The organism is Enterococcus sp. JNUCC 77 (genome assembly GCF_054819945.1).
In genome coordinates this window covers 939,560-997,230 of sequence record NZ_JBTHIG010000001.1, presented here as the reverse complement: position 1 = coordinate 997,230, position 57,671 = coordinate 939,560, and the positions used below count along the sequence as shown (strand labels likewise).

The following is a 57,671-nucleotide window of genomic DNA, read 5'->3' as shown; positions in this document are numbered from 1 at the left end:
TCGGTACAAAACCTGCAATAATTAGAATTGCTGATGTGAAAGTTAAAATATATTTATTAATTGCTTTAGTCGAAATCACTAAGCCAACATTTTGACCAAAAGTTGAAATTGGTACTCCACCAAAGAATCCTCCTAGAAAAACAGCTAAACCTTTGCCTAAAATACCACCAGATAATTCACGATCCGTCGGTTGTCGATCCATTGCTCCAACTGTTGTAGCTGTGAATTGACCAATGGCTTGAACAGTATCAACAAATATCAATAAAATCAAAGTGAATATTTGAACAAAGTTAAAGTTTAAGCCAAAATGTAAAGGCCGAATCATTTGAAACATACCAGCTTCTTTAACGGATTCAAAAGAAACCATTCCTAATGGTAATGAAATTAAATAACCTACAACCATACCAACTAAAATAGATGATAATTTTAAAAATCCTTTGCCAAAACTATTCAAATAAAAAACAATAATAAACGTAATAATCGCAACCAACCAATTTTTCATTGAGCCATATTCAGAACTTGAAACGCCGCCTGCCATGTATCCTACAGCAACTGGAAACAAAGACATCCCAATACTCAAAATGACTGTTCCAGTGACAATTGGCGGAAAGAAAACTCGAATTTTTTTGATGACTAATCCAATAAATATAACTGCTAGACCACCAAAAATTTGCGAACCAAAAATAGTTGCAATACCACAATTTGCTCCCATAGTAATTAAAACTGGAACGTAAGCAAAGCTCGCTCCCATCATAACCGGTAAGCGTGCTCCAAAATAACGAAAAACTGGAAACAATTGAATTAACATTGCAACACCAGCAAAAATAAGCGATGTTTGAATGATTAGCGTGGTGTCGCTAGCGCTCAAATTACATGCCTGCGCAATCATTAATCCCGGTGTGACAATACCCACCACAGCGGCAATAACATGTTGCAAACCTAACGGCACCACTTCAATTAGTGAAGGTACGGCGTCATAGTCAAACAGGGCATTGGTTTTTTCTGATACGAGTATAGTTTCTTTGGGTTCTGCCATAACACGTACCTCCTTTAATTTTTAATCTCTCACTAAAATTGCTTCCATTTCAAAAAGTCCACCTTTTGGTAAGGCAGCAACCGCAATTGCTGAGCGAGCTGGTTCCCAATCAGTAAAGTATTGACTATAAACCTCGTTGACTTCTGCAAAATTATCCATATTTGTCAAAAAGACTGTCGTTTTTACTACATCAGAAAAAGTAAATCCAGCTTCTTCAATGATCGCTTTAAAATTTTCAAAACCTTGGATTGCTTGCTCCCGAACTGTTTCTTTTAAGTCACCTGTTGCAGGATCAATCCCTAATTGTCCAGAAACAAACAACATATTACCATGTTGAATCGAATGAGAATAAGGTCCGATCGCTGCTGGTGCTTTTTTACTATTGTTCACTTTATTTGCCACTTTAAGTCCTCCTTATAAAAAGTCAATTTATTTTGAAATAACTGTACCAGTTTTTCCAGCTAAGCCATCTTTGGCTTTCTCTAATGATGTAATTAATGTCCGTTTTCCTGATTTTTCAGCAAAATCAATGGCCGCTTCAACTTTTGGTAACATTGATCCTGGTGCAAAATGACCTTCACGAACGTATTTTTTCATTTCTTCAACAGAAACATTTTCAAGGTTCTTTTGTTCTACTGTACCGAAATTCAAAGCAACTTGTTCAACTGCAGTCAGGATCACTAGGAAATCAGCATCGATTGTTTCAGCTAATAAAACAGAACAGTAATCTTTGTCGATAACTGCTGGAACACCTTTCAAATGATCATTTGCTTCTTTAATCACCGGAATACCGCCACCACCACAAGAGATAACTAGTTGATCAGCACCGATTAGGGTGTTGATTGTTTCTAATTCAACAATTTCTTTTGGTTTTGGTGAAGCAACTACTTGGCGGTAGCCACGTCCAGCGTCTTCCATCACGGTAATATCTTTCTCAATAGCCATTCGAACCGCTTCATCTTTTTCCATGAAACGTCCAATTGGTTTAGTTGGTTTATCAAAGGCAGGATCATCTTTATCAACCACAACCTGTGTAGCAACCGTCACTACTGGTTTGTGAATGCCACGGTGCAGCATTTCTTCTCTTAGGGCGTTTTGTAAGTCATAGCCAATATAAGTTTGACTCATCGCTACTGCGACTGATAGAGATACTGGTGGATATTTTTTCTCATCAGTAGCAGTTAATTCATCCATGGCTAGTTTAATCATGCCAGCCTGTGGGCCGTTTCCATGAACTAAAACCACTTGATAACCTTCTTCAACTAAATCTACAATGGAAAGTGCAGTTTGTTTAACCGCTTCCATTTGTTCTTCCAAATTATTTCCTAAAGCATTTCCGCCTAAGGCAACGACAACTTTTGTCATTTTGGTACTCCTTTCGTATAAGAAAGAGGCTACAGAGATTGGTCATTAATCATCAGAGCCTCTTATATTTAATTATTATTTTTTAGAAATACTACGTTCGGTACCACGAGCTTCCAAATCTTTCAATGCTTTTGCAGGATCTTGGAATTTAGATAAGAAGATCATTGCAGCAATCACATATGGTTTGTAGCTTGCTTCACGATATAATTCATCACGGTAGCGATCAAAGACAGAAGCGTCAACTTCACCTTCTTCAGCAGAAACACCAGTAATGTCAGCTGGAAGTGGGTGCATATACAATGCTTTGCCATCTTTAGTTAAGCTCATCATTTCTTCAGTTGCAGCCCAATCTTTATGATTGGCGTTTTGAACTAATAATTCTTCTTCTAGTTTATCAATGCCATCAAAGTCGCCTTTACCATAAAGCTCAGTTCTTTCTTCCATTGCTTTAAATGGTGCCCAAGATTTACAATAAATCACGTCAGCATCTTTAAAGGCTTCTTTCATATCATTTGTTTTAGAATACTTACCACCAGATTTTTCAGCATTTTTCTTAGCGATTTCTTCCACTTCAGGCATCACTTCGTAGCCTTCTGGGTGAGCTAAGACAACATCCATTCCGAAACGAGTCATCAAACCGATAATTCCTTGTGCTACTGATAAAGGTTTGCCATATGATGGTGAGTATGCCCATGACATAACAATTTTTTTACCTTTTAAGTTTTCTACGCCGCCTAATTCATGAATAATATGATCCAAGTCTGCCAGCGCTTGTGTTGGATGATCTTGGTCATCTTGTAAATCTACTAAGTTCGGACGTTGTTCCAAAATACCAGCTTCATGAGATTCTTTCACTGATTCAATGACTTCGCGCATGTAAGCATCGCCTTTACCGATATACATGTCATCACGAATACCAATTACATCTGCCATAAATGAGATCATTGTTGCTGTTTCACGTACTGTTTCACCATGAGAGATTTGTGATTTTTTCTCATCTAAATCTTGTACTGCTAAACCAAGCATGTTACAAGCTGATGCAAATGAAAAACGTGTCCGTGTAGAGTTATCACGGAAAATCGATACACCTAAACCTGAATCGAAAATTTTAGTTGAAATATTTCTTTCACGTAAATCTCTTAACGCATCTGCCGTATTTAAAACTGCATCAATTTCATCATCATTTTTTTCCCATGTTTGTAGAAAGTCCCCGCCGTATAAACCGGAAGTATTTTTATCCTCAATATTTTTTACTAAGTCTTTGAATTCAGCCATTGTCGCTCTCCTTAAGATATATTTTTTAAATGGTTTTCTAGTGAGTCAATAGCAAGGGACTCACTAGAAAAAGCAAAATTATTTAGTGTTTTTTGTATAAATTGTTGGTAATGCTGCATAGAAAGCCGCACAGTTTACTAAATCTTGTTTCCATGAAATTTCATTTGGTGCATGTGCTTGTGCTTCAGCCCCTGGACCAAAACCGATACAAGGAATGCCGTTACGTCCCATAATTGATACACCGTTTGTCGAGAAGGTCCATTTATCTAACAATGGGCGAGCTTCACGCATTTTAATTTGTGTATCTGGGCCTAAGCGTTTTTCACCAAATAATTCATGATGAGTTTCCATTAAGCTTTGCGTTACTGGAGATTCTTCTGGAATTACCCAAGTTGGGAAGTACGCTTCGATTGGATAAACCAAACCTGTGTATGAAGGACGGTCATAATTATAAAGTGAAACTGTTACATCGTCGCCATAACGTTTTACAGCTGGTAATTGACGAATTTCTTCTAGACAACCTTCCCAAGTTTCGCCAGCAGTCATCCGACGGTCTAATGATACAGACGCACCATCTGCAACGGCACAACGAGATGGAGAAGAGAAGTAAAGTTGTGAAGCAGTCACTGTTCCACGACCTAAGAAACGCGCTTCTTGCCATTCAGGATTCCATTTTTCATGTAACATTTTTTCAAGACCTAAAATCTCGGTACTTTCAGTACAACCATTATTATTTAAATCACGTACATCATTTAAGATATCTGATAGTTTGTAGATTGCATTATCGCCACGTTCTGGTGCAGAACCATGAGAAGAAATTCCGTGAACATCGATACGAATTTCCATTCTTCCCCGTTGGCCACGGTAGATTCCACCATCAGTTGGTTCAGTTGAAACAACAAATTCTGGACGAATTTTATCTTCTTTAATAATATATTCCCAACATAAGCCATCACAATCTTCTTCTTGAACAGTAGCTGTTACTAATGCAGTGTAATCATCATTTAATAAACCTAAATCTTTCATGATTTTAGCACCGTAAACAGCTGAAACAATTCCGCCCTCTTGGTCAGATGTTCCGCGGCCACCGATTTCAGTATCTGTTTCGTAACCTTCATAAGGATCAAATTTCCAGTTGTCACGATCACCAATAGCAACTGTATCCATATGACCATCAAAAGCAATTAATTTTTTACCAGTACCCATATAGCCTAATAAGTTTCCTTGAGGATCGAATTCTACTTTATCAAAACCAAGTTTTTCCATTTCTTCTTTAGCTCTTTGTAATTTCGGACCTTCTTCAGCAGATTCACCAGGAATTGCTACTAAGTCTCGTAAAAATTTGACCATGTCTTTTTCATAATTTTTTGCTGCGTCTTTGATTGCGTTAAAATCCATTTTTCCTATTCCCCCCACACAATGTGTTTATAATTATCAGGATCGGTGTCTCCTTCAGTTGAGAACATCAATACCTCTGATTCCGAATTTAATTCTAGTGCATTTTTTAAATCAACATATTCAGGATCTTGCATTAAAGCAGCAACTAAACCCATTCCGACCGCTCCTGATTCACCTGAAATCACTTGTTGATCGCCTTTAACCGGGTTTCCTAGCATCCGCATGCCTTTTGCAGCTACCCAGTCTGGACAAGATACAAAATAATCAACATGATTTTTCAAAATATCAAATGAAATCGTATTTGGTTCACCACAAGCAAGACCGGCCATAATCGTATCTAAATCACCGTCAACAATTCTGATATTGCCATCTTTTGCTTCAGCTGATTTGTATAGACAATCAGCAGCTTGTGCTTCCATTACAACTAATTTTGGTGGATTGTCTTTGTAAATATTGGCAAAGTAACCAACGACTGCACCTGCTAAACTACCTACACCCGCCTGTACAAAAATATGAGTTGGTCGTTTGTTTTCTTCTTTTAACTGTTTGGCAGCTTCTGAAGCCATCGTACCGTAACCTTGCATGATCCATGTCGGTAATTTTTCATAGCCATCCCAAGCAGTGTCTTGAACCATTACACCGTTTTCATCTTTTTCAGCTAAATCATTTGCCATCCGAACAGCTTCGTCATAGTTCACATCTGTAATAGTTACGTCAGCGCCTTCATTTGCAATATTATCGAAACGTGATTTAGCAGAACCTTTTGGCATCAAGACCACTGATTTTTGTCCTAAAGCACTAGCAGCCCAAGCAACGCCACGACCATGGTTTCCGTCAGTTGCTGTATAAAAAGTTGCTGTCCCAAATTCTTTTTCCAACTCTGGTGAAGTCAAACGTTCGTAGGTCATTGTTTCAATGTCGTCACCAACTTTATCTGCTACGTAGTTGGCAATCGCATATGACCCGCCTAATACTTTAAACGCATTTAAGCCAAAACGATAAGATTCATCTTTTACGAAGAAATCTTTTAAGCCTAATAATTTTGCCATATGGGTTAGATCAACCAGTGGCGTTTCAGAATACTGCGGGAAACTTCGATGGAAGAAACCTGCTTTTTCCATATTTTCTTGGTTCATTAAATGTAAATACTGATCGTCTGATTTGGGCATCTCATTTTTTACCCATTTGATTTTACTCACTGAATACGCCTCCTAAAAATTTAAGTAATCTTGCGGAAAATAAATTTCCCTTGTTTTGTTGAAATAATTTCGCCATTTTCTGCGACTTTATTTCCTCTTAAATAAACACTTCGGGCTTTACCCTTTGTTTGGAATCCTTCAAATGGTGTGTAATCACAATGTTGTAACTGTGTTTTAGCACTAATCACACCCGTAGCTTCCGGATCCCAAATAACGATATCAGCATCACTGTCGACTTGAATGATGCCTTTTTGTGGATATAAATCGAATTGTTTGGCAATGTTTTCTGACAACAATTCAACAAAACGTTCAGGAGTAATCTTGCCGGCTGCTACTCCTGCGGTATATACAAGTTCGGGACGACTTTCCACTCCTGGCATTCCACCAGGAATTTTTGTAAAATCATCTTTTCCTATTATTTTCTGATCTTTAAAATTAAAATCACAATGATCGGTAGAAATCGTATTTACTTCTCCATCAATAATTCCTTGCCACAGAGCTTCTTGATCTGCTTTTTTTCTTAACGGTGGCGAGCAAACATATTTCGCGCCTTCAAAATTTGGTAATCCGTAAGCCTCGTCATCTAACAATAAATATTGTGGACAAGTTTCTACGTAAACTTCCTGACCTTCAGCTCGTGCACGTTTTACCACTTCTAAAGCTTCCTTTGTGCTTAAATGCACAATATTCACCGCAAGATTTGCTTGTTTAGCAATCGTTAAGTAGCGATTGACCGCTTCGGCTTCTAATTGATTTGGTCGTGTTAATGGATGGTTTTCAGGACCAGTTTTACCAGCCTTTAAATATTCTGCTTGCAACTGATTGATGACATCGCCATTTTCACAGTGCACACCTAACATACCGCCAACTGATTTAATAATTTTCATTGCTTCATACAATTCGGCATCATTGGTCCGCAAATTGTCATAAGCCATATACATCTTAAAAGTTGTGACCCCTTTTTTGACCATTTTGGGAATCTCTTTTGCGATGTTTTCATTCCATTCGATAACTGACATGTGATAATTGAAGTCTGCCGAGGATTTTCCTTCAGCCATTTTGTTCCAAGTAATGAGACATTCATCTAAAGTGCCACCATGTTCAGGTGTCGCCATATCAATGACTGTCGTTGTCCCTTTTGCCACAGCGGCAATTGAACCCGTTGTAAAATCATCTGAAGTATCGGTCATCCCATTATTTAGCTCTAAATGGGTATGACCATCAATTAATCCAGGAAAAATGAAACATCCTGTTGCATCGACGACTTCTTCACCGTCGGCAATAGATAAACCATTGCCGAGTTCGGTGATTTTTTCGCCGTTAATTCTAATATCTAACTGTCGACGGCCATGACTTGAAACGACCGTTCCACCTTTGATTACGATTGACATTTCTTTCACCTCTTAGTTCGCTAAAACGAAAGCATAGTCATCAATAACAGTTTCCATCATATCTTGTAAGCCATTTGCTACCTTCACATTGCCATCAATTAATGAGAATGTATTTTCTTCGCCTTTGTTTCGAACCAAGACTAATTTACGACTTGGATCTACTACATAGAAACCTTCATTTGTACTATCGTGAAAATCTTCTTCTGAATTAAATAAAGTAAATTTATCTTTGTATGGTGCACTAGAGTATGGACAGAATGTTTCACAGTTGCCACATTCATTACACATCCGATCAACGTGCATGATTTGTGGTTCATCATGAACCATCACGACGATATTTGCTCGGTTTGGACAAACGTCTACGCATGATTCACATACAGTTGAACATTCTAAACAACGAGCTGCTTGACTCATCGGGTTTTCCGGTATCACCATATCTCCGCGTTTTGCTCGAACTGAAGCGGTATCAATATTTAGATTTGCCCGTTCATAGTTGCGATTATGAACTTCAACAATCGCATTACAAGCTTTTGTTGAATCTGCAATTGCTTCCACAATTGTTGCTGGTCCTAAGTTAGCATCACCAACTACAAAAACATCTTTTAAGTTAGTTTCCAAAGTTTGTGGATTAACTACTACACGACCACGATTATCTGTTTCGATGCCAACTGAATTAAAGAAGGTATCATCAACTTTTTCACCGATTGCTGAAATCACTACGTCTGCTTTCACTTCAACAAACTCGCCAGTTGGTTCCGGACGCTTACGACCTGATGCATCACGAGCTCCCAGTTTCATTACTTCACAAGTTAATTTACCATCAACTAATTTAATTGGTGCAAGTAGCTCACGGAAAGTAACATCATCATCTAGTGCCAAATACAATTCTTCTTCATCGGCTGGCATATTTCGTTTGTCACGACGATAAACTAGCGAAACTTCTTTGACTCCTGGTAATTGTTTTGCGGCTCTAGCACAATCCATAGCGGTATTTCCGCCGCCGATTACGACAATGTTTTCACCATACGGATTTTCTTGCGTGTTTTGCCGTGTTTTAACTAAGAATTCTAGTGAATTAATTGCTTCACCAGCTTCTAATTTCAAATTATTATGTTTCCAAGCGCCAATAGCATAAATCACTTTTTCATATCCTTGCGCTCTTAAATCTTCTAAACTTGGTGCTGCTTGACCAGTCTTGAACTCCGCCCCCATGAAACGTGCCATCTCGACATCTTTTTGCACGCTTTCCATCGAAATTCTAAATTCTGGTACGACTTGACTACAAACGCCACCTAAGGTTGTATCTTTTTCAAATACAGTTACTGGGAAACCTTCGCGAGCTAATAAATAACCTGCTGAAATCCCTGCCGGTCCACCACCAACAACAGCTGTTTTTGGTGCATCAGTAACTGGTTCAGGTTTAACCATTGAAGCTAATAATTCATCGTAAGCATGTTCTGCCGCTTCTAATTTCACGCCACGAATATCGATAGCGCCTTCATAAAATTGACGGGTACATTTTGTTTCACAAGGATGGGCACAAATTGTTCCAGTGATAAATGGTAGTGGATTTTTATCCACAATTACTTTCAACGCATCAAGATATTTGCCTTCTTCTACATAACGTAAGTAAGCTGGAATATCTTGGTCAATTGGGCAGCCACCAGTTCCGCGACAAGGCGCCGTATAACAGCTTAGTAAAGGCACTGTTTCTTTAATTTTCGGAGATCCAGGTAATTTTATTGATTTTTGATATTTTGCTGTTTCGGTTGATTTTTCAACTAATTTACTGACTTTTTCTAAATCAACTTTCACATGAGTTGGATAATCTAGGGTTGAAACAACATTAGCCATTTGGGTTAAGCGTTGATAACCGCCTGGTTTTAATAAAGTTGTCGCCACTGTTATTGGCCAAATACCTGCTTCAAACAAATCTTTCATATTGAATACATCGGCACCACCGGAATAAGAAATCTGTAGCTCACCATGGAAAGCGTCAGATAATCTTTTCGCAACCATAATTGATAATGGATACAGTGAGCGACCAGACATATACATTTCTTCAGATGGTAATTCATCTTGTCCTACATCAACAGGGAAAGTATTGGTAATTTTCACCCCGAAGTTTAACTGTTCTTTATCGGCTAGATCTTGTAGCCTTTGTAACATCGGTACAGCATCTTCAAACTGTAAATCTTCAGTAAAATGATGGTCATCAAATTCCATATAATCGAAGCCAAGTTCATCCATAGTTTTTCTAGCATATTCATAACCTAATAACGTCGGATTGCATTTAATGAAAGTATTTAACTTTTGTTCATCTAATAAGTGAACAGCAATTTGTTCGATTTCATGCGGTAAAGTCCCGTGTAACGTCGATAGAGTAATAGAATGGGAAACTTTCGGACTAATATGATTAATGTAATCTTCATCCACTCGGGTAAATTGATTCAATCGACTTTTTGCTGCTTCAACACACTCCGCCCAAATTGGTGTAGCTTTTGCATCTTGCATCTCATGAATATATTTTTGGATCTTAGGCGTTTTAATTCCTTCTAAGTCATATCCAACACTCATATTGAAAATAAAACCATCAGGATCGCCTAAATCAAATTCACGCGCCAATAATTTTAAAACAAACCAGCCTTTGACATATTCTTCAAACGCTTGAGGTACACGTAACTCGGTAGACCACTCACAGTTGTAACCCTCATCGCGAGCTGAGATACAAGGTTTTGCTACAGGTAAATCTTCACCATCTAAAATTTGTACCGTTTTTAATTCGAAGAAACGTGAACCTGTTAAGTAAGAAGCAACTATGTTTTGCGCTAATTGCGTATGTGGACCTGCTGCTGGGCCAATCGGTGTCTCCATCTTTTCATTGAATAAAGAAATTTGTTTGTCACCTTCTGGCTTAAAGAACTTTCTAACACCGAAAATTGTGCCAGACTTTTTATATTCCTGCATGACCCAATCAAGTAACGCATCGATTGAAATCGGGCGCATAATATCGCTCATATTTTTTCACCTCATTGATTTGACTTTCTATTTGTTAATTCTATTCCATAATTTAACAGCTTCTTCACGGGCACTTGCGTAAACTTCCTCTTGGTCAATTCCAACCACTTCACGATTACGCATTCGAACATCTCCAGCAACAATTGTGTCAGTTACATTTGCACCATTCATACCGAATAAAATATGACTATTAAAATTACTTTCATTCATTGGAGTAGCTGCGTGATAATCTACAATGATTACATCGCCAGCAGCATCAGGTTCTAATACACCAAGTTTAGTGTCAAAATAGCGGTTTGCCATCGCAGCATTGTTGTCAAATAACATTGCTGGAATTTCAGCCCAAGCAACAGTTGGATCTGCTAAGTGATGTTTATGAATAATGTTTCCTACTTTGTAAGATTCGGTTATATCTTGCGTGTAACCATCTGTCCCTAAACCACACATAATATTAAATTCATTAAACATTCGAATAATTGGTGGGCAACCTACTGCATTACCCATATTAGATTCAGGATTTGTTACAACCATTGTGTCTGTATCTTTAATTAGTTTCATTTCATGTGGATTGATATAAATGCAGTGACCTAACATTGATTTAGAACCTAAAATATCTAAATCATAAAGGCGATTAACGATTGGCTTATTGTACTTGTGTAGTGAGTCTTTCACATCAGCAATATCTTCTGCCACGTGAATGTGGAAACCAATATCTGAAGGTGTTACTTTACGTGCTTTTTCAAATGTTTCATCTGAAACTGTAAAGGCTGCATGCATCCCCATCATAGCTTTTTGCATATCATCTTTACGCGCTTTAGCAGCATTAATGAATCGAACATTTTCTTCAATTGCTTCCTCAGCTGGTTTTACGCCATTTCGATCAGAGACTTCATAACATAAACAAGTTCTGATACCCATCTCGTCAGCAGCGTTTGATAATTGTTCCAAACTACCGCTAACTTCTCCATAACTTGCTTGATGATCGAACATTGTTGTAACACCATTTTTAATACTTTCTAAATAAGAAACTCGTCCGCTTTGTAATGTCGTATGATTGTTCATTTCACTATCAATTTTGAACCATTGACCTTCTAAAATATCCATAAAGTTTTTTGGATTGTAACCATTAATACTTAATCCACGAGCAAATGTACTATAGATATGATTATGCATGTTGATAAACCCTGGCATAATCACGCCACCTTTTGCGTCAATAAAATCTGCCTCTGGGTACTTTGCCTTCAAATCTTTTGTTTGGCCAACTTCTTTAATCGTTTTTCCATCGATTGCAACTGCACCATTTTCAATAAAAGCATTTTCTTTTTGACGCGTAATTAAGTGACCATTTCCAATGAGTAACATAGTTTTCCTCCTTTTAGATAACGCTTACAATTTTAATTTTTTAAATCATAAAAAACTTTTTTTGAAGCCCTTTACAATTTTGTGGTCAACGTTTCTTGTTGTTTCTTGCTTAACCATAGTATAGCACAAAACTAAAAAAAAAAAAGCCTTACTAAAAAATTTTTTTGTTGGTTTGTTTTCTCAATATTTTCATGGTAATATTGTTTTGAGAAAACACGAAAAATTAAAGTCTTGTTATCATGAGATTGGTATATTGGAGGTTTTTAAGATGCTATCAGAAAACAATGTGGAATTTTTGCGACAAATTGGTAAAGCGATTACAACTCAATTTGGTGAAGATTGTGAAGTTGTCATTCACAAGGTTGATTCAGACGATGCGGAGCATTCAATTATCTATATTGAAAACGGCCACGTGACTGCTCGTCATATTGGTGATGGCCCTTCTCAAATCGTATTAGAAACATTGAAAAAAGATCCAGAAGAATTACAAAACCGATTTAATTATTTAACCCGCACTCACGATGGTCGCGTGTTAAAATCTAGCACAATTTATTTTAAAAATGATGAAGGTAAGTTAGATGGTATCTTTTCAATCAACTTTGATACTTCCTCCATCTTTGCAGCTGAAAATGCGTTGCATAAACTAACTGCCACTTCTGAAGAAGAGACAACAACTGACAATAGTTTGATTCCAAAAAACGTCAATCAATTACTTGATGAATTAATTTTGGAATCTGTCCGAATCGTTGGTAAACCTGTGGCTCTAATGACTAAAGAAGATAAAGTTAAGAGCATCCAGTTCTTGAATAAAAAAGGTGCTTTCTTGATTACTAAATCAGGAGACAAAGTAGCGAAGTTTTTCAATATTTCAAAATATACTCTATACAATTACATTGGATAAATTCTAGGCCTGAACTAAAAATAGTTCAGGTCCTTTTTTTCAAAAAAAGTTTGGATATTACTCCAAACTTTTCAGTTGATTCATTTTAATAAAGGCCGCCTCCAAAGCCGCCCCCCCTAATGCTCGAGCTTTGTCAGAAATAGCTAAATAATCAATTTCTTCTGACGGTCGTGGATCAACATCAGCTACTTTTAAACCTTTTCGAATAGTTAACCCTGCTTCAATTAATCCTCTTAAGGTGCCATCTAATGGAGACTTCACTTCCACATTATCAACTTTAAAAAGTACCTGATCTTTTTTTACCCGATCTCCAATTTGATGGATATGTTCAACTTTACCACCAGCAGGTGAATGAATCACTCTTTCATTACTTTTGCCACCGATAATTCCTGGGACACCCGTGTTCGGTAAAGCTGTTCCAGAAAAAATTAATTTAGCTAATGCGTGTCCGCGCATGGTTTCGATTACAATATCTACATCTTTTCCAGCCGTGAATCCTGGGCCTAATGCGATAGTTATCGGTGCTAATTGTTGACTGGTTCCTAAATTACGTTTAGCCAAAATCGCATCTACCACGATGGTTGGCTTCAGTTTTTCAATAGATTTTCCTTCAGGATCAATTAGAATTGGTACCTCACTCGCTTGCCAGATTTTGTTTATTTCCTCAAATGAATCTGCTCTTCTAGCCTTAATATCTTCCACTTGATAAACACCATCGTAAACTGCGGAACACAACGCAACTGTTCGTCTAATCGCCAGCGGTTGGGCTATTTCCAAAATCAATACTTTAAAGCCCGTTCGTTGAAATTTTTGAACTACACCAGTTGCCAAATCTCCACCGCCACGAATCACGACGATTGTTTCATTTATTTTTCCCATAAAATTATTCCCTCTTCTTTTTGCCCACTACCAGCAATGATTTTAGTTATTTGATGGGGAAATTGATTGATTTCTTCTGCTAATTGTTGAGCATTTTCTAGATCATCTTTTGTATCTACTTGGTTAATGAATAATATTTCTATTCCCTGCGCTAAATAAAATAAACCTTTTTCTTGGATTACAATTTCAGCAAGGAGCTTTAAACTTATTTCTTTCTCAGCCACAACAGACAGCCATTCTAAAAATAATGGTAAGCGATGCACCGTAGTTGTATTAATTTTTTTATGCAAGGCTTTGATTGGCAGCACACCGATTGTGACCGTTGTCTCTGGCAAAATGACTGGTTCAAAATCAGCCCAAGCCTTTAATGGCAATTGTTTCGAACCATCCGCTTCTAAAAAAACCTGATCAAAATTTGCAAAAGATGCACGGACAGCCGGATCAGAAGGAAAAGTCACTTTTTCTTCATCTGACGTTACTCTTGCTGCAAAACTAATTCCGCTTTTTTTACCTAATTGGTCAAACTCAGAAAAATATATTTGATCATACTCATTCTTTTCAGGCATCCTCATTTTCGTCGTTGTGGCAACTAAAACTTTTTCAGCTGCATATTTTTGCGCCAAGTAGTTTAACAGAGTTGTCTTACCACCACTGCCAATAATTGAAACAACGGCTTTTTCAGGTAAGTTAAAACATTCAGATAATTCTTTAGTCGGTTTAGTTTTCATTTTTTTCAGCTCTAACTTTGATTAACTCTCCTGCAATACTAATCGCCAATTCTGGTGGTGTTTCGGCTTTAATTGATAAACCAATTGGCATATAAATTCGCTCTATTTCAGTTTGGCTAAAACCTGATTCTTTTAATTTCTTCTTTTGAACTGCAATTTTATGAGCACTGCCCATCATACCGATATAGTAAGCAGGTGAATGCAACAGTTGAACAGCAACTTTGAAATCAAATAAATGTCCTCTTGTCACCGAGATGACAAAATCATCTTTGGTAATTTCTACTGTTGCTGGAATATTTTCGAAATCTACCAGCTTTCGTTGATCAGCTGCTGGAAAAAGTACGTCTGTTAAAAATTCCGGACGATCATCTAGTACGACTGTATAAAAATCTAAATACTGTAAAACAGGAACTAAAGCTTGAGAAACGTGCCCGCCTCCGAAAATATAAACTTTCCCAGGCTGGCTTAGAACCTCTGCAATATACTCATTTTCTTGATAAATAATCACTCCGCTCTTCTCAGGAAAATCCTCTGTATCTTCTGATTTCTCAGCCAAAAAGATGATGGGTTGATCTGAATCTAAATCCAACGCTGTCAATAAATAAGCAGCTTGATTGTTTTGTAAAGCAGTTAAAGCCTGATTAATCACTGTAAATAATTCTTTTGTTTCAAAGGATAAATATTGGAACAGCATTTCCACTTGTCCACCACAAACCATACCCAAACCTGCCGCTTCCTTAGGCGTCAGTTTATATTTCTCAAAAGCATTTTCTTTTTTCGTTAATAAATCTTGAGCTTTTGTGATACAAGTGTACTCAACTTTTCCACCTCCTACCGTCCCTGCTAGAATCCCCTCTTCACCAACTAGCATTTTCGCTCCTTGTTTTCTTGGTGCTGATCCATGACTATTGACAACAGTAACTAAGACTACTGGTTTTTTCTCTTCAAATTGCTGTAACAAAAATTCAAATATTTCTTTCATAAATATCACCTACTTTTCTTAAATTATGATTATTTTGTAATATGTAACCGCTCTATTTTTTTTGCTAAAAAAATTTCTTCTTACAAATTATATCATCAATTATTAGTAAAAACAAACAGACCAAAAAAATATTTTGGTTACAAATACTGTTACATCAGTTTTTTTAGTTGTTTCTAAAAAAACTAAAAAAAATTTGTTTATACTTATTTTTTTTAAGAAAACGCTATCTTTTACACGAATAGCGTGCTAAACTTAATTTATCAAAAAGAAGTAGGAGGATATTTGACGTGAAAAAATTGAAATTTGGTTTATTAGCAGCAGGAGTATCTTTATTATTACTAGGTGGGTGTGGCAGCGGTAATGATACAAGTTCCAACTCATCAGCAACTGACAGCAGTGGAGCCAGCAGTAGCGAGGAAAAAGTTACCGTTAAAATTGCAGCTGCAGCCAGCTTGCAATATGCATTTGAAGAAAAAATAATCCCAGCTTATGAGAAAGAACATCCAAATGTGACGATTGAAGGAACTTATGATAGTTCAGGTAAATTGCAAACGCAAATTGAACAAGGTTTAGATGCTGATATTTTCTTCTCTGCAGCGACTGCACAAATGACAGCTTTAGAAGAAGGTGGCTTTATTGATGATAAAACAGTCAGCAATCTTCTAGAAAACAAATTAGTCTTAATTGTTCCTACTGACAATCCAGATGATATCTCGAGCTTTGACGATTTAACAAAAGCTGAAACCATTGCAATTGGTGATCCTGCGAGCGTACCAGCGGGACAATATGCACAAGAAGCTTTAACTTCATTAGGTTTGTGGGATGAATTACAAAGTAAGTTTTCTCAAGGAACAAATGTAACAGAGGTACTAAATTGGGTAGCTGAAGGTAGCGCCAATGCAGGGCTAGTCTATGAAACAGATGCTAAAACAACTGACAAAGTTGAAATCGTAGCAACAGCACCGGAAGATAGCTTAACAGAACCAATTGTTTATCCAATTGGACAAATCAAAGACAGTAAAAACAGCAAAGCTGCTGCAACATTTTTAAAATACTTAAAATCTGACGCAGCTAGTGATATTTTCAAAGATTACGGTTTTACTCCAGAAAAATAATATGATAAAAAGGATTCATGCATTCTTATGAGTGCATGAATCCTTTTTTGTTAATTTTGAGGTGCACGATATCCAGCAGCCTCAGCTTCGGCAATAGTTTTAAACCACGCAACAACATTTGTTGTACGATCATAATACTTACTTCCTGGAATATGATAAATATTATTTTGAGAACCTTTAATTAATCCATTTCCTTGGGCATCAACATAAACGCCGCTATTGTTAGAATTACCAGGAGTAGATGGATTGACTATTGGTCGTCCTTCTCCAATGGCATACCAACCAATATTTTCATCATGCCAACCTGCTGATAATAAACTTTGTTGCTCACCAGTATTTGTTGTGTAATTATGGCTACCGGTTTGTGCGTTTGGATTATATGCGCGGTAAACGGCAACTGTTTCTTGCGTGTCTGAATACCAGCCAATCCCTTCATATTGCCAACCAACTGAAATTAAATGATCTTTTTCACTTACGTTTAGGGTATAGTGGTGATCTCCTACATTCGGATTATACACACGATAAACCGGATCTCCATTATCTGGAGCTACCCAGCCTGTTCCTTCGTACTGCCAGCCAGCGGATGCTAATTGATTTTTTTCAGTTCCGTCAGCCGTGTAAAAATGTTCACCTGAATTAGGATTGTACAATCTTAACATTTCTGCGGCGTCTACTTTCTCACCAACATTAAACACACCAAGAATCGATAGTCCCAACAACCATACTAATATTTTTTTCTTCATTTTATTCCTCCTCTTGTTTGACTTATCTTAATTATCTAAATAATTTCAAAAAACGTCAATAATCTTTTATAAAAAATATTTATTTTTCAAAATGATTTTGAGAAGCTTGCTTTTGATTCTTTAATAAGGCCAATGCATGAGGGATTTGATCAATAATGTAGGACAAAGACTCATCAACTGCTTTGGTGCTTCCCGGTAAGTTAATGATTAATGTAGCTTTTCTTGTAACCGAAACGCCCCGACTTAGCATCGCCCGCTTTGTTATTTGCAAGCTTAAGCTGCGCATTGCTTCTGAAAAACCAGGAACCATTCGATCCGCAATGGCTAGTGTTGCTTCTGGTGTACAATCTCTCGGAGCAAGGCCCGTACCGCCAGTCGTTAAGATTAAATCAGCTTCTTCTTGATCAGCTATTTGTTCCATCGTTTGACTTAATAAGGCAGCTTCATCAGGTAAGATTATTTTTTTTATGACAGACAACTGATTTTTTTGACAAATTTCAATTACTTTTTCTCCACTTAAATCTTCTCTTTTTCCAGCATAGCCACTGTCACTTGCAGTTATTACAACGACTTTAAAAGCCACTTTTTTCACCTCCTAATTTTTAAGTAATTGAATATTTTTAGGTGAAATTTTCAAATAAACCGAAAAATTTTCAGCTGCTTTTTGATTTTTTTCATATTCCCACCAGATGATTTCGTCTGAATATTCAGTCTGACAATATTTTTGAATTTCAAAAGGACTCTCTGTTTGATCGATTACTGTCACTTCAAACGTATTTTGCTCTCCTACTTGTCCTGTTTGAAAATAATGAGAACGTATACCAATATAACTAATGTCTATTGATATTTTTTCATTAGTTGTTAGCTCAATACCCCAATCAAGCGCACGTAGTTGATAATCACTTATTTTTTCGATTGCTGAAAAATTTTTACAGCCAGTTAATTTTGATGTGGCCAAATACTTAGGTTTTGCGAAAATCCTTTTTAAATCACCTTGTTCAAGCGTTTCCCCTTGATGCAAAATAATTAGTTTTTCACATAAACGATAGGCTTCGTTACGATTGTGGGTAACAATGAACACGTCTCCTTGATAATTATTAATGAAATTTTTCATTTCTAATTCGACTTTATCTTTTAAAAAAGTATCCAACGCGGAAAAAGGTTCATCTAATAATAAAATTTCAGGTTCACTCGCTAACAAACGAGCCAATGCTACCCTTTGCTGCTGACCACCTGATAACTCTTCGCCGTATTGATTAGCTATGTTTTCTAGCTCGAATTGCTGTAATAGCTGGTTGGTTCGTTGATTAGATTTTTTCTTTAATCCACTAGCAATATTTTGACGGACAGTGAAGTTAGGAAACAAAGCGTAATTTTGAAATAAAATGCCTACTTTTCTTTTTTGCGGTTTCAAATTGATTTTTTTCTGCGAGTCAAATAAAGTTCGTCCGTTTAAACGAATATATCCTTCATCTGGTGTTTCAATTCCAGCGATACATTTTAAAAGCATACTTTTTCCAGAACCAGAAGCTCCTAATAATGCAGTCAAATCATCCTGTGAAGTAATTTCTGCTGAAAGAGTAAATTCCTGTAGTTTCTTTTTTATCTTCAATTCTAAGCTCATATTTTTCCCTTTTTTCTTCTTTTAAATGTTAGCACATTCATTAGCACAACAATAACAAATGAAAATACGACAATAATTCCTACTTCTTTATAGGCGTCTTGCATACGACCCGCAGACACGTAAGAATATATTGATAACGGCAAGGTACGAGTAATTCCTGGAATATTTCCGGCAATCATCGCTGTGGCTCCGAACTCTCCCAAACCTCTGGCAAATGCTAAAATTCCACCTGATAAAATTCCAGGAGTTGCCAAAGGGAGCTGTATCCGTAAAAATATATAGGTTTCGGATAATCCTAATGTTCGAGCGGCATACAAGTAGTTTTCATCCACCTGCTCTAATGCACCCAGAGCGGATCGATACATCAATGGAAAAGAAATGACTACTGCTGCAATCACCGTTGCCCCCCATGAAAATGCAATCCGCCAATTAAATATTTCCAAAAATAATTTCCCTAATGGTCGCTGAACACCAAAAAGATATAATAAGAAAAAACCAGCAACTGTTGGCGGTAAAACCATTGGTAAAGTTAAAAGGCCATCAAAAACTGCTCGAATACTTTTGTGCCGTAAACCACTAACGAACTTTGCCGTTAGTAAGCTCAATACAAAAGTAATCAAAATCGAAACTAGTGCCGTCTTCATTGACAGCATAAATGGTGACATAAAATCCCTACTTTCTACAATAATCCACCGTGTCCTAAATCAGCAATATCAGAAAAATCGACCGGTATATCTGCCATAATACGAGGGAAAATAAGGTCAAAAACAGTTCGTTTAGCAAAAATAACTGAGCCTGGCAATCCCATGATTGCTTGACCGGTTTTTGTATAAGCCAACGCAAACATGGCGCCCGGTAAAACTGGCGTTCCATATGTTACAAAATCATCCGCACTTTCATTAATTGCTCGCGGTGTCAGATCGTCAGCATCAACACTCATTCCACCTGTACATAAAACGATATCGGCAATTGCCAACATTTCGTTAACCGCTTCTTTAATCATAGATAATTGATCATCAACTATTTTCACTGCTACAATTTCAGTCGGATAGGCGGCCATTTTTTTTCTAAGCACTGGTTCAAAGCCGTCTTTAATTCGTCCTTTAAAAATTTCACTCCCTGTAGTAACGATTGCAACTTTTTTAAACTTAAATGGCGCAATCTCAAGTAACGGTGCTGGGCCAACTAACTCAACAACTTGATTCATTTTTTCTTTTTCAATAAATAAAGGAATAACACGCATTCCTGCAACAGTCTGATCTTTTTCAGCTTCAAAATAAGTTGGCTTTGTCGCAATCATCATTTCACCAAAGCTATTGAGTTTCTTTAAACGTTCCACGTCAACTTTTAATAAACCCGAGACTTTAGATTTTGCTTCAATTTTTCCTTCTGAAACATCAGTTGGATAAACATTTTCCGAAGCACACATTTGATATAATATTTCCGCTGCCGCCTCTTCGTGGAGCATATCGTCAGATTCTGTCCAAACGTAGAGATTTTCTTTCCCCATCGATAACAAAATTGGAACATCTTCAGACTTTATCAAATGCCCTTTTTTAAAGCGAGGACCTTTTTTTTCACCTGGAATAATCTGAGTTACGTCTTGGACTAGTCTCATACCGACTGCATCTTTTGTTGCTATTGTTTGCAAATAAATCCCTCCTTCATAAAAAAACGTAGTAATCTTATTTTAAGATTACCACGTTCACAATTTAAAAGATAGCGCTTTATTGAAAAAAAGTTTGGTGTGTTTAAAATTATTTAGCACTTTATTTACCCACCAATTTGACTCATGTGTCGCCAGGTTGGCTTCTTATCTTTTACTTTATCAGCTTCTGCTAAGGCCATTTCATGATTTTCTGGTTTTGTCCCTAAAATAGTTTGAATTTTTTCTTCAAAAGCTGAAAAATCAGCAATTTCTTCTCTAACGCTATCCTCTTCATCCCAATATAAACAAGATTTCACACAACCATCCGCAGTAACTCTCAGACGATTACAGCTTTCACAAAAATTGCAGCTGATCGGATGAATCAAGCCGAAGCTCCCTTTTCCACCAATTATTTTATAATTGTCAGAAGGACCGTTTCCTGCTAAATCGATTGCTTCAACTTTCCAACCTTGCATATCACAAATATCAAAAACTTGTTCAATACCCATATATTGTTTCGCCCAGTCCGCTTTATTTTCCTGACTAATCGGCATAAATTCAATAAAGCGAACATTAACATCATGATCAATGGAATATTTTAAAAAATCAACCATTTCATGATCATTTTGACCATTGATAATAACCGTATTAATTTTGATTTTATCAAAAGGCAACTGGCTAGCGACTTCAATTCCATTTAGTACTCGTTGTAATTGGCCACCGCGAGTCATTGTTTTGTAACTAACTGGATCAAAAGTATCCAAACTAATATTCAAGCGATTTAATCCTGCCTGGTATAATTTTTCAGCTTTTTTAACTAATGCTAAACCATTGGTTGTAACTGAAATATCTTCAATTTCAGGAATTTCAGCAATACCAGTAATTATTTCTTCAATATCTTGCCGTAATAATGGTTCTCCTCCTGTCAGGCGTATTTTTTTTACACCCATAGCAGCGAAATTTTCTACCATTTGAATAATTTCATGACCACTTAATACTTTGTCATCTGGAAAAAAAGGTAATCCTTCTTCTGGCATACAATAAACACAACGGAGATTGCATTTATCAGTCACAGAAATACGAACATAATCATGGACTCGCCCAAAACGATCTTTTAAAATTTTCGTTTCTGGTTTCATCATAGTTCTAACCTCCACTAACTGGCGGTATCAAAGCAATTTCAGCAACATCGTGAGAAAAATAGCTTTCGTCAATCACAAATTGTTGATTGATTGCCACGTTACACGTCTTAATTTCTCCTTTAAACAATGGATAAGCATGACTCATTGCTGAAAGAATAATCTCTTTATCAATTTGTTCTGGTAATTCCAATGAAACCTCTGGACTGACTTGCTCACTTAGATAAGCAAATAATTTAATTGTCTTCACCATTCATCGTTCCTCCCCATCTTGTTTCGTTTTTGTTCAATTCTTTTTTCCAAATTGGGACAGTTTCCTTTAAATGATCAATGATATATTCACAACCTTCAAAAGCCTCTTTACGATGCGGCATTGCCACGCCAATAAAAACTGCTTCATCAGTCACAGCTAGTTCCCCTAAGCGATGAACAATAATTACACGAGCTCCCTTTGCTTCCACAGGGGCTGCTAATTTTTCTAATTCTTTGATCGCCATTTGATGGTAAGCAGTATACTCAATTTTTTGAGTTTGTATGTCCCCGGTCCACTCACGAATTGTGCCATTAAAAGTCACAATCCCACCAAATTTCGGATCTTTTAATTGTTGATACAGTTCGTTTACTTGGATTGGTTCTGTTTGTAATTTTATGATGGCCATAAGAACATACCTTCCTATAAAAGTTCTCCTACGCTTATTTTTGCAAACGTTTCCTTACCAAATATTATATTACAAAAATAATTTTTTTGATACCTAAAAAAATATATTTTTTTATTATTTAAGATTGATTCTTATTTGTAAACAAAGTGACCACTCTTACCACCTTTTTTCTCTATTAAATGACAGTCCGTAATTTGCATTCCTCGATCCATCGCTTTACACATATCATAAACGGTCAGAGCTGTAATTTGACAAGCGGTCAAGGCTTCCATTTCAACACCGGTCTGATGATTCACTCTTACAGTTGCTGTAATTGTTAACGTATCAATCTGATTGTCAGAGAAATGAATATCCACACCACTTAACGGCAAAAGATGACACATGGGAATTAATTCACTGGTTTTTTTTGCAGCCATAATTCCAGCAACTTGTGCAACCGCCAACACATCTCCTTTTTTCACTTGTCCCGCATGAATTCGTTGTAGCGTTTCTTCTGCCATAATAATTTTCACCGTCGCAGTTGCTTCTCTAGTGGTTACAGCTTTCTCACTAACATCCACCATTTTGGCACGATTTTGCTGATTAAAATGCGTTAAATTATCCATTTATTAGTCCTCCTAGAAATTCAATCTTAAAAAATACAATTACAAAAACTGCTTTATATGTTACTTTTGAGATAGTTATTACATTTATTTTATCAAATTGTGAGGAAAAAGCTATGAACCGTTATGATCGTCAAATCCGTGTTTCAAAAATTGGACAAACCGGACAAGATAAAATTACTCAAGCAACTATTCTAATTGTTGGCTGTGGCGCTCTTGGTACATATGCTGCTGAGCAGCTTGTTCGTGCTGGAATTAAACACTTATTTTTAATTGATCCTGACACCGTCGAATTAAGTAACTTACAGCGTCAAACACTTTTTACAACGGCAGATGCAGAAAAAAAAAGGCCAAAAGTAATTGCTGCTGCAGAACAATTACAACAAATTAATCCTGCTGTCGAAGTCACTACGCAACAAGCTTACTTTGACCATGGTATTTTTGAACAATTTCAAATGGTGGATTTAGTATTAGATTGTACCGATAATTTTTTAGTTCGCAGTTTCATTAATGATTTTTGTTTGCATTATAAAAAACCTTTTATTTTTGCCTCATGTGGAGGGACAAGTGGACAAGTAATGGCGCTACACCCTAGTAAGGGACCTTGTTTAAATTGTGTTTTTCCTAATCTTACTGAATTAGAAGGACAAAGCTGTGAAACTTTAGGGGTAATTACACCATTAATTCCAATGATTTCTAGCATTCAAATTTCATTAGCTTTTCAGTTAATTGTTGAGCCAAAATTGATTGATTGGCACACGATGCACGTCATTGAAGCTTGGCCTTTTCATACTTACCAATTTAAAATTTCTAAAAACACAGATTGTCCTGTTTGCTCAAAACATAAGCTGCCGATTGAAACCCAAACCGTATCATTAAAAAAAGCCTGTGGTAATATTTTTCAAGCAAATTTTTCTAATATAGATCTTCAATTGCTGGAAAAGTACGCCCAAAAAGAAAACTTAACTTACAAGAAAAATAATTTAGCTATTCAAATAAAACTAAATCAGTATAATATGACCAGTTTTAAAAATGGTCGCATGCTTTTTTACGGCTATCATGATTTAACTGAAGTGACCCCTGTTTTTGAAAAGTTCAAAAAAATAATAGGAGATAAGCATTAATTTGCTTATCTCCTATTATTTATCCTCTTAAATCAATCGGCGTGTACTCTAAATCATGAGATACTTCCATGTAGGCCGGACGAATGATTTTATTACCATTTACCAACTCTTCAATCCGATGACTAGACCAGCCAACAATTCTGGCAATCGCAAACATTGGTGTGTATAATTCTTCCGGCAATCCCAGCATATGATAGACAAACCCCGAGAAGAAATCGATATTGGCACTCACACCTTTATAAATATTTCGTTCTTCAGCAATTACTTTGGGGGCCAAATATTCGATACGTCGATACAAGTCAAATTCTGCTTGTGCTTCTGAACCCTTTTCACTCGCTAATTTTTCAACATAATTTTTGAAAATTGTTGCCCTTGGATCAGAATCTCCATAAATTGCGTGACCCATACCATAAATCAACCCTTGTTGGTCAAAGACTTCTTTGTTTAGAATTTTTTTCAAATAATTATAGATTTCTTCATCATCCGTAGGATCAGTAATTTCTTTTTTCAAAAAATCCATCATTTGTGTCACTTTAATATTTGCGCCACCATGTTTAGGTCCTTTTAATGATCCCAATGCTGCGCCAATGGCTGAATAAGTATCTGTGCCACTGGAAGTCACTACTCGAGTGGTAAATGTTGAGTTATTCCCACCGCCATGTTCCATATGTAGAACTAATGCCATATCTAAAGTTTGTGCCTCTTGGAAAGTATATTTTTTATCTGGTCGTAACATTGTTAATATTGCTTCGGCTGCACTTAAAGATTCATCTGGTCGATGGATATACATACTTCCTTGATTATCATAATGATTATAGGCATGGTAAGCATAGACTGCTAACATCGGAAAGATACTTATTAATGAAAGACTTTGATCCAAAACATTTTCAATTGACGTATTATCTGCTTGGTCATCATAACAGCCAAGGGTCAGAACACTTCGTGACATCGCATTCATAATACTATGAGAAGGTTTTTTCATGATAACATCTCTCGTGAAGTTTTTCGGGAGCGTTCGTTTTTTAGCAATAATCTGCTGATAATTTTCAAGTTCATGTGAGGTTGGTAACTGTCCAAATAATAACAAAAAACTAATTTCTTCAAAGCCTAAACGCTCTTCAGAAACAAAGCCACCTACCAATTGATTAATATCAATTCCTCGATAACGTAGCTCTCCTTTATCAGAGATAATTTTTCCATCTACAATTTTTTGTGGATAAATTGTAGAAATATTAGTCAAACCTGCCAAAACACCTTTCCCATCAATATCTCGTAAACCTTTTTTTACATCATATTTATTATATAATGAAGTATCTAATTGGTCTTCTTTTCTGCAAAGCGCTGCCATTTGATTCAAATCTAACATGGATATGTCCTCCTAACCAATCTTTTTATGCATAAGTAATTTGATTTACATTATAGCATCATTATTTTAAAATGAAATACTTTTAACAAATAGATTTACTTTCTTTTTTTTTCACCGTATAATTAGTCAAAAGATTTCTATGAAATAACAATGATGGAGGTTATAGATTTTGGATAACAAAAAAAAGCTAACAGTAAATAACGAACAATATACCTTTTTTGATTTAGAATCAACTGTAAGTTCCTTGGGAAAAGATATCTCGAAGTATCCTTACAGCATTCGCATATTATTAGAGAGTTTAATCCGTCACAATGAATCCGAAGATTTAGCTGATTTAGTGAATTACGATGCAAAAAAACCAGACGGCGTGATTCCTTTCCGACCTTCTCGTGTCATTTTACAAGATTTTACAGGTGTACCTGCCATTGTCGACTTAGCAGCGATGCGAGATGCTGTCGTTAAACTGGGTGGCAAACCGCAACTAATTAATCCAGAAATTCCCGTGACACTAGTAGTCGATCATTCGGTTCAAGTTGATTGTGCTGGAAAGCAAACCAGTCTAGCATACAATACCGAAAAAGAATTCGAACGTAATCATGAGCGTTATCAATTTTTAAAGTGGGCGCAACAAGCTTTCGATAATTTTGAGGTTGTCCCTCCTGAAACAGGCATTATTCACCAAGTAAATTTAGAGTATCTATCTGATGTTGTTCTAACCGCTGAAAAAGCAGGCGAAAAAATTCTTTTCCCTGATTCTTTAGAAGGAACTGATTCTCACACAACTATGATCAATGGTTTAGGTGTCTTAGGCTGGGGAGTTGGTGGGATTGAAGCCGAAGCGGCAATTTTAGGAGAAGCTTCTTATTTTCCAACACCTGAAGTAATTGGTGTGAAAATAAGTGGTCAACTCCATCCTAGTACAAATGCAACTGATTTAGCTTTACATTTGACACAACTGCTTAGAAACGAAAAAGTTGTTGGAAAATTCGTTGAGTATTTCGGCGAAGGTTATCAAAAACTCAATCTTTCTGACCGAGCAACTATTGCTAATATGGCACCAGAATATGGAGCCACTTGTGGTTATTTCCCGATTGATCAGGAAACTTTGAAATACTTACGTCTGACTGGACGTTCAGAAGAACAAATTGCACTAGTAGAAGCTTACACTAAAGCAAATCATTTATTTTACGACCCAACAAAAGAAGCTGAATATTCACGGATTATCCATTTAAATTTAGCTGATATTCAACCAGCTTTAGCTGGACCGAAACGTCCACAAGACCGCATTCCAGTTAAAGAAGTAGCAGAAAATTTTAAAACGACCTTAACGAATCCGGCAGGTCCTCAAGGATTTGGGTTAACAACAGCAGAAATTCAAAAAACTGCTGTAGTCAAAGATCGCAATGAAAAACTACAAACTGGTGATTTAGCATTGGCTGCAATTACAAGCTGTACAAACACTTCAAATCCATCGGTCATGGTGGCCGCTGGACTATTAGCCAAAAATGCGATTGAAAAAGGATTAGCCGTTCCTGATTTTGTTAAAACTTCATTAGCCCCTGGATCAAAAATTGTCACAAGTTATTTAGAAAAAGGTGGTTTAATGCCTTATCTGGAACAGCTTGGTTTTGATTTAGTTGGTTATGGCTGTACCACTTGTATCGGTAATTCTGGTCCTTTAGATCCCGCTATCGAAGAAACAATTAAGGAAAATGATTTGGTTGTTTCGGCTGTTTTATCTGGCAATCGGAATTTTGAAGGACGGATTCATCCATTGATCAAAGCAAACTATTTGGCTTCACCACCTTTAGTCATTGCATATGCATTAGCTGGGACGGTCACTAAAGATTTAACCAATGAACCAATTGGATCAGGCCCAGCAGGACCCGTTTATCTAGAAGATTTATGGCCTAGTAATAAAGAAGTCGAAAATTATATTGCTAATTATTTAGAACCTGAAGATTTCACAGAAGCTTACAAGGATGTTTATCATTCAAATCAACGTTGGAATCAAATTGAAACATCAGCAGGTGCTGTCTATAGTTGGGATGATGCTTCGACTTATATAGCAAACCCACCTTTTTTCGAAGACTTAACAGAAGAAGTTACCATCAATCAAGATTTATCTAATTTAGCGGTTTTAGCAAAATTTGGTGATACTGTTACGACAGATCATATATCACCTGCTGGAAATATCGGTTTGGATTCTCCAGCTGGAAAATATTTAAAAGCTGCTGGCTTAACTTACAAAGATTTTAATTCATTTGGTTCACGACGAGGCAATCATGAAGTAATGATGCGGGGAACTTTTGGCAATATTCGGCTGCAAAATCAATTAACACCTGAAATAACTGGCGGCTATACCAAATATTTACTAACTGGCGAAGAAATGTCAATCTATGATGCAGCAATGAAATATCAAGAAAACCATCAAAATACTGTCATTTTAACTGGAAAGGACTATGGTATGGGTTCTTCCCGCGATTGGGCAGCTAAAGGAACTGCCTTATTGGGTGTAAAAGCTGTTTTAGCTGAGAGTTATGAACGAATTCATCGTAGTAATCTAGTTATGATGGGTATTGTCCCATTTGAATATTTACCGGGAGAAAATGCCGAGACTTTAGGATTGACTGGAAATGAACAATTCAGCTTTGATTTACCAGATGAACCTACAATTCAACAGTTAGTTACAGTTTCTGTAACTGGTGAAAACCCATTAAAATTTCAAGTAAAATTACGGTTTGATGCGCAGGCCGATATTGATTATTGGAAAAACCAAGGTATTTTACCCTTAGTTATCAGAAAAAAAATAAAGGAGCGTGCCTAATTGTCTAATACACCTACTATTCCTTATATTGCCGGTGACGGTATTGGCCCTGAGATTTGGCAAGTTACTGAAAAAGTGGTAGATGCCGCGGTAACTGCTGCCTATCAAGATGAGAAAAAAATTAATTGGTTGGAAGTTTTAGCTGGTGGAAAAGCTTTTGAAGAAACAGGTACTTGGTTACCTGAAGAAACATTAGCAGCCATTTCAGAGTATAAAATTGCTATTAAAGGTCCATTAACTACCCCAATTGGCGAAGGATTTCGTTCGCTAAATGTGACCTTACGACAAGATTTTGACTTATATGCTTGCGTGCGGCCTGTTCGGTATTTCCCTGGCGTTCCTTCACCATTAAAGGAACCTGAAAAAACCAATATGACAATTTTTCGAGAAAACACTGAAGATGTGTATGCTGGGATTGAGTTTGAGAAGGATTCCAAAGAGGAAGCAGAATTGTTTAATTTTTTGAATAAACAATTAAATGTCAGTAAAGTTCGCTTCCCTGAAACTACGGCTCTTGGAATCAAACCAATCTCTAAGGAAGGTAGCCAGCGTCTTGTTCGCTCAGCAGTTGAGTATGCTATTTCAAACAAGCTTACGCGCTTAACGCTCGTTCATAAGGGCAATATCATGAAATTCACTGAAGGTGGCTTTAAAAATTGGGGTTATGAATTATTGAAAAATGATTTCCCGCAAACTTTTACAATGAAAGAATATCACGATATTCTGACTCAGGAAAATCAAGCTGCTGCTGATGCTGCTTTAGAAGAAGCTAAAGCTGCTGGAAAAATTATCGTCGACGATGTGATAGCTGACAATTTTTTACAACAAATTTTATTATATCCAGAAAAATTTCAAGTTGTTGCGACAACTAATTTAAATGGAGATTACATTTCTGACGCTCTAGCAGCACAAGTTGGTGGCATTGGCATCGCGCCTGGTGCAAATATTAATTATCAAACCGGCTTCGCTATTTTTGAATCTACTCATGGAACAGCACCGGATATTGCAGGTAAAGGCTATGCTAATCCCTGCTCATTATTACTTTCGGCAACGATGATGTTAGATTACTTAGGCTGGAATGAAGCCAGTCAAAAAATTATCAACGCCATCGAAGTAGCACTAAAAGATTATAAAGTAACTAAAGATTTCGCTTCTGCATTGAAGATTGAGGCCCTTTCAACTAGTGAGTTCGGTGACTATTTGATTTCGTTATTATAAAATCATAACAACTTGCGCTCTGCTATCCTTTTGCCTAAAATAGATGTAGGAGGTGAGCAAATGAATTACTACGATTCAATCAGTGATTTATTGTTAGACTTGCGGGCAGATCTTGAAGAAATCGGCGATGAAATGATTTGGGCTTACTACAAAGATGAAAAATTAGTTGATTATCGCTATAAAAATAGCCCAGATGAATCAACCCCAAAAGGTTATAATGGTGAAGTTATCAAAGAAATCCTTGCTTCAGAATTATACCAAGGATTACGTTAAAAAGACTCCTTAGCAAAATGCTAAGGAGTCTTTTTGTAATTCAAACTCAAGATAAAGCTCTCAAAGATATTTAATTAAAGAATACACCATTAGAAACGCCGTGAATTTCACTATATTTAACTTCTATTTTGCCGTTAGACGCATCAATTTTATCGACATCCAGTCCATAAAATCGTTGAACATCAACCACACACTTGTCATCTTCTAACTGAATCACCTCACCAATGATCGGACGGGCAAAATCATTTTTACGACATTCATAGTTTCTTCCAACAATAATCGCTTCTTTATTCATATATTCACCTCATTGATTAATTTGACTACGTTTACATCGTAACATTTCTTCAAAAAGATTGCTATACAAACCGAATATTTCTCATATAATCATCTTATTAGATCATTTAATCCACATACTTCATTAATAATGCAATATATCTCTCTAAATATTCTCGATCCATTTGATCATAACTACCGATTTCTGTACTATCGATATCTAACACACCAATCAAATTATCCTTTTTCACAATTGGAACAACAATTTCAGAACGAGCACTAGAATCACAAGCGATATAATTTTTATGAGTTAAAACATTATCAACTATCATTGTTTGTCTCTTTTCCGCTGCTTCACCACATACTCCTTTGCCCAGTTTGATATGCACACAAGAAACCCCACCTTGAAAAGGTCCTAAAATTAATTCTTCGTTCTTATAAAGATAATACCCTGCAAAAACAGTATCTGGTAAGGTCATATTTAACAATGCAGATGAATTTGCTAATATCGAAATGAGATCACTTTCTCCTTCCAACAATGCTTCTTGTTGCATCAACAATAAATCATAAGCTGCCTTTTTTTCTTCTTGATTTTTCCAACTCATTTTTGTCATCTCCTTAGGTGCAATATAGATTACTTTATCATTTCAACTGATAATTGGAATAAAATCAAATAATTGCGACTGTGTCAAGCTGATTTCAAGATAAATGAACTAGATTTTTATTTCAATTTGGTTACAAAAAATACGATTGGATAAAAATTCATCGTTTTTACTTTTTTCCTTCAAATATTTCTATATAATCAATTATGGTATTATCGAAGAATTGACAATAAATTATTGAGATAAATAAAAGGATTAAGTGAGGATTAAAAATGATCAAATTCAAGAAATCTACTGCATTACTAGTATGTGCACTAACGTTAGGCGGCCCTTTAGCGGCAAGTGCTGATGAATATGACCAAAAAATTGCTGAGCAAGATCAAAAAATTGCTGATTTAACTGGCCAACAGGGCGCAGTTCAAACACAACAAAGTACAATTCAACAAGAAATTACTGATTTAGAAACACAAGTAAATGATGTGTTAAAACAAAAAACAACTGAAGAAGAAAAATTAAGTGAATTAACTAGTAAAATCCAAGTTTTACAAGAAAAAATCGAAAAACGTGAAGCACGCTTAAAAGAACAAGCCAGAAATGTTCAAACAGACCAAGGTTCAATGAATCTTGTCAGTGCTGTAATCGATGCTGAATCATTTGGTGAGTTTGTTGAAAAAACAGTAGCAGTTACTAAAATGGTTTCTACAAGTAATGAAACTATGACGCAACAAAAAGCCGATAAAGATTCCTTGAAAAAACTAGAAACTGAAGCCAAAACAAAATTAGAAACCATCAACACTAAAACAAATGAATTAAAAGCACAACAAGATAAGCTAGTTGAAACAAAGCTTTCACAAGATGTAAAAGCAAATCAACTTCAAGCAAACTTAGCAACTGAAGTTAGTCAAAAGGAACAATATCAAGCACAACAAGCTGAAGCGGAAAGAAAACGTGAAGAAGCTTTGAAAGTCTTAGAAGAACAACGTAAAGCTGAAGAAGAAGCTCGTCAACAAGCCCAAAAAGAAGCCCAAGCAGCAGCAGCAAAAGCGGCTGAAGAAGCTGAAAAACAAGCAGCTGAAGCTGAGACTGCTGCACAAGCAGCGGCGGCACAAGTAGCAGCAGCTACGGCACAAGAACAAGCGCAAGTGGCTCAAACAGCTACAGATGCAACAGCAAATAATAATACAGTAGTTTCTACACCAACACCATCAACTAGCGCTCCTGCAAGTAATGCAAGTGGTTTTGCATCACCTCTAGGAATTTCATTAGTTGTTACTAGTCCTTTTGGTGGACGAGTTGATCCAACTGGTGCTTCTGGTACCCAACATGATGGTATTGATTTCGCTGGTGCAACTGGTACATCAATTTTTGCTTCAAAAGCAGGAACTGTTGTAGAATCAGGATTCCATTGGTCAGCTGGGAACCATGTTGTTATCCAACATCCAGATGGCTACTACACTTACTACATGCATATGGTTTCATCACCAAGTGTAAGTGTTGGTCAATCTGTGAGTGCTGGACAAGTATTAGGCGGCATGGGAACTACAGGTAATTCAACTGGTGTTCATTTACACTTTGGTGTATCAACAGCTTTATGGTCAGGGTTCTTAAATCCAGCACCATTACTAGGAATTTAATATTTAAAACACTTCCCTCTTTCTTATAAGAGGGTTTTTTTGCAAAAAAAAGTAGTAAAGAAAATTCCTTTACTACTTTCAACTATATACTATTCAGCTTCTTCAATATCTTTTGAAATACTATCAAAATCTATTTCTTGTTCCAAAAAGTCTTCGTCATTAATCGGAAAATGTTGACGGAACTCTTCTAGCTCTTCTAATGCGACCTTGCCTTCACTTAATTTAAAATCTAAAACATGACCACCAAAAGTACGATCATCACTAATGAAGTGAAGATGAAACCCTGCAACAGAAGCCCCATGAAATAAACTGGGGGTAAAGAAGCCAACAATCGTCCCTTTCACGTCATTTGTTTCAAATTCTGGTTGATGTCTTGCAACTTCAACAAATTTAGGATAAGGCTTTTCTTGTTTTTGCACCACCCGTACATGCATATGCTGGAAAGTTCCGGTAATTTTCACAGCAGCAAACAAGTTGGGACTTAGTTTATCTAAAATTTCTTGTTTTACTTCTTGGCTATCCTTTAATCGCTCAATTGGAAAAGTCTGTTGTTGAACGAATTTAGTAACTGCAGAATAAGTAGCCAACTCTTGACCAGTTAAAATATGGACATTTCCTTCTTCATTAACATGATAAGCAACACCGTCAAGAATAACTAATTCGCCATTCGATCCACTCAATGTCCCGATACCTAAATCACCTTGTTGCAACATATCTGAAATTGCGACTGTGCCATCCATCAAGCTTGCCATTAAACCGCCAAGCGTACCGTGTTGATATAAATAATTCAAAGTATTCACCTCTTAATAAAATTGATCTGGCAACATTGTTTTGCCTAATTCTTGGTTATCCGAATAATCAATTGGCACATCAATAATTACTGGTCCTTCTGTGTCCATTCCTTCTTTAATTGCTGCGTCTAACTCTTCAGCTGTAGTTGCTCGCAATCCTTTTGCGCCAAAACTTTCCGCATATTTTACAAAATCAACTGGACCAAATTTAACACCAGAAGATCGATCATACTTCATTTCTTCTTGAAATTCCACCATGTTATAGGCGCCATCATTCCAAATAATATGAATAATTTTTGACTTCAAACGAACTGCTGTTTCCAACTCTTGAGCTGAAAATAAAAATCCTCCATCACCTGAAATTGAAAATATTTGCGTATTTGGTCGCACTAAAGCAGCTGAAATTGCCCAAGGTAAAGCGACACCTAATGTTTGCATCCCGTTAGAAAATAGCAAACGTCTTGGTTCATAGCTTCTAAAGTGACGTGCCATCCAAATGTAATGACTCCCAACATCAACAGTTACTGTCATTTCGTCAGTCACATTTTTTTGTAAAACATTAATGGCTTCCAATGGGTGTACAACTCCATCTTGCCCTCTTTCTTGATTTTTGTCATCTATTTTCAACTTTTCTTGTAATGTTGCTAGATAATCTAATGAATCTTTTGGTAAGTGATAAGGTTCTTTAAAAGCATCTGCCAAATAATCAATATTTTGTGCAATACTTCCAATTAATTCCAATTCTGGTTGCATAAATTGGTCAATTTCCATTTGAACTTCATCAATCACAACCACATGGGCATCTTTTTCAGCATTCCAGTTTCGAGCTTCATATTCGATCGGATCATAGCCAATCGCCAAAACTAAATCACTTCGTTTCAACAACATATCGCCTGGTTGATTTCTAAATAAACCCACCCGACCAAAGAAGTCATCTTCCAATTGACGTGAAATAATTCCAGCGCCTTGGAAAGTTTCTACTACTGGTAAATGTGTTTTTGCGATTAAGTGACGAATTGCAGCTGTTTCGGCTTCTGCTGACGCACGCATACCAACTAACAAGACTGGTAATTTGGCAGCTTTAATTCTTTCGACTAAGTCTCCAATTTCTTTTTTGGAAGCTGCTCCTAGTTTTGGTGTCGCTAGTGGCTTAATTGCTTCCCCATTAACTTCTCCATCTGTGACATCTTGAGGAATAGAAAGAAAGCTTGCTCCCTTTTTAGCAGTTTTTGCAATCCGATAGCCATTCGCGATAATTTCCGATAATGTTTCTGGATCTTGAATTTCGGTACTATATTTAGTAATAGGTTCGAATAACGCAGCGTTGTCCATGCTTTGATGGGTTAATTTTGCTAAATCTGATCGCTTGACTTGACCAGCTAAAGCTAAAACAGGATCTCCTTCAGCTGTTGCAGTCACCAAGCCTGTTGCTAAATTACTCGCTCCAGGACCACTGGTAGCAATCACTACCCCTGGTTCACCAGTCAATCGCCCGATTGCCTGTGCCATAAAGGCTGCATTTTGTTCATGCCGTGCTAAAATTAATTGCGGTCCATGATCTTCTAATTCATCGAAAACACCATCAATCTTCGCACCTGGAATACCAAAAATATAAGGAACTTGATGATTTTCCAAACTTTTAACAATAATTTCTGATCCTTTTTTCGCCACTGTTATACATCTCCTAAAAATCTGTATTATTAACACTATGAATAATACCACTTAAACTCATATATATCAACAATGAAACACCGATATTTTTTGTTATATAATTTTTAGTTTGTTTTCTCGTTAAGTTTAAGATAAAATAGATACAAACATATGTTCTGGAGGTCGACATGCATTTTAAAACTTATAAAACTATTTTATCTCCTAAAAACCATTTAAATTTGTATCGCGGTTGCACTCATGGCTGTATTTATTGTGACAGTCGCAGCGACTGCTATCAATTTGATCACGTCTTTGAAGATATTCAAGTAAAATCGGATGCCCTACTTATTTTAGAAAATGAACTAAGAAAAAAAAGAAAGCCAGCTATGATTGGAACTGGGGCCATGACCGACCCCTATATGCCAATTGAAAAAAAATTACAGTTAACCCACGGCGCACTAGAATTGATAAAAAAATATGGCTTCGGTGTTAGTATTTTAACAAAATCCAATCAGATTTTAGCTGATATTGATTTATTAGAAGAAATAAATCAACAAACAAAAGCAGTTATTCAAATAACTCTCACGACCTTCAATGAAGAACTATGTAAAAAGCTTGAACCAAATGTTTCAGGTACAAAGGACCGAATTGAAGTTTTAAAAGAAGCACAAAAAAGATATATTCCGACAGTTGTGTGGTTGGGACCAATTCTGCCTTTTATTAATGATTCTATGGAAAATTTGGTGGCGTTATTAGCAGCGTGCATAGAAGTGAATGTAAAAGGTATTGTTTGTTTTGGTTTTGGAGTCACAATGCGGAGTGGAAACCGGGAGTATTTTTATCAGATGTTGGATCGTTTGTTTCCTGGAATGAAAGACAAATACCGAGGGGCGTTTGGCGAACAGTATGTCTGTAATAGTCCACATCATCAGAAATTGATGACCTATTTTATCGAGACTTGCCAAAATGCTGGAATACTTTGGCGTACAGAAGAGGTTTTTGATTACTTGCAGCAGTTTGAAACAAAGGATGAACAATTATCTTTATTCTAAAAAAAGAGGTGGAGATCAAGTCTCCACCTCTTTTCTATTAAACTGTAGCTGCTAGTTGACGATTTTTTCTGTGGACAACTGTAGCTGTTAGTTGGCGATCTTTTCCGTGAACAGCAGTTAAAATATTGGCTCTTGCTTCTTGTGAACCTTCATAAATCCGACGTGCTTGTTTGCTGTCGCCAAGATTTAAGTAAGTTGCATTATTTTCATTAGCATAAGTAACAAAATCATTTTCTAATGGTGCATCTGCTTTCATACCTAAGGCAACAAAACCTTTAGTAAATGGTAATTCTCTCTCTTCACCATTCGGCATTTTTACTAAGAAATTGTCACCACGAACTTCTAATAGTGTTGTATCTGTATGAACTTCGACATCATATTTTTCAATGACCTCCATCATTGCTAGACGGGTAATCATATCCAAATCTTTTCCTACAGTTCCTTGCATTTCCACGATAGAAACTTTTCTAGCACCACGTTCAGCGTAATACTCAACCACGTCAAGCCCGACAGCACCGCCACCAATAACAACGATTTCTTCACCTTCAAAAGTATCAAACTTAGCTAAATCCCCTAAGATATCAAAGATAGTAAAGACTTTACGATTGTCTTTGGCAAGTTCATCGTGCAATCCTTTGATTGGTGGTAATAATGGTTTCGCACCAGTTGCATTAACGATAATATCTGGTTTTTCATTCGCTAGATCATTTAAACCAAAACGTTGATTCAAATGAACAGTGATATTGTTTTCTGTCGTACGATTTTCTAAATATTCAACAAAATCATCGATTCTTTTTTTGTCTGGGAAGCGTGCAATTTCGTGAGCCAAGCCACCTAGATAATTTTTTTCTTCATATAATGAGACTTCAGCACCAATTTCAGCAGCTGTGTTGGCAGCTTCTAAAGCAGTCGTTCCACCACCGACAACGACCATCTTGATTGGATTTTTAATTTGATCTTCTTTATAAGCATCTTCGTAATATACATCTGGATTAACAGTACAACGTAGTGGTCGAGATTTAGCAATTCGATGATCGGCACAACCAATGTTACACGAAATACATTTTCTAAGTAAGGCTTCTTGTCCATTTTCAACCTTATTAGCCCAATTTGGTTCAGCTATTAAACCACGACCCATGTGTAAAATATCTGCATCGCCATTTTCTAAAATTTCAGTTGCTCTTTTTGGATCACGAATATTTCCAGAAGTTGCGATTATTTTTTCTGGGAATTTTTCTTTGACGGCTTTAGCCATATAACTTCTCCAACCATCAGGTAAATTCATTTTATCAATTTGATATTGTAATGAATCATTTAAAGCAGCGGACACATCGATTACATCTACATCTTCTGCAATAAAGTTCAATAATTCAATGGAATCTTCTAATGTATTACCATTTGGTAACATTTCATCCGCACTGATTCGCAAGAAAATTGGGAAAAATGGTCCAACTGCTTGACGAACAGCTTCGATTACTAATTTAGTAAAGCGCGCACGATTTTCTGGTGTCCCACCAAATTCGTCAGTCCGTTTGTTATAAATAGGAGAAAGAAATTGACTCAATAAATAAGAGTGTCCGGCATGGATTTCAACACTATCAAAACCAGCACGTTGGGCACGATTGGCAGCCTCACCATATTTCGCTATAATTTCATAAATTTCTTCTTTAGTTAATGGACGAGGAACGGTATTTCCTGTTTTACTTGGAATATTAGAAGCAGAAACTGGTTGAACGCCGTTCAAACGTAAACCATAAGCTGAAGCACCAGCATGGTTAATTTGTACACAGGTTTTTGTGCCATAAGCATGCATTCTTTCGTTAAATTCCCATAATCCAGGAATAAATTGGTCATTGTCCATTCTTAATTGAGTGGTTCCGTTGGTCCCCATTGGATAATCGAAACAAACATTTTCTAAAATAATTAGGCCGGTTCCACCTTTTGCTCTTTGTTCATAATATGAATAATGCTTATCATTAAAACTACCATTTTGATTCGCAAAATTAGTTCCCATCGGTGGCATTGCAATCCGATTCTTCAAGGTCATCCGTTTAATAGTTAATGGTTCAAAAATAGCTTGATATTTATTCAACTAACTCTTCCTTTCTTTTCAAGAAAAAATAACTAAAATTATTAAAAATACTGATTTCACAACGATTATAAATACACTTGAACAAATACAATTTTTCACAAATTCGTTTACAAGACCATTGTAAGAGATTTAATCAATAAAATCTAATGCTTTATTTGTATGGTAACAATAAATAAAATTTATTGATTCCTAATCAAATAACCCAGCAAATCATTATTTTTTCTGATACAATTGATGAAGAGAATTTATTAATTGAGGTGGAAGAATGAATTTAAGACAATTGGAGTATTTTTTAACTTTAGCAGAGACGGAACATATGACAAAAGCTGCCAAAGAACTAAAAACTTCTCAGCCAAATATTAGTCATGCGATGTCTAGCCTGGAGCAAGAGTTAGGTATTGCTTTGTTTGAAAAAGAGGGCAGAAATATTAAGCTTTCCCGTTACGGAAAAATATTTTACAGTTACGTCGCACCTTCTTTAAAGGAAATTGGCGAGGGACAAAAATTTTTACAGGAAATAGCCAAACCGACAACTACAGAAATAAAGTTTGGCTTCATTTATACCATGGGATCCAAAGTAGCACCAAAAATTGTCAAAGATTTTATTGAAGAACATCCTGAAGGATTGATTCAATTTGAATTCTTTCAAGGGACGTCGGCCCAAATGATTCAAATGTTAAAAGACGATGTCATTGATGTGGGGATTTGTTCCAAAGTGCAACAATCTTCTGAAATCCAATATTCGATTATTTATCAAGAAAAATTGGTTTTGGTAGTACCAGAAAAACATCCTCTTGCTTTACTGGAACAGACCTATTTAGCAGATATCATGAATTATCCTTTGGTTTATTTTACAAAGTATAGTGGTCTGCGTACTTATTTGGACGAAGTAATGACTGATTTAGATCTTCACCCTAAGATTGCTTGTGAATTAGATGAAGACCACAGTGTTCTTGGATTTGTTGAGAATAACTTTGGGATTGCGATTATGCCAGATATTCCTTCGATTAGTTCTTATAAAGTGAAGAAGATTGAAATTGAAGATTCTCTGCCTGACCGTAACATTTTTTTAGCTACAAGAAAAAATAAAATTCCACTTCCAATTGTAAAAGAATTTTGGGATTTTTGCCGGCATCAATTTCGTCTATAAAAATTTTGACAAAAAGCTTGCATTGAAACTCGTTTCATAAATTATACTCAATTTATCAAAAGGAGGAATCATTTATGAACACGATTATGACTATTCAATCAGGTACAGAAATCCAAAATTTTGCAGTTGAAATATTTTTTGAAAAAAATTTCTTGCGTATTTTAAGTTCCCACAGTTTTCGTCGAGAGTTAATGGTAGATGTCCCTCTAAGAGAACTACAACATTTGTATTTCGATGAATTTATTGGTGGTAAACGCGTCAGCTTTGTTTATCAAAATAAACATTATTTCTTCTATCAAAACGGCACTGGTGTGATAGAATATTTACAACAACATTTGGTAAGTGAGGCTGTATAATGACAACGATTCGTGACATTGCTAAAATCACAGGTTATTCAGTATCAACAATCTCTCGGGTAATCAATGAATTCCCTTATGTAGATGAAGAAAAACGTCAAAAAGTGCTAGCAATAATGGACGAATTAAATTATGTCCCTAATCGTTTGGCGCAAAATTTAAGCCATGGTGAAACAAAACATGTAGGGGTTGTAATTCCATTTTTAAATGCCTCATACTACAATCAATTGTTAAAAGGCATTATGTCAGAAGCTTTTAAATATACCTATAAAGTCACTTTATTGCCAACAAATCACGACCCAGAATTAGAAATGAATTATTTAAAAGAATTTGCACAAAAAAGTTTTGATGGATTGATTATTTCAAGTCGCTCCAATCCCACCAAAGTTTTTAAAGAATACCTGAAATATGGCCCAATTGTTTTTTGTGAAGATATAGCAGAATTACCGGTAGCAACTTCTTATATTGATTTAGAGGCGTCACTCTCGGAAACTATGCTGTATTTAAAAGATCTCGGCATGAAAAAAATTGGTCTAACTTTAGGCAGAAGTCACGATATTAGTCGGAATTCTCGTTTAGCAGTAAAACTTGCCCACGAAATCTTTCCAACATTTGATGAAAAAAATATTTTTTGGGATTGTTGCGATGCTGAAGATGGCATTCAAGCTGCTGCTTTTTTTGAAAAACATCCAGTCGAGGCGATCGTTGTTAACGGCGATGATGTAGCTGCCAATATTTTATTGCATCACAAAGGGAAAAAACCGATTGTGGTGGGACGTGAAAATTTATTGGTCAGTGAAGTTTTGCAATTTTCAACTGTGGACCACCATTTAAAAGAATGTGGTGAAACAGCTTTTCGTCTCTTTCATACAGGTAGTATTCAGCAAATTCGTCATCCCCATACCTTTATTAAACGCTAACAGCTGACAAACATTTGTCAGCTGTTAGTGTTTTTTATTTTGAGTTTATGATTAGTTAATTCATATTGTTTTTGAGTAATAGCTAAAGTAGTCTCCCGATGAGAAATTAACAAAACGGTTTTATGTTTCAATTCAGAGGTTAAAGTATTTAAAATGGCTTGCTCATTTAAATAATCCAAGTTACTAGTAGGTTCATCTAAAAGTAAAAATGGTGCATCATGTAGAAATAATCTCGCCAACCCAATCCGTTGTCGCTCACCATCTGAAACAGTTCGTTCGTTTCCGCCAATCACTGTATTATAACCATCTGGCAAAGTCTCAATCCATTCTGACAATGCCGCTTTTTCAGCAGCCAATTTTATTTCAGCATTTGTTGCAGTACTTTTTCCAATCGCAATATTAGCCGCTAAAGTATCTTCAAAAATAAAAGTCTGTTGTTCCATGACACCTTCAATTTGATGCAAAGTTGTTTCATCGATCGTTTTTAAGTCATGATGATTCATTTGTAAATAGCCACTTTGAGGATCCCAGTAACGCATCAATAATTTGATTAACGTGCTTTTTCCGTTACCACTCTCACCACCTATTCCGATAATTTCTCCGTGACGAATTGACAAACTTAAATCCTTTAAAACTTCCTTTGTATCATAGGAAAAAGATACATCTGTTAAACCAGCCGTTGCAAAATTTGCCAATGTTTGTTGACTATTTTGAAAAGTAACTGCTGCTGCTTCATTCGTCAGTTGATAAAGCCTTCTTCCACTGGCAAAAGTTGTCAACAGTGCACTGCCTAAACCGCTTAGTGCTAGAACAGGACCAAAAGAACTCAAGCTTAATACCACACTGACTACAACTATTTCACTACTTAAATGAAGCTGATTGGCTAGTACAAAAATTGCGATAGCCGTTATTAATAAAACTGTTTCGCTAAATATTTTTAAAAAGCTTTCTTGTTTTAAGCGACGGTCATATTGTTGATTTAATTTTTTACCTGCCTGATCAAGTTTGGTTAAACGATCAGAAGCAAGCTGATATTGATCGATATCTGTTAGACTAGCAACATTTTCCATAACATTTTGGTTTAATTGGACGAAGGCCGCTTGATAATCATCACCTAACTGACTACTTTTTCGATAACCAAATATTGGAATGAAAATACCAACGACAATTTGTCCAATCAGCAAAACTATTGCTAATAATAGATTATAACTTGCTAAAAAAATAAAAGTCACTATCGTGGTACCGGTCGCAATCAGCACTGGAGAAATTGTGTGGGCAAAAAATACCTCTAAAGCTTCGACGTCTGAAGTAATAGCTGTGACTAAATCACCACTATTTTTCCCACTTAATTTGCCCGGACCTAATCTTCTAACTGTTGCAAAAATATAATCACGAATATCTGCCAATAAACTAAAAGCAATGTCATGGTTTAAATATTGCTCTAAATAGCGACAAACACCTCTTAAAACACCACAAAAAACCATGATTATTAATGGTCGAAACCCCTGTGACATTTCGCCACCAATTAAGCGCAACAAAGAAATTACGCCGACTATTGGAATCGCAATGACAGCCAAATTGCTAATAATTCCTAAAAGGACAGCTAAAGCAACTTTTTTCTTTTCGCTGAACACAAAAGATAATAGCCAGCGAATAATTGTTTTCTCTTTCATCTATTGCCCTCCCGAAAATACTTCGACTTCTTCAGCAAAATAATTATTAAAGTAGCCTGTTTGGGCTTGTAGCTCTTCTGGCGTTCCCGCCTCGACGATTCTTCCATTTTCAAACACATAAATTTGATCCGCAGATAGTACATTGTATAAACGATGAGAGATAAAAATAATAATTTTTTTCTGTGCCAGTTGTTTCAAACAATCTAGAATAATTTCTTCACTTGCTAAATCAACACCTGAGGTAATTTCATCAAAAATATAAACATCAGATTTTTTTAATAAAGCTCGCGCTAATAGCAATCGTTGTCTCTGACCTCCAGATAAATCACTGCCATTTTCATTTAAAATTTCATCTAATTGATAGGGTCTACCTTTTACAAAATCAATTAATTGAACCTCTGATAAAACTCGCCACAATTCTGTTTCACTGGCTGTTTTATTACCCAATAATAAATTATCACGAATACTCATCGGATAAATGTAACCCTTATTATCCACCAAAGTACTTAAATTCGTCAGGCTTTTATGACTTAGCTCTTGCAACTCTAATTGATCCCAAACAATTTGACCCTGATAATCTTGAAAGCGATGAAGCATCAGTTGAACTAAAGTGCTTTTTCCAGAACCAGATTGGCCCACTATCGCTGTGAAATGTCCTTTTTTGAATTCGAGGGAGACATCTTTTAAAGCCAGCGCATAATCCGTATAGCCAAAATCGACATGTTTGAATTGAATTTCACTGACATGATTCATATCTTTTTCACCATAGATCTGTTCTGGTAACGCCAAATAATCAAATAGTTTTTTACAAGCACTGATCCCATTCATTGCTACATGAAATAATGAACCTAACTGACGCATGGGAATAAAAAATTCAGCTCCTAATAAAACGAACATTAAAACACCCATGATTGATATTTGTCCATTTTGATAACTGATTAAAGCTAAACCAATCCCTAATGCCGCACCAGAATAAGAAATAATATCCATTACGGTAATCGAATTTAATTGCATCGACAATAATCGCATGGTAATTTTTCTGAATTGCTCTGCACTGTCTTTTGCATTTTTTTGTCGTGCTTCATCTTGATGATAAGCCTTTAAGGTTGCTAAGCCACTTAGGTTTTCATGAAATTTTGCGCCCAAGTCAGTATAACGGGTCCAATATTTATCTAATATCTTTTTAGCAATTTTCATAACACTCATGATAACAACTGGAATCAGTGGCATGCAGATTAACAAAATAATTGCTGGGAAAACCGCAAATTGCACTAAGGTAGCAAAAATTAACAAAGAAGCCAAGACACAATAAAATAATTGTGGTAAAAAACGCGCATAATAAATTTCTAACTGTTCAATTCCATCAACAGATAGTTGCGCCAAAGTTGCTTGTGGTAATTGCTCTTGACTTTTCCCTAAACGAAAGGCTTTTGTCATTACTTGGTGACGCAGTTTTAAACGTAAATCTGCCGAAGCTCTATATGTTAAGCGCTCTGACCACTTGTTACTCAATGCTTTTAAGATAATGACTGCTATCAAGGTCAAAATTAATGGCAACAAATTGACTGGCTCTCCAGCGAGGTAATTCGCTAGCTTACCAGCAATTTGCCACCACATAATGATAGATAGAGCCAAAGAAAAAAGTCTGACTAAGACTAGCTTAATCAGATTTTTCTTCTCAGTTAATTTAAATAAACGCTGATCAATCAATCTAGTTCACCTATCTTTTCAGACTTAAATTTTCGAGCTTTCTTCCCTCTTAAATACCAAGTTAAGCCAATAACGTGACATATATAGACAACTGCTAATGAGATTCGCATGATAGTATTGTCTACCAACAAGCCAGGAATCAAGAAAATAATAAAGATCATCAAGAACATCCGAATCATACCTTTATTAGTAATCTTCTTTTCAATAATGGGACTTTTCACATATCGCTGATACTTATCAGATTGAACAAATTTTTGATACAATTTATCTGAACTTCTTAACCAAAAAAAGCCAGTTAATAAATAAAAGACTGTTGTCGGTAAAAACGGTAGAAAAATACCCAGCGTTCCTAATGCAAAGGTCATGCTACCTAAGAAAATAAATAATCCTTTCTTCATCTCAACACTCCTACTTTTTTGTTAAGTATAACACACAGAAAAATGATTGAGAATCATTATCAGTATTTTTTTACAAAAAAAGTTTGTTTTTAGCACTTTTCTACAATTTTTTTTATGCTTTTCTTTTTTTAATTCAGATACCTTTATAAAATTGCTTGTTTTAGATCTTAAAAATGCAATAGATTAAATTATTTTTTGAGGGGCCACTATGATTGTGTTGGTAGAACATTCACAATTGCGTTATACTAATAATAGTTGTTATAGAAAGGGGTTTCAATTATGTCAAATTTGTTTAATTTATCAGGGAAAGTCGCAATTGTAACAGGAGCATCTTCCGGTCTAGGTGCAGATGCTGCCAGAGCTTATGCTGAAAACGGTGCGGATGTCGCTCTTTTTGCAAGACGTGCAGAAAAACTAGAACAAGTGGCTGCTGATATTGAAAAAATGGGCCGCAAAGCGTTAGTTGTACCGACTGATGTAACAAACGAAGAAGCAGTTAAAGCAGGGGTTCAAAAAGTTATTGATACCTTTGGAAAAATTGATATTTTACTGAACAATGCCGGAATTGCTATCGGTGGTGGCGTTGAAGATATCTCTGAAAAAGATTGGGATACCGGGATGAATATCAATGTTAAAGGTCCATTCTTCATGAGTAAATATGTGGTCCCTCATATGCGCAAAGCTAAATACGGTAAAATTGTTAACATCGCTTCGGTGAACGCAATTATTGCTGATAAAATTCCCGTTTTATGGCGCCATAACTATAACGCATCAAAAGATGCAGTTCGTGGCTTAACAATGGGGATGGCCGCTTCTTATGCGCAAGATAATATCACTGTAAACTCAGTAGGTCCTGGTCTTTTCGAAAGTGAAATGACAGAAGGCACCCTATTCAAAAACGATGATTTCTTAAAAGGATACAACTTTAACACACCAGCTTCTCGTCCTGGTAAACGAGGAGAATTAAATGGCGCTCTTTTATTCTTCTCATCTGATGCTTCAAGTTATGTAACTGGTCAATTTATTACTGTTGACGGTGGTGCAACCATCGTTTAGTCAAAAAAGGTAGCCAACTTTTTAGCTGGCTACCTTTTCTTATATTTTTGCCAGAATTTTACGGACAATCTGATCAGTAGTCAGCCCACTATCTGCTAACAATTCTGTCGCTTCAAACCGATCATGAAAAGCTTTTTCCAATCCATAATTCTGGATGTGTAAATCAGAATCACCTAAGTAACTGGCGATTGTTTGACCATACCCACCATCTAAAATCCCATCTTCTAATGTTACAACCACTTGATGATTTTCTTTTAAGGAATCTAACAATTCAGTATCTAAACCAGAAATAAATTTTGGATTAATCAAGGTAGACTGTAAATCTAGTTTTTCTTTTAAGTCAGCAGCTACTTTTTCCGCTAAAGAATAAAAATTCCCCACACCAATCAAAGCAACTTTTGAACCTTTTGCTACCACTTGATTTTTGAATAATTGACTATAATCAGTCACATCCTTTTTGCCCGTCTCAATTAAATCACCCACTGGTACTCGAATCGCTACAGGATGATTGGTTTGCTCAAGTGACCAATCTAACATGGCCAAATATTCTTCTTTATTTGTGGGTGCTAAATAAACCAAATTAGGAATATGACTTAGAAAAGGAATGTCAAATATGCCCAAATGACTTTCATCATTCATGCTATTAACCGAAGCCCCATAAACTAAAATTGTGCCTGGTAAATCATTTAAAGCTAAATCATGAGAGATTTGATCATAACTTCTTTGCATGAAGGTTGAATAAACTGCCCAAACTGGTTTTGCACCATTTTTTGCTAAACCAGCTGTCATAGTTGCTGCCTGTTCTTCAGCAATACCTACATCAACAAATTGTTTCCCTGCTTGTTGACGCTGTGCTTGATTAAATAAAAGCATTGGCGTACCTGCATTAATCGCGACAATTTTAGGATCCTTCGCCATTTTTTCTAGTAAGAATTCTGCTGTAACACTACTATAAGTGGCGGGATGATTTCCACTACCAAGATATTCTCCTGTCGTCAGACTAAATGGTCCCCCAGCATGAAATTGCTCACGATTTTCTTCTGCAAATTTAAATCCTTTTCCTTTAACCGTATGAATATGCAATAAAACTGGATGATTCACATCTTTCACCGTTTCAAATAAACTGATTAAAGCTGTTAAATCATTTCCATCATTTAAATAGTAATAGTCAAAGCCTAATGCCTTGAAAAAATTATTTTCTACTTGACCGTTTGATTCTCTTAGAGCCTTCAAGTTGCCATAAAGACCGCCAAAATTATCAGCGATGGATTGATCATTATCATTAACAATAACAATCGTGTTGGTTCCTTGTTCAACAATATTATTTAAACCTTCATAAGCCAAACCACCAGAAAGTGACCCATCACCAATCACAGCCACTACATTACTATTTTCATTTTTCAAGTCGCGAGCTTTAGCCACGCCATTAGCTAATGATAAAGAAGTAGAAGTATGACCCACCGTAAATAAATCATGCTCACTTTCTTTTGGATTAGTATAACCAGAAAAATCATCATAATGCGCTGCATCAGTAAATGCTTGCATCCGACCTGTCAACATTTTGTGAATATAAGATTGATGAGAAACATCAAAAATAAATTTGTCTCGCGGTGAATCAAAAACATAATGCAAAGCAACTGTCATCTCTACTACCCCTAAATTTGGGCCATTGTGTCCGCCATGACTGCTAATTTTTTCCAATAAAGCTTGACGAGCTTCAGTTGACACTTGTAGTAATTCTTCAGGTGATAAGTTTTTTAAATCTTGTGGTCCTTCAATTTTTTCTAATAACGTTTTTTGTAATAACATGATATTTCCCCTTTCGTACTTGAACATCCTACAACTTAAAGTGGACTTTAAGTCAAGCACAAAAAGAAAAAAATTTTGAAATAAAATGAAAAAGCCTCAGATCCCTCTGAGACTCAAGCTTATTATGCAAATATTTCTGGTCTTTCTTGCTGGAATTCAGCTAAGATTTCTCTGACTTGTTGGGTGGATTTTGTATTCATCAATTTCACACGTAAATCATTGGCTCCCGGAAATCCTTTGATATATATTTTGAAGAATCGATGTAAACCAACGATTGAACGAGGAACTTTTTCTGCAAACTGATCTTGTAAATCAATTTGTAATTGTAGCAAACCAATCAATTCTTTTGGTGTATGATTTTGTGGTTCTTTTTCAAAAGCATAAGGATTCTTGAAAATCCCACGACCAATCATTATCCCATCAACGCCGTACTTTTCAGCTAACTCTATACCCATCTGGCGATCTGAAATATCTCCATTAATAGTAATCAATGTATCGGGCGCAATTTTATCCCGTAAAGCAATAATTTGAGGAATCACTTCCCAATGGGCATCTACTTTGCTCATTTCTTTTCTTGTCCGTAAATGAACCGACAAATTAGCAATATCTTGTTTTAATAAATGACTGATCCAAGCTTCAAGTTCAGCCATTTCATTAAAACCAATACGTGTTTTGACACTCACTGGTAAGCCACCTGCTTTGGCCGCCTGAATTAATTCAGCAGCAACATCTGGTCGTAGAATCAGCCCGCTGCCTTTTCCTCTCTCAGCAACATTTGGCACCGGACAACCCATGTTCAAATCAATACCACTAAAGCCCATTTCCGCAAGACTGATACTCATCTCTTTGAAAAATTCTGGTTTATCACCCCAAATATGTGCTACCATCGGTTGTTCATCTTCAGTAAAAGTCAATCGTCCACGAACACTTTCGATTCCTTCCGGATGGCAAAAGCTATCTGAATTAGTAAACTCAGTAAAAAATACGTCGGGTGCGCCAGCCTCCTTGACTACATGACGAAAAACGACATCAGTCACATCTTCCATTGGTGCTAGTATAAAAAAGGGCTTTGGTAAATCAGCCCAAAAATTGTTGCTCATTATCTATTCTTCCTCCTATTACGCTTACAAAACATTCATATTGTACTAAGAATTACAGAAAGAAGCAAAACTTGAGTTTGAAATTTTTCACTATTATTAATCAGCTAAATAGCCTTCGATATTCAGGATGACTTTTTTTGCTAACCGTTCTTTTGCCAAGGAAGTCATGCCCGCATTTCGATTACTCACGAATACGTTGTCTAATTCTGTAATTGTTTCACCTACCGATGCTGCTGTATCACCCAATACAAAATTTCCTGGTTGCGCAAGCCACTGCTTAACTGCTCCATCGTCGTGACTAGGTGTTAGAGATACGTTAAACAATATCTTCTCGTTTCCAAACAATTGAAATTCTTGCTCTTTAAGCAACACTGTATTTTTACTTAAGCTGGTGATTAAAATATCCACTGTCGGTAATAATTGCTGTAATTCCAAATAGTTTATATCATATTTTTCTTCTAGTTCAATTTTTCTTGTTCGGCTGTAATAATAAACTTCTGAATTAAAAAAGCGAAATGTTTCTGCTAAAAGTGAGCCTAATGTTCCCATACCTAGTATGCCAACTTTTAATCCTGTCAGCTCTGTCGCATCATTCTTCCACATCGCAGGACCATTACCTTGTAATAATCCAACCAGTTCACTAATCACATATTCTTTCACACCTTCATCGCCATAATCACGAACACCTGTAACTGCGATCCCCATTTTTTCAGCAGTTAGAATATCGACATTCGCATTTTCTGGTGCATAAAGACTGCAACACATACCAATATATCTAATTTGCGGACAAGCTTCCAAGACTTCCTGATTTATTTCACTAGAAAAACTTAGCATTATACAATCAGCATCGCCAATTCGTCGGATAATCTCTTGCGAATCCTGCGGAATGTCCGAATAAAAAATACTTTCTGTCGCATATGCTTTTAATTTTTCATTCCACTCAGGAAGCAATTTTGTTGGTTCGATTGCTACCATTTTTCTGAACTGTTTAGTCATTCTGGGCTCCTTATTTGGATTGTTTTCGTTAGTATTCATTATAGCGATTTCATTTATCAATTGCTAATTTAGAAAAAAGAAAAAGCCTCAGATTTCTCTGAGACTTGACGTACATTTGTAAAACAAATATTAACGACGGATTTCTTTGATACGAGCTGCTTTTCCGTGAAGAGCACGCAAGTAATAAAGTTTCGCACGACGAACTTTACCATAACGAACAACTTCGATTTGCGCAACACGTGGAGTGTGAACTGGGAATGTCCGTTCAACACCAACACCGTTAGACATTTTACGTACAGTATAAGTTTCGCTGATGCCAGCGCCACGACGTTTAATAACTACGCCTTCAAATAACTGAATACGTTCACGGGTACCTTCCACAACTTTTGCGTGAACACGGACAGTGTCACCAGGGCGAAATGCAGGGATATCAGTACGTAATTGTTCTTGAGTTAATTCTTGAATCAATGGATTCATCTTTATCATTCTCCTTATTTCCAAACATTCTTAAGGAAAAACCTCAGCGGAATATCGTAATAGATGAGCTTACACTCACTCGAGTATCTTAACACAAATAAAAGAGCACTGTAAAGAGAATTTTCTTGTCAGAATCATTTTTCTTCAATTTTAATTTCTTCCAGCATTTTTTCCATTTCAGGTGTTAAGTCAAAATTCTCTAGCATATCTGGTCGACGTAAATAAGTCCGTCGCAAAGATTCTTTTAACTGCCATGCTTCAATTAGCTTATGATTTCCGTTGGTTAATACTTCAGGAACTTTCATTCCTTGAAAATCAGCTGGACGCGTAAATTGTGGGTGCTCCAACAACCCAGTAGAATGAGAATCTGTTTGAGCAGAATTTTTATTGCCTAATACTTCAGGTAATAAACGAACCGTCGCATCAATCATCACCATCGCTCCTAGTTCGCCACCAGTTAAAACATAATCTCCCAATGACACTTCATCAGTAACTAAACTGCGAATTCGTTCATCATAGCCTTCATAATGACCGCAAATAAAAATTAATTGCTCTTCTTGCGAAAATTCTTCTGCCATTTTTTGGTCAAATTGTTTGCCGGCAGGATCTAACAAGATCACTCGTCGATTTTTATTGGGAGTTTCTTCTTCAATTGCTTTTAAATTATTATAGATTGGTTGAACTTTTAAGAGCATACCAGCTCCGCCACCGTAAGGATAGTCATCGACTTGCTGGTGTTTATTATCAGAATACTCCCGAAAATTATGCAGTTTAATTTCTAATAATTCTTTTTCCACGGCTTTTCCAATAATTGATTCTCCCATTGGCCCTTCAAACATCCGAGGAAACAAGGTTAGCACATCAATCCGCATCATCTAACAACCCTTCAGGAATTTCTACATCTACCCGTTCATTTTCTAGATCTATTTTTTTTACGACTGATTCAATATAAGGAATTAAAGCATCTTTTTTTCCCTTGCGTTTGACTACCCAGACATCATTTGCTCCAGGAGACAGTATTTCAGTAATTTCTCCCAATTCTTGATTTTGTTCATCAAAAACTTTTAAACCAATAATTTCATGGTAATAAAATTCATTTTCCTCTAAATCAGTTAATTGATTTTCAGAAATTTTTAAGACACCATCTCGTAACGCTTCTGCTAAATTAATATTGTAAATCCCTTCAAAACTCAACAAATCAAAGTTTTTATGTTTTCGATGGTTCGTCACCGTTAATTTCGTTGGTTTTTTATCGTCTTCTCTAAAAAGATAAAGGGTTTCTCCAACTTGATACCGTTCATCTGGAAAGTCAGTCTGTGAAATTACTCGAACTTCACCTTGAACGCCATGAGTATTGACGATTTTACCGACAGTGTAATAATTTATCAAAATTTTCCCTACTTTCTATTATTGATTCATGGAGACAGCCATTTTTAAGCTATTCATAGTATTTTCATTACTGATTTTATAAACAGTGGTTCCTTCTTGCCAAGCAACTACATTTGAATGATAGTCACTACTATTTATCATAAAACTACCAGATCCAACATCTTTCGGCGCTGGTAAAAAAGCTTTCTCTAAGTATTCGACAATTTCTTTAGCTAAAGGTTGAGGATCTTCTCCCTCTAAATTGTTTGCCTGGATCGCCATCGACCAATTGCCTTCTTGCCAATTTAAATAAGTCGAACCTGCACCACTTTGTTGATGGCCGATAATATTATGACCTAAGTCAATTGCTTGACCACCTGCATCAGTATTGGGTGCGACATCATTTTTTGCTTCTTCTGTAGTATTATGAAGAATTCGTTGAAATTGTCCTATAGGTGTTGCATTTGATAATAATGGATCATTTAACGGAATTTGTTTATCTACTAAATAATAGGAAACCGTTAGCGTATTTTCCTCTTCACCAACTGCGATGGCGATTTCTTCAGTTGGATCAACTGAAGTGATCATTGGAAATCTTTCTCTTGGATAATGAGCTTGTAATTCAGTCATGGCTATATTATCACTAGTTTGGTTTTGACTTTTATTTACTTGATTGTCGTTGGAGATTGTTTCAGAGGTTTGTTGGCTATCCGCATTTGTCTGACTAGTTTCAACAGTTTTTTCTTTAGTAGAACTATTTTGACTATTCTCATCGTTGTTTTGACAAGCTGCAAATAAAAGTAACGTACTTGCCAATAAAAAATATTTTTTCATTGAAATCTCCTCCTGTATTTATTTTACCGTAAATACGTCCTAAACCAAATAAAAAACCTGACGCTAAAATCAAAAGACTTCGGCGTCAGGTTCATTCATTTATTTACCATCAACGATATTTAGACGAACTTTTTTGGGGCCAGTTGTTCGAACACTATAAACTAATGTACGAATAGCTTTCGCTACCCGACCTTGTTTGCCAATAATCCGTCCGATATCTTCTGGCGCAACCGTTAAGTTGTATTCGAAAAAGTCTTTGGATTCGTCAATTTCTAATTTTACTTCGTCTGGCTTAGTAACCAGTGGATGAACAATTGCTAAGACTAATTTTGTTAAATCTTGCATCTGACTTCACCTTATTTCTTTGTAAATTTAGCTTCGTGATGTTTTTGCATGATTCCTTCTGTAGAAAGGATATTACGAACTGTATCAGAAGGTTGCGCACCTTTTTGTAACCAGTTTAAAATATCTTCTTCTTTTAAAACGACTTCTGCAGGGTTTTTTAATGGGTTATATGTACCTACAGTTTCGATAAAACGTCCATCACGAGGAGAACGAGAATCAGCTACGACGATACGGTAAAAAGGTTTCTTTTTAGAACCCATACGTTTCAAGCGAATTTTTACTGCCATGTATTACTACACCTCCATATAATTAATCACAAGATGTAGTCTAACATGCTTTCAAACTCCTGTAAAGAGTTTTTTCTTTACAGCGTGAAAATACTTTAGTTATCACCTATTTATAATGGTGAGCTTATTGTTTGATTAAATTACTTATTTTTTGTAAGATAAATTTGTAATCGAAATTTAGGAGGAAATTATTCATGACAAAAAAAATTGGTTTTATCGTAGGTAGCTTAAGAAAAGACTCTTTCAACAAAATCGTTGCCAAAAAATTCGCGGAATTATTACCAGAAGGTTTTGAAGCAGAATTTATCGAAATCGGCGACCTTCCCCTTTACAACGAAGATTTAGATACTGAAGGAAATGTTCCTGCTGCATGGACTCGTTTCCGTAATGAAATGAAAAAAGTTGATGGTGTATTCTTCTTCACTCCTGAATACAACCGTTCAGTTCCTGCTGCATTAAAAAATGCTTTAGATGTTGGTTCTCGTCCTTATGGCGAAAGTATTTGGGGCGGCAAACCAGGTTTAGTTGTTTCTGTATCACCAGGTGCGATTGCTGGTTTTGGTGCAAACCATCACTTACGTCAAAGCTTAGTCTTCTTGGATGTACCAACATTACAACAACCAGAAGCTTACATTGGAGGCATTGCAAACTTAATTGATGAAAATGGAAATATTGATCAAGGTACAGTTGATTTCTTCAAAGTAATCATCGAAAAATATGTAACATTTTTCAACAACTTAGCTGCGTTTGAAGCTTAATATAAAAAAATAAAGCGAGTAACATTCAAGACCGAATGTTACTCGCTTTTTTTCTTTAAATGTAACTCCGCAAATTGTCCAAATTGACGGGTTTCTACTAAAGTAAATTGCTGTTTTCGTTCTTGCGTTAAAAATAAGGGAATTCCTGAGCCTAATAGAATTGGAACAATCTGAATCCACCATTCATCAATTAGTTCGGCTGCCAATAATTCTTTAACCAGACTGGCGCCACCCACAACCCAAATGATTTTATTTGCGGGTAAATTTTGAACAAATCTAACCGGATCCCCTGAAATCAATTCAAACCCATCTATTAAATCTAGAGGCTGATGACTAAAAACAAAATTTTCAGTGTCAGGATAGAAATTGACTGTACCCATCTCTGCTTGTGCTCCTTGATAAGTCTTTCGACCCATCATAGTATAATCCATGCTTTGATAAAATCTCTCATAATCATCAGAATTATCTCCTGGATTCGTAGTTAACCACTCTAATGAATGATCCTGATCAGCCAAATAGCCATCTAAACTGATAGCACCATAAAAGACAACTCTTGCCATTTAGAAATTCCTCTCTAATTCTTTTACCTCACGATATCGAAAACAAGCGATTTCGTGATCATTTATTATGCCGACAGCTTGTAAGAAAGCATAAATGGTAGTTGAGCCAACAAATTTAAAGCCTTTTTTCTTCATATCCTTCGTAATTTCATCTGATAATTCGTTGGATACAGGAACCTCAGTGATATTTTTTCGCTTGCCATCAATCACCTTTCCTTGCGTAAATTCCCAAATATAATCTGAAAAACTTAATCCACCAGCTTCCATCTCCAAGACTTTTTGCGCATTATTAATCGCTGCTTCTATTTTTCTGCGATTGCGGATGATTCCTGCATCTTGCATTAACTCTGTAATTTTAGCCTCATCATAATGAGCAATTTTTTCAATGTTGAAATTATCATAAGCGGCATCAAAATTATCTGATTTATTCAATATTGTTGACCAACTTAATCCAGCTTGATTCATATCCAGAATTAATTTGCGGAATAATTTTTGACTATCATAAACCGGCACGCCCCATTCTTCATCATGATATTTTTCTTCACTTTTACTGCTGTTAGCCCACATACATCTGTGCATTTTTTCCACCTCATTTTCTTTAGTGTACCAGAAATTTCAAAAAAAAGATTGCGCCACTCAAGTGTACTATGTATACTAGTACACATAAAATAATAGAAGGAGATTCCAGATGGTTAAAATAAATAAAAATAGCCATAAAGCCTATTATGAACAACTTGTCTTGGGTATTAAAGAAGATATTCTTCAAAATATTTTGCAGCCTGGAGATCGCATTCCTTCTGTTCGTGAAATGGCCAAACAATTATTAATGAATCCCAATACAGTGAGTAAAGCCTATAAAGTTCTTGAGGCTGAACAAGTTTTAATCATCGTCAAAGGTAAAGGAACTTTTGTCCGGGAAAACAGTAAACTTCCTCGAAATGAACAAAAGATCCAACAATTAAAAGAGCAGATTGGCGATTTAGTCGTAGAGGCAAAACATTTACAAGTTACTTCAGAAGAATTAATTGGTTGGATACAACAAGAAGAAGACAAACTAGGAGGACCTAATCGATGATGATACACGGATTATATAAAACAATTAATCAGCAAATTGTGCTAGAAGATATTCATTTTACATTAACTCAAAATGAAATTGTTGGTCTGATTGGTCGAAATGGTTCAGGAAAAACCAGTCTCTTTCGTTTATTAGCTGGCTACTATTTACCTGACTCAGGGGATATTCAAATTAATCAACAATCCATTTACCAAGAGCCGACAATCAAAGAGCAAATTTTTTTTATTGACGAAAAGGAAAATTTTTTAAATACTTATTCCCTTAAAAAGATTAATGCTTTTTATCGTTTAAACTATCAAAACTTTGATCAAGATTTATTTTTGCAATTGACTCACCAATATGACTTATCACTTCAACTAAATTACCGTCAATTATCGAAAGGCATGCAAGGTTTGTTTCAAATGATTCTGGCGATTTGTTCCAACGCAACTTATTTATTACTAGATGAACCTTTCGATGGTTTAGACGTTATTGTTCGTAAGCAGGTCATTGGATTATTACTAGAGCATTTAAGTGAAAAAAATCGGACTGCTTTGATTGCTTCCCACAACTTAAGTGAATTAGAAGGATTAATTGATCGAGCATTACTTTTAAAAGACAACAAGATTAATAAAGAATACTGTCTGGAAAATATGCGAGAAACAGCTAAAAAAATCCAGCTGGTATTTAAAACCAAGAAAATCCCGGTAATTGTCAAAGAAAATTCTAAACTGATTAATTTTCAAGGTCGGGTGATTACTGTTGTTTTTGAACATTACACTCCAGAATTAGCTGATCAAATAAAAGCTTATGATCCTTTAGTTTTTGAAGAATTACCATTATCTTTAGAGGATTTATTTGAAGCAAATTTAAATGCGCCCCAGAAAAAAATTTTAGATAGGAGTATCTCAAATGGTTAAATCGATTTATTTTGAACGGTATAAAAAACCACTGATCGCCTTTTGCCTGCTGATTATCGGAATTTGTTTAGTCAATGCGAAATTTCAGAGTGACTCTTGGCATCAATCCTACACCCATTACACAGAGGACTCACAAGCTAAACAAAATTTTGAAGATTTTCAAACAGAATACTCCTACTGGGATGACAAATCTCAAAATAATCGAAATTACCAGAATTTCCAAGAATATATTGATTCTAATTTGTATGTCTATCAGCCAGCAACGAACATGTATAATCCATTGAAAATTCCCGCTGCAACAGACTATGAATCACATGAAACCTATATTACTAATACAACAAATTATTCTTCAATTTTATTATTCCTAGTACCTTTAGCTGGTTTTTTACTTTTTTTCTTGGACACAAAAACAGGTTTCAATCATTTTCTTTTCTCTCTGCCAGTGACCAGAAAAGAATTATTTATAAAAAAACTTATCTATATTGGTGGACCGATATTATTAGCAGTTCTAGCGGGACAATTTCTTTATGCTGTATTGATCCATAATATGATTCCAGCACCTTATATGAATGCCACATTAGGTCAACTTTTTGTTTCAGTTATCAATTATTTTTTCTTAATTTCGACAATATTTTTTGTCAGTACTTTTATTGGCTCAATGGTAGGTAATCTAGCTTTTGGGCCCTTGACTTGGTTGGTTTTTTGGCTTTTCACCTATTCTTTCCCTAATGCCATCTCTGCTATTTTTGAAACCATTTCGATTAGTCAAAATAACACACCTTCGATACCTAGTAACTTATTTATCACCACAGTTGGAAAAACAGGTGGTTATTTATCGATGAGTCTGCTCTTTATATTGCTCAGTTTAGGCTTCTTAACTTGGGGATATAAAAAATATCAGACAATCAGCCTAGAAAATGATGGTAACTATCTACTCAATCAAGAATCTCGCTGGCCCATATGGATTTTCATGACTAGCTTTTGTACATTCATTTTAGGAAATACTTTTTTTAGTCCTTGGTATTCATATTATATCAGCCGCTCAATTGGTGAAATCTATTCAGTTTGGCGTCCAATCGGAATTAGTTTATTGATTTTAATCTTAGTTGGTTTGACTTGTTATGTGGTGGTTTTCTTTTCAACCATCAAAGAAAAATATGCTTCAAGAAGAAAACAGATAATTCACTCAGAATGATTTTGGGAGGGATACTCCATGTTTTTAGAGATTCTTTTTACCTTATATCAGATTTTTTGTATTTTTCTTCCATGCCTTATTTATCAATGGATCTATTTACGAAAAAATATTGATCCAATTCCCTTATCTCGATTAGTTTGGCGTTATATTTTTATTTTTTATCTTTATTTAGTCATCAATATCACTGGTGTTGGAACACTTTGGGATATTTTAAGCTATCCAGAAATTATCAGAATTGACGAAATTAGTTTAGTCCCTTTTCAGGCTAGTAGTTTGATGACAAATATATTGAATGCTTTCATGTTTATGCCCTTAGGTTTTTTGTTGCCACTGATCTGGAAAAAGTATCGTCAGTGGTTCACTTCAACTTCCTTGGCCTTTGGATTTTCATTAATGATTGAATTATTGCAACTATTTAATCGTCGGGTGACTGATATTAATGATTTGATGATGAATACCTTAGGTGCTTTTTTAGGTTTTCTTATGTGGAGAGGAGGGCAATGCTTAATAAACCAAGAGAGTAAAGAAATTATGGCATTTAACAAACATGAAGCTGCTAGTTATATTTTTCTTAGTTTGATAGGAACGTTCTTTTTATACAATTGGCGCTTTTTCTTGCGTTTTTTATAGAGGAGGGCATTTTTAATGAATACAAAAAGAAATGGCAAAATACTACTGACAGTCTACTTAATTGTTCTCGTCTGGATTTTACTTTTTAAACTCGCTCTTTCTTTACCTG

The 57,671-nt window shown here is 35.9% G+C and carries 59 protein-coding genes (2 of these 59 running past the window's edge); 18 read left to right on the top strand and 41 right to left on the bottom strand.

The window, feature by feature from the left end:
* The 9 genes from ACVWNY_RS05085 to ssnA all read right to left on the bottom strand — a co-directional run.
* A protein-coding gene (locus ACVWNY_RS05085) for a nucleobase:cation symporter-2 family protein (protein ID WP_454071796.1) crosses the window boundary here: on the bottom strand, nucleotides 1-1,036 show its 5' portion. It extends 302 nt beyond the left edge of the window; only the first 1,036 of its 1,338 coding nucleotides appear in the window; the start codon lies at nucleotides 1,034-1,036; its stop codon lies beyond the left edge, outside the window.
* Nucleotides 1,037-1,057: 21 nt separating this feature from the next.
* On the bottom strand, nucleotides 1,058-1,438 hold the full coding sequence (locus ACVWNY_RS05080; protein WP_218324733.1) for a RidA family protein: 381 nt from the start codon (nucleotides 1,436-1,438) through the stop codon (nucleotides 1,058-1,060).
* 27 nt (nucleotides 1,439-1,465) lie between these two features.
* Complete coding sequence (gene arcC / locus ACVWNY_RS05075; protein ID WP_438720274.1) at nucleotides 1,466-2,401, bottom strand: carbamate kinase; 936 nt, start codon at nucleotides 2,399-2,401, stop codon at nucleotides 1,466-1,468.
* Nucleotides 2,402-2,476: 75 nt separating this feature from the next.
* Nucleotides 2,477-3,676 (bottom strand): knotted carbamoyltransferase YgeW, encoded by a 1,200-nt coding sequence (gene ygeW, locus ACVWNY_RS05070; RefSeq protein ID WP_218324731.1) that lies wholly within the window; start codon nucleotides 3,674-3,676, stop codon nucleotides 2,477-2,479.
* A 78-nt stretch (nucleotides 3,677-3,754) separates the two neighbouring features.
* The gene (locus tag ACVWNY_RS05065; protein WP_218324730.1) at nucleotides 3,755-5,074 is read right to left on the bottom strand and encodes a YgeY family selenium metabolism-linked hydrolase; all 1,320 of its coding nucleotides are present in this window, start codon (nucleotides 5,072-5,074) and stop codon (nucleotides 3,755-3,757) included.
* 5 nt (nucleotides 5,075-5,079) lie between these two features.
* Complete coding sequence (gene dpaL, locus ACVWNY_RS05060) at nucleotides 5,080-6,273, bottom strand: diaminopropionate ammonia-lyase (RefSeq protein ID WP_218324729.1); 1,194 nt, start codon at nucleotides 6,271-6,273, stop codon at nucleotides 5,080-5,082.
* A gap of 20 nt (nucleotides 6,274-6,293) precedes the next feature.
* The gene (hydA, locus tag ACVWNY_RS05055) at nucleotides 6,294-7,664 is read right to left on the bottom strand and encodes a dihydropyrimidinase (protein ID WP_454071795.1); all 1,371 of its coding nucleotides are present in this window, start codon (nucleotides 7,662-7,664) and stop codon (nucleotides 6,294-6,296) included.
* A 12-nt stretch (nucleotides 7,665-7,676) separates the two neighbouring features.
* On the bottom strand, nucleotides 7,677-10,682 hold the full coding sequence (ygfK, locus tag ACVWNY_RS05050; protein ID WP_218324727.1) for a putative selenate reductase subunit YgfK: 3,006 nt from the start codon (nucleotides 10,680-10,682) through the stop codon (nucleotides 7,677-7,679).
* Nucleotides 10,683-10,709: 27 nt separating this feature from the next.
* Nucleotides 10,710-12,044: a putative aminohydrolase SsnA gene (gene ssnA, locus ACVWNY_RS05045; RefSeq protein WP_218324726.1), complete on the bottom strand. Its 1,335-nt coding sequence runs from the start codon at nucleotides 12,042-12,044 to the stop codon at nucleotides 10,710-10,712.
* A 268-nt stretch (nucleotides 12,045-12,312) separates the two neighbouring features.
* Between ssnA and ACVWNY_RS05040 the strand changes: the two genes are divergently transcribed.
* On the top strand, nucleotides 12,313-12,945 hold the full coding sequence (locus ACVWNY_RS05040; protein WP_218324725.1) for a helix-turn-helix transcriptional regulator: 633 nt from the start codon (nucleotides 12,313-12,315) through the stop codon (nucleotides 12,943-12,945).
* A 57-nt stretch (nucleotides 12,946-13,002) separates the two neighbouring features.
* On the opposite strand, the gene yqeB is transcribed toward ACVWNY_RS05040, so the two are convergent.
* The 3 genes from yqeB to ACVWNY_RS05025 are packed head-to-tail and all read right to left on the bottom strand — an operon-like array spanning nucleotide 13,003 to nucleotide 15,534.
* On the bottom strand, nucleotides 13,003-13,824 hold the full coding sequence (gene yqeB / locus ACVWNY_RS05035; RefSeq protein ID WP_218324724.1) for a selenium-dependent molybdenum cofactor biosynthesis protein YqeB: 822 nt from the start codon (nucleotides 13,822-13,824) through the stop codon (nucleotides 13,003-13,005).
* Entirely contained in the window at nucleotides 13,812-14,552 is a 741-nt protein-coding gene (yqeC, locus tag ACVWNY_RS05030; protein WP_218324723.1) for a selenium cofactor biosynthesis protein YqeC, read from the bottom strand. Before yqeC ends, yqeB begins: the two co-directional genes overlap by 13 nt.
* Entirely contained in the window at nucleotides 14,542-15,534 is a 993-nt protein-coding gene (locus ACVWNY_RS05025; protein ID WP_218324722.1) for an XdhC family protein, read from the bottom strand. Before ACVWNY_RS05025 ends, yqeC begins: the two co-directional genes overlap by 11 nt.
* A 287-nt stretch (nucleotides 15,535-15,821) precedes the next feature.
* On the opposite strand from ACVWNY_RS05025, the gene modA reads away from it, so the two are divergent.
* Nucleotides 15,822-16,649, top strand: coding sequence for a molybdate ABC transporter substrate-binding protein (gene modA, locus ACVWNY_RS05020; protein WP_218324721.1), 828 nt, complete (start codon nucleotides 15,822-15,824; stop codon nucleotides 16,647-16,649).
* Between the two features lie 50 nt (nucleotides 16,650-16,699).
* On the opposite strand, the gene ACVWNY_RS05015 is transcribed toward modA, so the two are convergent.
* The 9 genes from ACVWNY_RS05015 to moaC all read right to left on the bottom strand — a co-directional run bounded on the left by ACVWNY_RS05015 (nucleotide 16,700) and on the right by moaC (nucleotide 23,067).
* Nucleotides 16,700-17,392, bottom strand: a complete 693-nt coding sequence (locus ACVWNY_RS05015) for a sunset domain-containing protein (protein WP_454071794.1) — start codon at nucleotides 17,390-17,392, stop codon at nucleotides 16,700-16,702.
* 79 nt (nucleotides 17,393-17,471) lie between these two features.
* Nucleotides 17,472-17,975, bottom strand: a complete 504-nt coding sequence (locus ACVWNY_RS05010) for a MogA/MoaB family molybdenum cofactor biosynthesis protein (protein ID WP_218324719.1) — start codon at nucleotides 17,973-17,975, stop codon at nucleotides 17,472-17,474.
* Between the two features lie 12 nt (nucleotides 17,976-17,987).
* Nucleotides 17,988-19,016, bottom strand: coding sequence for a sulfate/molybdate ABC transporter ATP-binding protein (locus tag ACVWNY_RS05005; protein ID WP_218324718.1), 1,029 nt, complete (start codon nucleotides 19,014-19,016; stop codon nucleotides 17,988-17,990).
* Entirely contained in the window at nucleotides 19,013-19,681 is a 669-nt protein-coding gene (gene modB, locus ACVWNY_RS05000) for a molybdate ABC transporter permease subunit (RefSeq protein ID WP_461211724.1), read from the bottom strand. Before modB ends, ACVWNY_RS05005 begins: the two co-directional genes overlap by 4 nt.
* 14 nt (nucleotides 19,682-19,695) lie before the next feature.
* Complete coding sequence (locus tag ACVWNY_RS04995; RefSeq protein WP_218324716.1) at nucleotides 19,696-20,667, bottom strand: molybdopterin-binding protein; 972 nt, start codon at nucleotides 20,665-20,667, stop codon at nucleotides 19,696-19,698.
* A 122-nt stretch (nucleotides 20,668-20,789) separates the two neighbouring features.
* Nucleotides 20,790-21,806: a GTP 3',8-cyclase MoaA gene (moaA, locus tag ACVWNY_RS04990; RefSeq protein ID WP_246601357.1), complete on the bottom strand. Its 1,017-nt coding sequence runs from the start codon at nucleotides 21,804-21,806 to the stop codon at nucleotides 20,790-20,792.
* 4 nt (nucleotides 21,807-21,810) lie between these two features.
* Nucleotides 21,811-22,056: a MoaD/ThiS family protein gene (locus ACVWNY_RS04985; protein ID WP_218324715.1), complete on the bottom strand. Its 246-nt coding sequence runs from the start codon at nucleotides 22,054-22,056 to the stop codon at nucleotides 21,811-21,813.
* A complete protein-coding gene (locus ACVWNY_RS04980) occupies nucleotides 22,040-22,462 on the bottom strand; it encodes a molybdenum cofactor biosynthesis protein MoaE (protein ID WP_218324714.1) in 423 nt (140 codons plus the stop codon). Before ACVWNY_RS04980 ends, ACVWNY_RS04985 begins: the two co-directional genes overlap by 17 nt.
* Before the next feature lie 131 nt (nucleotides 22,463-22,593).
* Nucleotides 22,594-23,067, bottom strand: coding sequence for a cyclic pyranopterin monophosphate synthase MoaC (gene moaC, locus ACVWNY_RS04975; RefSeq protein ID WP_218324713.1), 474 nt, complete (start codon nucleotides 23,065-23,067; stop codon nucleotides 22,594-22,596).
* Between the two features lie 113 nt (nucleotides 23,068-23,180).
* On the opposite strand from moaC, the gene ACVWNY_RS04970 reads away from it, so the two are divergent.
* Entirely contained in the window at nucleotides 23,181-24,188 is a 1,008-nt protein-coding gene (locus ACVWNY_RS04970; protein ID WP_218324712.1) for a HesA/MoeB/ThiF family protein, read from the top strand.
* A gap of 19 nt (nucleotides 24,189-24,207) precedes the next feature.
* On the opposite strand, the gene ACVWNY_RS04965 is transcribed toward ACVWNY_RS04970, so the two are convergent.
* Complete coding sequence (locus ACVWNY_RS04965; RefSeq protein WP_218324711.1) at nucleotides 24,208-25,554, bottom strand: citrate/2-methylcitrate synthase; 1,347 nt, start codon at nucleotides 25,552-25,554, stop codon at nucleotides 24,208-24,210.
* A 169-nt stretch (nucleotides 25,555-25,723) separates the two neighbouring features.
* Here ACVWNY_RS04965 and acnA point away from each other — a divergent pair, with 169 nt between their 5' ends.
* From acnA to ACVWNY_RS04950, 3 genes are read left to right on the top strand one after another with little or no spacing between them, the layout of a single operon-like run.
* Nucleotides 25,724-28,381 (top strand): aconitate hydratase AcnA, encoded by a 2,658-nt coding sequence (gene acnA, locus ACVWNY_RS04960; RefSeq protein WP_218324710.1) that lies wholly within the window; start codon nucleotides 25,724-25,726, stop codon nucleotides 28,379-28,381.
* Entirely contained in the window at nucleotides 28,382-29,599 is a 1,218-nt protein-coding gene (icd, locus tag ACVWNY_RS04955) for an NADP-dependent isocitrate dehydrogenase (protein WP_218324709.1), read from the top strand. It abuts the gene before it with no gap.
* Between the two features lie 60 nt (nucleotides 29,600-29,659).
* A complete protein-coding gene (locus ACVWNY_RS04950) occupies nucleotides 29,660-29,872 on the top strand; it encodes a hypothetical protein (protein WP_218324708.1) in 213 nt (70 codons plus the stop codon).
* Nucleotides 29,873-29,942: 70 nt separating this feature from the next.
* Here the strand turns inward: ACVWNY_RS04950 and ACVWNY_RS04945 are convergent, their stop codons facing one another.
* Complete coding sequence (locus tag ACVWNY_RS04945; RefSeq protein WP_218324707.1) at nucleotides 29,943-30,167, bottom strand: hypothetical protein; 225 nt, start codon at nucleotides 30,165-30,167, stop codon at nucleotides 29,943-29,945.
* Between the two features lie 106 nt (nucleotides 30,168-30,273).
* Complete coding sequence (locus tag ACVWNY_RS04940) at nucleotides 30,274-30,750, bottom strand: GAF domain-containing protein (protein ID WP_218324706.1); 477 nt, start codon at nucleotides 30,748-30,750, stop codon at nucleotides 30,274-30,276.
* A gap of 269 nt (nucleotides 30,751-31,019) precedes the next feature.
* Here ACVWNY_RS04940 and ACVWNY_RS04935 point away from each other — a divergent pair, with 269 nt between their 5' ends.
* Nucleotides 31,020-32,381, top strand: coding sequence for a peptidoglycan DD-metalloendopeptidase family protein (locus tag ACVWNY_RS04935; protein ID WP_218324705.1), 1,362 nt, complete (start codon nucleotides 31,020-31,022; stop codon nucleotides 32,379-32,381).
* A gap of 89 nt (nucleotides 32,382-32,470) precedes the next feature.
* On the opposite strand, the gene budA is transcribed toward ACVWNY_RS04935, so the two are convergent.
* Nucleotides 32,471-33,181, bottom strand: a complete 711-nt coding sequence (gene budA, locus ACVWNY_RS04930; protein ID WP_218324704.1) for an acetolactate decarboxylase — start codon at nucleotides 33,179-33,181, stop codon at nucleotides 32,471-32,473.
* 3 nt (nucleotides 33,182-33,184) lie between these two features.
* Nucleotides 33,185-34,843, bottom strand: a complete 1,659-nt coding sequence (gene alsS, locus ACVWNY_RS04925; RefSeq protein ID WP_218324703.1) for an acetolactate synthase AlsS — start codon at nucleotides 34,841-34,843, stop codon at nucleotides 33,185-33,187.
* 167 nt (nucleotides 34,844-35,010) lie between these two features.
* Between alsS and ACVWNY_RS04920 the strand changes: the two genes are divergently transcribed.
* A complete protein-coding gene (locus ACVWNY_RS04920; RefSeq protein WP_218324702.1) occupies nucleotides 35,011-35,874 on the top strand; it encodes an SPL family radical SAM protein in 864 nt (287 codons plus the stop codon).
* A 37-nt stretch (nucleotides 35,875-35,911) separates the two neighbouring features.
* Here ACVWNY_RS04920 and ACVWNY_RS04915 read toward each other — a convergent pair whose 3' ends face one another.
* Nucleotides 35,912-37,966, bottom strand: coding sequence for an NAD(P)/FAD-dependent oxidoreductase (locus tag ACVWNY_RS04915; RefSeq protein ID WP_218324701.1), 2,055 nt, complete (start codon nucleotides 37,964-37,966; stop codon nucleotides 35,912-35,914).
* Nucleotides 37,967-38,231: 265 nt separating this feature from the next.
* Between ACVWNY_RS04915 and ACVWNY_RS04910 the strand changes: the two genes are divergently transcribed.
* The 3 genes from ACVWNY_RS04910 (at nucleotide 38,232) to ACVWNY_RS04900 (ending at nucleotide 40,392) form a co-directional block, all read left to right on the top strand.
* On the top strand, nucleotides 38,232-39,116 hold the full coding sequence (locus tag ACVWNY_RS04910) for a LysR family transcriptional regulator (protein ID WP_454071792.1): 885 nt from the start codon (nucleotides 38,232-38,234) through the stop codon (nucleotides 39,114-39,116).
* A 74-nt stretch (nucleotides 39,117-39,190) separates the two neighbouring features.
* A complete protein-coding gene (locus ACVWNY_RS04905) occupies nucleotides 39,191-39,472 on the top strand; it encodes a hypothetical protein (protein WP_218324699.1) in 282 nt (93 codons plus the stop codon).
* Nucleotides 39,472-40,392 carry a LacI family DNA-binding transcriptional regulator gene (locus tag ACVWNY_RS04900; RefSeq protein ID WP_218324698.1) on the top strand — a complete coding sequence of 307 codons (921 nt, stop codon included), beginning with the start codon at nucleotides 39,472-39,474 and terminating at the stop codon, nucleotides 40,390-40,392. The genes ACVWNY_RS04905 and ACVWNY_RS04900 overlap by 1 nt, the downstream gene beginning before the upstream one ends.
* Nucleotides 40,393-40,409: 17 nt before the next feature.
* Here the strand turns inward: ACVWNY_RS04900 and ACVWNY_RS04895 are convergent, their stop codons facing one another.
* The 3 genes from ACVWNY_RS04895 to ACVWNY_RS04885 are packed head-to-tail and all read right to left on the bottom strand — an operon-like array spanning nucleotide 40,410 to nucleotide 44,173.
* Entirely contained in the window at nucleotides 40,410-42,065 is a 1,656-nt protein-coding gene (locus ACVWNY_RS04895) for an amino acid ABC transporter ATP-binding/permease protein (RefSeq protein WP_218324697.1), read from the bottom strand.
* Nucleotides 42,066-43,775 (bottom strand): ABC transporter ATP-binding protein/permease, encoded by a 1,710-nt coding sequence (locus ACVWNY_RS04890; RefSeq protein ID WP_218324696.1) that lies wholly within the window; start codon nucleotides 43,773-43,775, stop codon nucleotides 42,066-42,068. It lies immediately after the preceding gene.
* Entirely contained in the window at nucleotides 43,772-44,173 is a 402-nt protein-coding gene (locus ACVWNY_RS04885) for a YbaN family protein (RefSeq protein WP_218324695.1), read from the bottom strand. Before ACVWNY_RS04885 ends, ACVWNY_RS04890 begins: the two co-directional genes overlap by 4 nt.
* Before the next feature lie 279 nt (nucleotides 44,174-44,452).
* Here ACVWNY_RS04885 and ACVWNY_RS04880 point away from each other — a divergent pair, with 279 nt between their 5' ends.
* Nucleotides 44,453-45,229 carry an SDR family NAD(P)-dependent oxidoreductase gene (locus ACVWNY_RS04880; RefSeq protein WP_246601356.1) on the top strand — a complete coding sequence of 259 codons (777 nt, stop codon included), beginning with the start codon at nucleotides 44,453-44,455 and terminating at the stop codon, nucleotides 45,227-45,229.
* A gap of 39 nt (nucleotides 45,230-45,268) precedes the next feature.
* Here ACVWNY_RS04880 and ACVWNY_RS04875 read toward each other — a convergent pair whose 3' ends face one another.
* The 9 genes from ACVWNY_RS04875 to rpsP form a co-directional block, all read right to left on the bottom strand.
* Nucleotides 45,269-47,038: a 1-deoxy-D-xylulose-5-phosphate synthase gene (locus ACVWNY_RS04875; protein WP_218324694.1), complete on the bottom strand. Its 1,770-nt coding sequence runs from the start codon at nucleotides 47,036-47,038 to the stop codon at nucleotides 45,269-45,271.
* A 122-nt stretch (nucleotides 47,039-47,160) separates the two neighbouring features.
* Nucleotides 47,161-48,138, bottom strand: coding sequence for a tRNA dihydrouridine synthase (locus ACVWNY_RS04870; RefSeq protein WP_454071791.1), 978 nt, complete (start codon nucleotides 48,136-48,138; stop codon nucleotides 47,161-47,163).
* 96 nt (nucleotides 48,139-48,234) lie between these two features.
* Nucleotides 48,235-49,134 carry an NAD(P)-dependent oxidoreductase gene (locus ACVWNY_RS04865; protein ID WP_218324692.1) on the bottom strand — a complete coding sequence of 300 codons (900 nt, stop codon included), beginning with the start codon at nucleotides 49,132-49,134 and terminating at the stop codon, nucleotides 48,235-48,237.
* A gap of 129 nt (nucleotides 49,135-49,263) precedes the next feature.
* Nucleotides 49,264-49,611, bottom strand: coding sequence for a 50S ribosomal protein L19 (rplS, locus tag ACVWNY_RS04860; RefSeq protein ID WP_218324655.1), 348 nt, complete (start codon nucleotides 49,609-49,611; stop codon nucleotides 49,264-49,266).
* Between the two features lie 134 nt (nucleotides 49,612-49,745).
* Nucleotides 49,746-50,483: a tRNA (guanosine(37)-N1)-methyltransferase TrmD gene (trmD, locus tag ACVWNY_RS04855; protein WP_218324820.1), complete on the bottom strand. Its 738-nt coding sequence runs from the start codon at nucleotides 50,481-50,483 to the stop codon at nucleotides 49,746-49,748.
* Nucleotides 50,473-51,000, bottom strand: coding sequence for a ribosome maturation factor RimM (gene rimM / locus ACVWNY_RS04850; RefSeq protein WP_218324654.1), 528 nt, complete (start codon nucleotides 50,998-51,000; stop codon nucleotides 50,473-50,475). The genes trmD and rimM overlap by 11 nt, the downstream gene beginning before the upstream one ends.
* Before the next feature lie 18 nt (nucleotides 51,001-51,018).
* Nucleotides 51,019-51,813 carry a hypothetical protein gene (locus tag ACVWNY_RS04845; protein ID WP_218324653.1) on the bottom strand — a complete coding sequence of 265 codons (795 nt, stop codon included), beginning with the start codon at nucleotides 51,811-51,813 and terminating at the stop codon, nucleotides 51,019-51,021.
* A 99-nt stretch (nucleotides 51,814-51,912) separates the two neighbouring features.
* Nucleotides 51,913-52,158: a KH domain-containing protein gene (locus tag ACVWNY_RS04840; protein WP_218324652.1), complete on the bottom strand. Its 246-nt coding sequence runs from the start codon at nucleotides 52,156-52,158 to the stop codon at nucleotides 51,913-51,915.
* A gap of 11 nt (nucleotides 52,159-52,169) precedes the next feature.
* Complete coding sequence (rpsP, locus tag ACVWNY_RS04835; protein WP_438720307.1) at nucleotides 52,170-52,445, bottom strand: 30S ribosomal protein S16; 276 nt, start codon at nucleotides 52,443-52,445, stop codon at nucleotides 52,170-52,172.
* A 194-nt stretch (nucleotides 52,446-52,639) separates the two neighbouring features.
* Between rpsP and ACVWNY_RS04830 the strand changes: the two genes are divergently transcribed.
* Nucleotides 52,640-53,203, top strand: a complete 564-nt coding sequence (locus ACVWNY_RS04830; protein WP_454071790.1) for an NADPH-dependent FMN reductase — start codon at nucleotides 52,640-52,642, stop codon at nucleotides 53,201-53,203.
* A 38-nt stretch (nucleotides 53,204-53,241) separates the two neighbouring features.
* Here ACVWNY_RS04830 and ACVWNY_RS04825 read toward each other — a convergent pair whose 3' ends face one another.
* Together ACVWNY_RS04825 and ACVWNY_RS04820 are read right to left on the bottom strand one after the other, a co-directional pair.
* Nucleotides 53,242-53,763: a dihydrofolate reductase family protein gene (locus ACVWNY_RS04825; protein WP_454071789.1), complete on the bottom strand. Its 522-nt coding sequence runs from the start codon at nucleotides 53,761-53,763 to the stop codon at nucleotides 53,242-53,244.
* On the bottom strand, nucleotides 53,764-54,342 hold the full coding sequence (locus tag ACVWNY_RS04820; protein ID WP_438720309.1) for a DNA-3-methyladenine glycosylase I: 579 nt from the start codon (nucleotides 54,340-54,342) through the stop codon (nucleotides 53,764-53,766). It lies immediately after the preceding gene.
* A 109-nt stretch (nucleotides 54,343-54,451) separates the two neighbouring features.
* Here ACVWNY_RS04820 and ACVWNY_RS04815 point away from each other — a divergent pair, with 109 nt between their 5' ends.
* The 5 genes in view from ACVWNY_RS04815 to ACVWNY_RS04795 are tightly spaced (at most 18 nt apart) and all read left to right on the top strand, a layout consistent with a single transcriptional unit that may run on beyond the window.
* A complete protein-coding gene (locus tag ACVWNY_RS04815; RefSeq protein WP_454071788.1) occupies nucleotides 54,452-54,838 on the top strand; it encodes a GntR family transcriptional regulator in 387 nt (128 codons plus the stop codon).
* Nucleotides 54,835-55,737: an ATP-binding cassette domain-containing protein gene (locus ACVWNY_RS04810; protein ID WP_218324646.1), complete on the top strand. Its 903-nt coding sequence runs from the start codon at nucleotides 54,835-54,837 to the stop codon at nucleotides 55,735-55,737. The genes ACVWNY_RS04815 and ACVWNY_RS04810 overlap by 4 nt, the downstream gene beginning before the upstream one ends.
* Entirely contained in the window at nucleotides 55,730-56,932 is a 1,203-nt protein-coding gene (locus tag ACVWNY_RS04805) for an ABC transporter permease (RefSeq protein ID WP_454071787.1), read from the top strand. Before ACVWNY_RS04810 ends, ACVWNY_RS04805 begins: the two co-directional genes overlap by 8 nt.
* An 18-nt stretch (nucleotides 56,933-56,950) precedes the next feature.
* Nucleotides 56,951-57,562 (top strand): VanZ family protein, encoded by a 612-nt coding sequence (locus ACVWNY_RS04800; RefSeq protein WP_218324644.1) that lies wholly within the window; start codon nucleotides 56,951-56,953, stop codon nucleotides 57,560-57,562.
* Between the two features lie 15 nt (nucleotides 57,563-57,577).
* Nucleotides 57,578-57,671: the start of a VanZ family protein gene (locus ACVWNY_RS04795; RefSeq protein WP_454071786.1), read on the top strand. Its footprint extends 419 nt past the window's final position; only the first 94 of its 513 coding nucleotides appear in the window; the start codon lies at nucleotides 57,578-57,580; its stop codon lies off the right edge, out of view.

What these genes read in the sequence shown, in the direction of transcription:
- arcC (WP_438720274.1), bottom strand. Translation starts at nt 2,401, where the DNA reads ATGACAAAAGTTGTCGTTGCCTTAGGCGGAAATGCTTTAGGAAATAAT.
- trmD (WP_218324820.1), bottom strand. Translation starts at nt 50,483, where the DNA reads ATGCGGATTGATGTGCTAACCTTGTTTCCTCGGATGTTTGAAGGGCCA.
- hydA (WP_454071795.1), bottom strand. Translation starts at nt 7,664, where the DNA reads ATGTCAATCGTAATCAAAGGTGGAACGGTCGTTTCAAGTCATGGCCGT.
- ACVWNY_RS04880 (WP_246601356.1), top strand. Translation starts at nt 44,453, where the DNA reads ATGTCAAATTTGTTTAATTTATCAGGGAAAGTCGCAATTGTAACAGGA.
- ACVWNY_RS05025 (WP_218324722.1), bottom strand. Translation starts at nt 15,534, where the DNA reads ATGAAAGAAATATTTGAATTTTTGTTACAGCAATTTGAAGAGAAAAAA.
- rpsP (WP_438720307.1), bottom strand. Translation starts at nt 52,445, where the DNA reads ATGGCAGTAAAAATTCGCTTGAAACGTATGGGTTCTAAAAAGAAACCT.
- ACVWNY_RS04845 (WP_218324653.1), bottom strand. Translation starts at nt 51,813, where the DNA reads ATGAAAAAATATTTTTTATTGGCAAGTACGTTACTTTTATTTGCAGCT.
- ACVWNY_RS04815 (WP_454071788.1), top strand. Translation starts at nt 54,452, where the DNA reads ATGGTTAAAATAAATAAAAATAGCCATAAAGCCTATTATGAACAACTT.
- ACVWNY_RS04970 (WP_218324712.1), top strand. Translation starts at nt 23,181, where the DNA reads ATGAACCGTTATGATCGTCAAATCCGTGTTTCAAAAATTGGACAAACC.
- ACVWNY_RS04945 (WP_218324707.1), bottom strand. Translation starts at nt 30,167, where the DNA reads ATGAATAAAGAAGCGATTATTGTTGGAAGAAACTATGAATGTCGTAAA.
- ACVWNY_RS04800 (WP_218324644.1), top strand. Translation starts at nt 56,951, where the DNA reads ATGTTTTTAGAGATTCTTTTTACCTTATATCAGATTTTTTGTATTTTT.
- ACVWNY_RS05005 (WP_218324718.1), bottom strand. Translation starts at nt 19,016, where the DNA reads ATGAGCTTAGAATTGAAGATAAAAAAGAAACTACAGGAATTTACTCTT.
- ACVWNY_RS04895 (WP_218324697.1), bottom strand. Translation starts at nt 42,065, where the DNA reads ATGAAAGAGAAAACAATTATTCGCTGGCTATTATCTTTTGTGTTCAGC.
- ACVWNY_RS04865 (WP_218324692.1), bottom strand. Translation starts at nt 49,134, where the DNA reads ATGACTAAACAGTTCAGAAAAATGGTAGCAATCGAACCAACAAAATTG.
- ACVWNY_RS05065 (WP_218324730.1), bottom strand. Translation starts at nt 5,074, where the DNA reads ATGGATTTTAACGCAATCAAAGACGCAGCAAAAAATTATGAAAAAGAC.
- ACVWNY_RS04980 (WP_218324714.1), bottom strand. Translation starts at nt 22,462, where the DNA reads ATGGCCATCATAAAATTACAAACAGAACCAATCCAAGTAAACGAACTG.
- ACVWNY_RS04905 (WP_218324699.1), top strand. Translation starts at nt 39,191, where the DNA reads ATGAACACGATTATGACTATTCAATCAGGTACAGAAATCCAAAATTTT.
- moaA (WP_246601357.1), bottom strand. Translation starts at nt 21,806, where the DNA reads ATGATGAAACCAGAAACGAAAATTTTAAAAGATCGTTTTGGGCGAGTC.
- ACVWNY_RS04965 (WP_218324711.1), bottom strand. Translation starts at nt 25,554, where the DNA reads ATGTTAGATTTGAATCAAATGGCAGCGCTTTGCAGAAAAGAAGACCAA.
- ACVWNY_RS05040 (WP_218324725.1), top strand. Translation starts at nt 12,313, where the DNA reads ATGCTATCAGAAAACAATGTGGAATTTTTGCGACAAATTGGTAAAGCG.
- ACVWNY_RS04920 (WP_218324702.1), top strand. Translation starts at nt 35,011, where the DNA reads ATGCATTTTAAAACTTATAAAACTATTTTATCTCCTAAAAACCATTTA.
- ACVWNY_RS04885 (WP_218324695.1), bottom strand. Translation starts at nt 44,173, where the DNA reads ATGAAGAAAGGATTATTTATTTTCTTAGGTAGCATGACCTTTGCATTA.
- ACVWNY_RS04840 (WP_218324652.1), bottom strand. Translation starts at nt 52,158, where the DNA reads ATGCAAGATTTAACAAAATTAGTCTTAGCAATTGTTCATCCACTGGTT.
- ACVWNY_RS04820 (WP_438720309.1), bottom strand. Translation starts at nt 54,342, where the DNA reads ATGCACAGATGTATGTGGGCTAACAGCAGTAAAAGTGAAGAAAAATAT.
- ACVWNY_RS04805 (WP_454071787.1), top strand. Translation starts at nt 55,730, where the DNA reads ATGGTTAAATCGATTTATTTTGAACGGTATAAAAAACCACTGATCGCC.
- yqeC (WP_218324723.1), bottom strand. Translation starts at nt 14,552, where the DNA reads ATGAAAACTAAACCGACTAAAGAATTATCTGAATGTTTTAACTTACCT.
- ACVWNY_RS04935 (WP_218324705.1), top strand. Translation starts at nt 31,020, where the DNA reads ATGATCAAATTCAAGAAATCTACTGCATTACTAGTATGTGCACTAACG.
- ACVWNY_RS04940 (WP_218324706.1), bottom strand. Translation starts at nt 30,750, where the DNA reads ATGAGTTGGAAAAATCAAGAAGAAAAAAAGGCAGCTTATGATTTATTG.
- ygeW (WP_218324731.1), bottom strand. Translation starts at nt 3,676, where the DNA reads ATGGCTGAATTCAAAGACTTAGTAAAAAATATTGAGGATAAAAATACT.
- ACVWNY_RS04870 (WP_454071791.1), bottom strand. Translation starts at nt 48,138, where the DNA reads ATGAGCAACAATTTTTGGGCTGATTTACCAAAGCCCTTTTTTATACTA.
- ACVWNY_RS04950 (WP_218324708.1), top strand. Translation starts at nt 29,660, where the DNA reads ATGAATTACTACGATTCAATCAGTGATTTATTGTTAGACTTGCGGGCA.
- rplS (WP_218324655.1), bottom strand. Translation starts at nt 49,611, where the DNA reads ATGAATCCATTGATTCAAGAATTAACTCAAGAACAATTACGTACTGAT.
- ACVWNY_RS04910 (WP_454071792.1), top strand. Translation starts at nt 38,232, where the DNA reads ATGAATTTAAGACAATTGGAGTATTTTTTAACTTTAGCAGAGACGGAA.
- ACVWNY_RS04875 (WP_218324694.1), bottom strand. Translation starts at nt 47,038, where the DNA reads ATGTTATTACAAAAAACGTTATTAGAAAAAATTGAAGGACCACAAGAT.
- ACVWNY_RS04900 (WP_218324698.1), top strand. Translation starts at nt 39,472, where the DNA reads ATGACAACGATTCGTGACATTGCTAAAATCACAGGTTATTCAGTATCA.
- modB (WP_461211724.1), bottom strand. Translation starts at nt 19,681, where the DNA reads ATGTCACCATTTATGCTGTCAATGAAGACGGCACTAGTTTCGATTTTG.
- ssnA (WP_218324726.1), bottom strand. Translation starts at nt 12,044, where the DNA reads ATGTTACTCATTGGAAATGGTCACTTAATTACGCGTCAAAAAGAAAAT.
- ACVWNY_RS04985 (WP_218324715.1), bottom strand. Translation starts at nt 22,056, where the DNA reads ATGGTGAAGACAATTAAATTATTTGCTTATCTAAGTGAGCAAGTCAGT.
- ACVWNY_RS04830 (WP_454071790.1), top strand. Translation starts at nt 52,640, where the DNA reads ATGACAAAAAAAATTGGTTTTATCGTAGGTAGCTTAAGAAAAGACTCT.
- moaC (WP_218324713.1), bottom strand. Translation starts at nt 23,067, where the DNA reads ATGGATAATTTAACGCATTTTAATCAGCAAAATCGTGCCAAAATGGTG.
- ygfK (WP_218324727.1), bottom strand. Translation starts at nt 10,682, where the DNA reads ATGAGCGATATTATGCGCCCGATTTCAATCGATGCGTTACTTGATTGG.
- ACVWNY_RS04825 (WP_454071789.1), bottom strand. Translation starts at nt 53,763, where the DNA reads ATGGCAAGAGTTGTCTTTTATGGTGCTATCAGTTTAGATGGCTATTTG.
- ACVWNY_RS05015 (WP_454071794.1), bottom strand. Translation starts at nt 17,392, where the DNA reads ATGAAGAAAAAAATATTAGTATGGTTGTTGGGACTATCGATTCTTGGT.
- yqeB (WP_218324724.1), bottom strand. Translation starts at nt 13,824, where the DNA reads ATGGGAAAAATAAATGAAACAATCGTCGTGATTCGTGGCGGTGGAGAT.
- ACVWNY_RS04810 (WP_218324646.1), top strand. Translation starts at nt 54,835, where the DNA reads ATGATGATACACGGATTATATAAAACAATTAATCAGCAAATTGTGCTA.